The organism is Nitrobacter sp. CN101, from assembly GCF_055390255.1.
Map to the genome: position 1 here is coordinate 4,165,770 of NZ_AP038833.1, position 56,511 is coordinate 4,222,280.

The 56,511-nt window shown below is 58.9% G+C and carries 50 protein-coding genes, 2 tRNA genes and 4 pseudogenes (1 of these 56 cut by a window edge); 28 read left to right on the forward strand and 28 right to left on the reverse strand.

Annotated elements, in window-relative coordinates; genetic code table 11:
* From yidC to rpmH, 3 genes are all read right to left on the reverse strand, one after another.
* Window positions 1–200, reverse strand: the 5' end (the start) of a protein-coding gene (yidC, locus tag ACZ5IL_RS20800) for a membrane protein insertase YidC (protein WP_464594328.1). It extends 1,633 nt beyond the left edge of the window; the window shows 200 of its 1,833 coding nt (coding positions 1–200); its start codon is at window positions 198–200; its stop codon lies beyond the left edge, outside the window.
* Window positions 201–272: 72 nt separating this feature from the next.
* Window positions 273–608 carry a ribonuclease P protein component gene (gene rnpA / locus ACZ5IL_RS20805; RefSeq protein WP_464594329.1) on the reverse strand — a complete coding sequence of 112 codons (336 nt, stop codon included), beginning with the start codon at window positions 606–608 and terminating at the stop codon, window positions 273–275.
* A 22-nt stretch (window positions 609–630) separates the two neighbouring features.
* The gene (gene rpmH, locus ACZ5IL_RS20810; RefSeq protein WP_006609582.1) at window positions 631–765 is read right to left on the reverse strand and encodes a 50S ribosomal protein L34; all 135 of its coding nucleotides are present in this window, start codon (window positions 763–765) and stop codon (window positions 631–633) included.
* Between the two features lie 319 nt (window positions 766–1,084).
* Here rpmH and ACZ5IL_RS20815 point away from each other — a divergent pair, with 319 nt between their 5' ends.
* On the forward strand, window positions 1,085–2,569 hold the full coding sequence (locus tag ACZ5IL_RS20815; RefSeq protein ID WP_464594330.1) for an ATP-binding protein: 1,485 nt from the start codon (window positions 1,085–1,087) through the stop codon (window positions 2,567–2,569).
* A 166-nt stretch (window positions 2,570–2,735) separates the two neighbouring features.
* On the opposite strand, the gene ACZ5IL_RS20820 is transcribed toward ACZ5IL_RS20815, so the two are convergent.
* From ACZ5IL_RS20820 to ACZ5IL_RS20840, 5 genes and pseudogenes are all read right to left on the reverse strand, one after another.
* Window positions 2,736–2,861: a hypothetical protein gene (locus ACZ5IL_RS20820; protein WP_464594331.1), complete on the reverse strand. Its 126-nt coding sequence runs from the start codon at window positions 2,859–2,861 to the stop codon at window positions 2,736–2,738.
* Window positions 2,858–3,226 (reverse strand): annotated as a pseudogene (locus ACZ5IL_RS20825) (transposase); the annotation flags it as partial. The gene ACZ5IL_RS20820 and the pseudogene ACZ5IL_RS20825, both read right to left, overlap by 4 nt.
* Window positions 3,227–3,318: 92 nt before the next feature.
* Window positions 3,319–4,487, reverse strand: a protein-coding gene (locus ACZ5IL_RS20830) for an IS3 family transposase (RefSeq protein ID WP_464593814.1) whose coding sequence is annotated in 2 segments (ribosomal slippage) — window positions 3,319–4,223 and window positions 4,223–4,487 — 1,170 coding nt in all. Because the reading frame shifts where the segments join, the coding sequence is not laid out codon by codon here.
* 28 nt (window positions 4,488–4,515) lie between these two features.
* Entirely contained in the window at window positions 4,516–5,568 is a 1,053-nt protein-coding gene (locus tag ACZ5IL_RS20835) for a DEAD/DEAH box helicase (RefSeq protein WP_464594332.1), read from the reverse strand.
* Window positions 5,568–6,491 (reverse strand): HamA C-terminal domain-containing protein, encoded by a 924-nt coding sequence (locus ACZ5IL_RS20840; protein ID WP_464594333.1) that lies wholly within the window; start codon window positions 6,489–6,491, stop codon window positions 5,568–5,570. The genes ACZ5IL_RS20835 and ACZ5IL_RS20840 overlap by 1 nt, the downstream gene beginning before the upstream one ends.
* Before the next feature lie 249 nt (window positions 6,492–6,740).
* Between ACZ5IL_RS20840 and ACZ5IL_RS20845 the strand changes: the two genes are divergently transcribed.
* Both ACZ5IL_RS20845 and ACZ5IL_RS20850 read left to right on the forward strand, forming a co-directional pair.
* Window positions 6,741–7,325, forward strand: a complete 585-nt coding sequence (locus ACZ5IL_RS20845; RefSeq protein WP_464594334.1) for a tyrosine-type recombinase/integrase — start codon at window positions 6,741–6,743, stop codon at window positions 7,323–7,325.
* A gap of 746 nt (window positions 7,326–8,071) precedes the next feature.
* Entirely contained in the window at window positions 8,072–9,751 is a 1,680-nt protein-coding gene (locus ACZ5IL_RS20850) for an arylsulfatase (protein WP_464594335.1), read from the forward strand.
* A 966-nt stretch (window positions 9,752–10,717) separates the two neighbouring features.
* Here the strand turns inward: ACZ5IL_RS20850 and ACZ5IL_RS20855 are convergent.
* Window positions 10,718–11,004: pseudogene (locus tag ACZ5IL_RS20855) on the reverse strand (transposase); the annotation flags it as partial.
* A gap of 191 nt (window positions 11,005–11,195) precedes the next feature.
* Here ACZ5IL_RS20855 and ACZ5IL_RS20860 point away from each other — a divergent pair.
* Window positions 11,196–11,492: an HU family DNA-binding protein gene (locus ACZ5IL_RS20860; protein WP_464594336.1), complete on the forward strand. Its 297-nt coding sequence runs from the start codon at window positions 11,196–11,198 to the stop codon at window positions 11,490–11,492.
* Between the two features lie 190 nt (window positions 11,493–11,682).
* Window positions 11,683–11,922, forward strand: a complete 240-nt coding sequence (locus ACZ5IL_RS20865) for a DUF2171 domain-containing protein (protein ID WP_464594337.1) — start codon at window positions 11,683–11,685, stop codon at window positions 11,920–11,922.
* Window positions 11,923–12,324: 402 nt separating this feature from the next.
* Here the strand turns inward: ACZ5IL_RS20865 and ACZ5IL_RS20870 are convergent, their stop codons facing one another.
* Window positions 12,325–12,762 (reverse strand): hypothetical protein, encoded by a 438-nt coding sequence (locus tag ACZ5IL_RS20870; RefSeq protein WP_464592227.1) that lies wholly within the window; start codon window positions 12,760–12,762, stop codon window positions 12,325–12,327.
* Between the two features lie 329 nt (window positions 12,763–13,091).
* On the opposite strand from ACZ5IL_RS20870, the gene ACZ5IL_RS20875 reads away from it, so the two are divergent.
* Complete coding sequence (locus tag ACZ5IL_RS20875) at window positions 13,092–13,298, forward strand: hypothetical protein (RefSeq protein ID WP_464594338.1); 207 nt, start codon at window positions 13,092–13,094, stop codon at window positions 13,296–13,298.
* Between the two features lie 918 nt (window positions 13,299–14,216).
* On the opposite strand, the gene ACZ5IL_RS20880 is transcribed toward ACZ5IL_RS20875, so the two are convergent.
* From ACZ5IL_RS20880 to ACZ5IL_RS20900, 5 genes are all read right to left on the reverse strand, one after another.
* Window positions 14,217–14,306: transfer RNA gene (locus ACZ5IL_RS20880), tRNA-Ser, on the reverse strand.
* A 361-nt stretch (window positions 14,307–14,667) separates the two neighbouring features.
* Window positions 14,668–16,143 carry a trehalose-6-phosphate synthase gene (locus tag ACZ5IL_RS20885; protein ID WP_464594339.1) on the reverse strand — a complete coding sequence of 492 codons (1,476 nt, stop codon included), beginning with the start codon at window positions 16,141–16,143 and terminating at the stop codon, window positions 14,668–14,670.
* Between the two features lie 180 nt (window positions 16,144–16,323).
* Window positions 16,324–18,117 carry a glycoside hydrolase family 15 protein gene (locus ACZ5IL_RS20890; protein WP_464594340.1) on the reverse strand — a complete coding sequence of 598 codons (1,794 nt, stop codon included), beginning with the start codon at window positions 18,115–18,117 and terminating at the stop codon, window positions 16,324–16,326.
* Window positions 18,114–18,923, reverse strand: a complete 810-nt coding sequence (otsB, locus tag ACZ5IL_RS20895; protein ID WP_464594341.1) for a trehalose-phosphatase — start codon at window positions 18,921–18,923, stop codon at window positions 18,114–18,116. The genes ACZ5IL_RS20890 and otsB overlap by 4 nt, the downstream gene beginning before the upstream one ends.
* Entirely contained in the window at window positions 18,920–20,365 is a 1,446-nt protein-coding gene (locus ACZ5IL_RS20900; protein ID WP_464594342.1) for an MFS transporter, read from the reverse strand. Before ACZ5IL_RS20900 ends, otsB begins: the two co-directional genes overlap by 4 nt.
* 382 nt (window positions 20,366–20,747) lie before the next feature.
* Here ACZ5IL_RS20900 and ACZ5IL_RS20905 point away from each other — a divergent pair, with 382 nt between their 5' ends.
* The 5 genes from ACZ5IL_RS20905 to ACZ5IL_RS20925 all read left to right on the forward strand — a co-directional run bounded on the left by ACZ5IL_RS20905 (window position 20,748) and on the right by ACZ5IL_RS20925 (window position 29,360).
* Window positions 20,748–21,386, forward strand: coding sequence for an OmpA family protein (locus ACZ5IL_RS20905; RefSeq protein WP_464594343.1), 639 nt, complete (start codon window positions 20,748–20,750; stop codon window positions 21,384–21,386).
* Window positions 21,387–21,588: 202 nt separating this feature from the next.
* Entirely contained in the window at window positions 21,589–23,064 is a 1,476-nt protein-coding gene (locus tag ACZ5IL_RS20910) for a caspase family protein (RefSeq protein ID WP_464594344.1), read from the forward strand.
* Between the two features lie 189 nt (window positions 23,065–23,253).
* Window positions 23,254–24,102, forward strand: coding sequence for an efflux RND transporter periplasmic adaptor subunit (locus ACZ5IL_RS20915; RefSeq protein ID WP_464594345.1), 849 nt, complete (start codon window positions 23,254–23,256; stop codon window positions 24,100–24,102).
* Window positions 24,102–27,227: an efflux RND transporter permease subunit gene (locus ACZ5IL_RS20920; RefSeq protein WP_464594346.1), complete on the forward strand. Its 3,126-nt coding sequence runs from the start codon at window positions 24,102–24,104 to the stop codon at window positions 27,225–27,227. Before ACZ5IL_RS20915 ends, ACZ5IL_RS20920 begins: the two co-directional genes overlap by 1 nt.
* A gap of 195 nt (window positions 27,228–27,422) precedes the next feature.
* Window positions 27,423–29,360: an AsmA family protein gene (locus ACZ5IL_RS20925; protein ID WP_464594347.1), complete on the forward strand. Its 1,938-nt coding sequence runs from the start codon at window positions 27,423–27,425 to the stop codon at window positions 29,358–29,360.
* A gap of 133 nt (window positions 29,361–29,493) precedes the next feature.
* Here the strand turns inward: ACZ5IL_RS20925 and ACZ5IL_RS20930 are convergent, their stop codons facing one another.
* Both ACZ5IL_RS20930 and ACZ5IL_RS20935 read right to left on the reverse strand, forming a co-directional pair.
* The gene (locus tag ACZ5IL_RS20930) at window positions 29,494–30,105 is read right to left on the reverse strand and encodes a pyridoxamine 5'-phosphate oxidase family protein (protein ID WP_464596954.1); all 612 of its coding nucleotides are present in this window, start codon (window positions 30,103–30,105) and stop codon (window positions 29,494–29,496) included.
* Window positions 30,106–30,353: 248 nt separating this feature from the next.
* Window positions 30,354–30,626 carry a hypothetical protein gene (locus ACZ5IL_RS20935; RefSeq protein WP_464594348.1) on the reverse strand — a complete coding sequence of 91 codons (273 nt, stop codon included), beginning with the start codon at window positions 30,624–30,626 and terminating at the stop codon, window positions 30,354–30,356.
* A 1,043-nt stretch (window positions 30,627–31,669) separates the two neighbouring features.
* Here ACZ5IL_RS20935 and ACZ5IL_RS20940 point away from each other — a divergent pair.
* The gene (locus ACZ5IL_RS20940; RefSeq protein WP_464594349.1) at window positions 31,670–32,704 is read left to right on the forward strand and encodes an alpha/beta hydrolase; all 1,035 of its coding nucleotides are present in this window, start codon (window positions 31,670–31,672) and stop codon (window positions 32,702–32,704) included.
* A gap of 153 nt (window positions 32,705–32,857) precedes the next feature.
* Here ACZ5IL_RS20940 and ACZ5IL_RS20945 read toward each other — a convergent pair whose 3' ends face one another.
* Window positions 32,858–33,091: a hypothetical protein gene (locus tag ACZ5IL_RS20945; protein WP_464594350.1), complete on the reverse strand. Its 234-nt coding sequence runs from the start codon at window positions 33,089–33,091 to the stop codon at window positions 32,858–32,860.
* A 747-nt stretch (window positions 33,092–33,838) separates the two neighbouring features.
* Between ACZ5IL_RS20945 and ACZ5IL_RS20950 the strand changes: the two genes are divergently transcribed.
* The 3 genes from ACZ5IL_RS20950 (at window position 33,839) to ACZ5IL_RS20960 (ending at window position 35,363) form a co-directional block, all read left to right on the forward strand.
* Window positions 33,839–34,087, forward strand: coding sequence for a helix-turn-helix domain-containing protein (locus ACZ5IL_RS20950; protein WP_464594351.1), 249 nt, complete (start codon window positions 33,839–33,841; stop codon window positions 34,085–34,087).
* A 97-nt stretch (window positions 34,088–34,184) separates the two neighbouring features.
* Window positions 34,185–34,337, forward strand: a complete 153-nt coding sequence (locus ACZ5IL_RS20955; protein WP_464594352.1) for a hypothetical protein — start codon at window positions 34,185–34,187, stop codon at window positions 34,335–34,337.
* 120 nt (window positions 34,338–34,457) lie between these two features.
* On the forward strand, window positions 34,458–35,363 hold the full coding sequence (locus ACZ5IL_RS20960) for an efflux RND transporter periplasmic adaptor subunit (protein ID WP_464594353.1): 906 nt from the start codon (window positions 34,458–34,460) through the stop codon (window positions 35,361–35,363).
* A gap of 229 nt (window positions 35,364–35,592) precedes the next feature.
* On the opposite strand, the gene ACZ5IL_RS20965 is transcribed toward ACZ5IL_RS20960, so the two are convergent.
* Window positions 35,593–36,468: a caspase family protein gene (locus ACZ5IL_RS20965; RefSeq protein ID WP_464594354.1), complete on the reverse strand. Its 876-nt coding sequence runs from the start codon at window positions 36,466–36,468 to the stop codon at window positions 35,593–35,595.
* A gap of 374 nt (window positions 36,469–36,842) precedes the next feature.
* Between ACZ5IL_RS20965 and ACZ5IL_RS20970 the strand changes: the two genes are divergently transcribed.
* Together ACZ5IL_RS20970 and ACZ5IL_RS20975 are read left to right on the forward strand one after the other, a co-directional pair.
* Window positions 36,843–38,576 carry a hypothetical protein gene (locus ACZ5IL_RS20970; protein ID WP_464594355.1) on the forward strand — a complete coding sequence of 578 codons (1,734 nt, stop codon included), beginning with the start codon at window positions 36,843–36,845 and terminating at the stop codon, window positions 38,574–38,576.
* Between the two features lie 328 nt (window positions 38,577–38,904).
* Window positions 38,905–39,270 (forward strand): SpoIIAA family protein, encoded by a 366-nt coding sequence (locus tag ACZ5IL_RS20975; RefSeq protein WP_464594356.1) that lies wholly within the window; start codon window positions 38,905–38,907, stop codon window positions 39,268–39,270.
* Window positions 39,271–40,796: 1,526 nt separating this feature from the next.
* On the opposite strand, the gene ACZ5IL_RS20980 is transcribed toward ACZ5IL_RS20975, so the two are convergent.
* The gene (locus ACZ5IL_RS20980) at window positions 40,797–41,096 is read right to left on the reverse strand and encodes a hypothetical protein (protein WP_464594357.1); all 300 of its coding nucleotides are present in this window, start codon (window positions 41,094–41,096) and stop codon (window positions 40,797–40,799) included.
* 459 nt (window positions 41,097–41,555) lie between these two features.
* On the opposite strand from ACZ5IL_RS20980, the gene ACZ5IL_RS20985 reads away from it, so the two are divergent.
* From ACZ5IL_RS20985 to ACZ5IL_RS21000, 4 genes are all read left to right on the forward strand, one after another.
* Window positions 41,556–42,725 (forward strand): metallophosphoesterase, encoded by a 1,170-nt coding sequence (locus tag ACZ5IL_RS20985; RefSeq protein ID WP_464594358.1) that lies wholly within the window; start codon window positions 41,556–41,558, stop codon window positions 42,723–42,725.
* A 401-nt stretch (window positions 42,726–43,126) separates the two neighbouring features.
* Complete coding sequence (locus ACZ5IL_RS20990; RefSeq protein WP_464594359.1) at window positions 43,127–43,855, forward strand: hypothetical protein; 729 nt, start codon at window positions 43,127–43,129, stop codon at window positions 43,853–43,855.
* Between the two features lie 38 nt (window positions 43,856–43,893).
* A complete protein-coding gene (locus ACZ5IL_RS20995) occupies window positions 43,894–44,088 on the forward strand; it encodes a ClpX C4-type zinc finger protein (RefSeq protein WP_464594360.1) in 195 nt (64 codons plus the stop codon).
* The gene (locus ACZ5IL_RS21000; protein WP_464596987.1) at window positions 44,019–44,381 is read left to right on the forward strand and encodes a hypothetical protein; all 363 of its coding nucleotides are present in this window, start codon (window positions 44,019–44,021) and stop codon (window positions 44,379–44,381) included. Before ACZ5IL_RS20995 ends, ACZ5IL_RS21000 begins: the two co-directional genes overlap by 70 nt.
* A 114-nt stretch (window positions 44,382–44,495) precedes the next feature.
* On the opposite strand, the gene ACZ5IL_RS21005 is transcribed toward ACZ5IL_RS21000, so the two are convergent.
* The gene (locus ACZ5IL_RS21005) at window positions 44,496–44,810 is read right to left on the reverse strand and encodes a hypothetical protein (RefSeq protein WP_464594361.1); all 315 of its coding nucleotides are present in this window, start codon (window positions 44,808–44,810) and stop codon (window positions 44,496–44,498) included.
* A gap of 174 nt (window positions 44,811–44,984) precedes the next feature.
* Between ACZ5IL_RS21005 and ACZ5IL_RS21010 the strand changes: the two genes are divergently transcribed.
* A complete protein-coding gene (locus ACZ5IL_RS21010; protein WP_464594362.1) occupies window positions 44,985–45,176 on the forward strand; it encodes a hypothetical protein in 192 nt (63 codons plus the stop codon).
* A 75-nt stretch (window positions 45,177–45,251) separates the two neighbouring features.
* Here the strand turns inward: ACZ5IL_RS21010 and ACZ5IL_RS21015 are convergent, their stop codons facing one another.
* On the reverse strand, window positions 45,252–45,437 hold the full coding sequence (locus ACZ5IL_RS21015) for a hypothetical protein (RefSeq protein ID WP_464594363.1): 186 nt from the start codon (window positions 45,435–45,437) through the stop codon (window positions 45,252–45,254).
* A 471-nt stretch (window positions 45,438–45,908) separates the two neighbouring features.
* Here ACZ5IL_RS21015 and ACZ5IL_RS21020 point away from each other — a divergent pair, with 471 nt between their 5' ends.
* The 3 genes from ACZ5IL_RS21020 (at window position 45,909) to ACZ5IL_RS21030 (ending at window position 48,491) form a co-directional block, all read left to right on the forward strand.
* Complete coding sequence (locus ACZ5IL_RS21020) at window positions 45,909–46,244, forward strand: hypothetical protein (protein WP_464594364.1); 336 nt, start codon at window positions 45,909–45,911, stop codon at window positions 46,242–46,244.
* 789 nt (window positions 46,245–47,033) lie between these two features.
* Window positions 47,034–48,125, forward strand: a complete 1,092-nt coding sequence (locus ACZ5IL_RS21025; RefSeq protein WP_464592499.1) for an IS5 family transposase — start codon at window positions 47,034–47,036, stop codon at window positions 48,123–48,125.
* 289 nt (window positions 48,126–48,414) lie between these two features.
* Window positions 48,415–48,491: transfer RNA gene (locus ACZ5IL_RS21030), tRNA-Arg, on the forward strand.
* A 6-nt stretch (window positions 48,492–48,497) separates the two neighbouring features.
* Here ACZ5IL_RS21030 and ACZ5IL_RS21035 read toward each other — a convergent pair.
* Window positions 48,498–49,373 (reverse strand): tyrosine-type recombinase/integrase, encoded by an 876-nt coding sequence (locus ACZ5IL_RS21035; protein ID WP_464594365.1) that lies wholly within the window; start codon window positions 49,371–49,373, stop codon window positions 48,498–48,500.
* Window positions 49,370–49,636, reverse strand: coding sequence for a hypothetical protein (locus tag ACZ5IL_RS21040; RefSeq protein ID WP_464594366.1), 267 nt, complete (start codon window positions 49,634–49,636; stop codon window positions 49,370–49,372). Before ACZ5IL_RS21040 ends, ACZ5IL_RS21035 begins: the two co-directional genes overlap by 4 nt.
* Between ACZ5IL_RS21040 and ACZ5IL_RS21045 the strand changes: the two are divergent.
* Both ACZ5IL_RS21045 and ACZ5IL_RS21050 read left to right on the forward strand, forming a co-directional pair.
* Window positions 49,596–50,487: pseudogene (locus ACZ5IL_RS21045) on the forward strand (IS3 family transposase); the annotation flags it as partial. The gene ACZ5IL_RS21040 and the pseudogene ACZ5IL_RS21045 sit on opposite strands and share 41 nt — an antisense overlap.
* Window positions 50,488–51,139: 652 nt before the next feature.
* Window positions 51,140–51,436 (forward strand): hypothetical protein, encoded by a 297-nt coding sequence (locus tag ACZ5IL_RS21050; protein WP_464594367.1) that lies wholly within the window; start codon window positions 51,140–51,142, stop codon window positions 51,434–51,436.
* Between the two features lie 1,132 nt (window positions 51,437–52,568).
* Here ACZ5IL_RS21050 and ACZ5IL_RS21055 read toward each other — a convergent pair.
* The 4 genes from ACZ5IL_RS21055 to ACZ5IL_RS21070 form a co-directional block, all read right to left on the reverse strand.
* Window positions 52,569–52,700 (reverse strand): hypothetical protein, encoded by a 132-nt coding sequence (locus ACZ5IL_RS21055; RefSeq protein WP_464594368.1) that lies wholly within the window; start codon window positions 52,698–52,700, stop codon window positions 52,569–52,571.
* 419 nt (window positions 52,701–53,119) lie between these two features.
* Window positions 53,120–53,245 carry a hypothetical protein gene (locus ACZ5IL_RS21060; RefSeq protein ID WP_464594369.1) on the reverse strand — a complete coding sequence of 42 codons (126 nt, stop codon included), beginning with the start codon at window positions 53,243–53,245 and terminating at the stop codon, window positions 53,120–53,122.
* Window positions 53,242–54,333 carry an IS5 family transposase gene (locus ACZ5IL_RS21065; RefSeq protein ID WP_464592499.1) on the reverse strand — a complete coding sequence of 364 codons (1,092 nt, stop codon included), beginning with the start codon at window positions 54,331–54,333 and terminating at the stop codon, window positions 53,242–53,244. The genes ACZ5IL_RS21060 and ACZ5IL_RS21065 overlap by 4 nt, the downstream gene beginning before the upstream one ends.
* An 832-nt stretch (window positions 54,334–55,165) precedes the next feature.
* Entirely contained in the window at window positions 55,166–55,462 is a 297-nt protein-coding gene (locus tag ACZ5IL_RS21070) for a hypothetical protein (RefSeq protein WP_464594370.1), read from the reverse strand.
* A gap of 437 nt (window positions 55,463–55,899) precedes the next feature.
* Here ACZ5IL_RS21070 and ACZ5IL_RS21075 point away from each other — a divergent pair.
* Window positions 55,900–56,367, forward strand: a pseudogene (locus ACZ5IL_RS21075) (SOS response-associated peptidase family protein); the annotation flags it as partial.
* Window positions 56,368–56,511: the final 144 nt, after the last annotated feature.

Below are 56,511 nucleotides of genomic sequence, written 5' to 3' on the forward strand. Positions count from 1 at the left end.
ACCACCACGGTCTCAGCCGCGGGTTGAGCGGGCGTGGGGGAATTCGGCGCCGCCTCGTTCTGAGACTTCGCAAGCTCGCTTTGCGCCTGGTGCGCGGCGCGATCCTTTTCCATCTGCGGAATGTTGTAGAAGTACTGCCAGGCGATCAGCACGAGAGCCGACAGAACGATAGCGATGATGGTATTGCGGTTCTCAGACATCGTTCAGGGTCTCGTCACTCAATTCGGATTGCGGCTGTATACACCGTTGATGTCGCTGATTTGACGCCGCGCTCATCCCGGATGCCGGCGGTCGAGGCGATGAAACGCCGAACGCAAATCATCCAGCATCACGGCGTAACGGCGGTCGAGCGCAGCACGGCGGCCGATTATCACATAATCGCTGTGCGGTCGCATGGATACGGCGTCCAGGCGCTTCACCAATTCGCGAAGTCTGCGGCGGATGCGGTTTCGCTCGGTCGCGGTGCCGTTTTTTTTTGTCACCGTGAAGCCGATCCTGATCGGACCGCCATCGTTGCGACGACGATTTTGTACCACGAAGGCAGGGGTGCTCACCCGCGGCCCATTGGCAACGGCGAGGAAGTCCGCCCGCTGCCTCAACCGGTCCATGATGGTTCTCGGGACGATCCGCTCAGGCACTCAGGCGTTTGCGGCCCCGCGCGCGCCGCGCGGCAAGAACCTTCCGGCCGCCGGTGGTCGCGAGGCGGGCACGAAAGCCGTGGCGGCGCTTACGCACCAATTTGCTGGGTTGATAAGTCCGTTTCACGGGAGTCTCCGCTGACCGGGCGCGTCGCCTGATGTTGAGGTTAAGTCCGGTAATACCGACCTGAACCGAGCCTTTTCCGACCCGAACAAGCCGTCCCGATCGAAACCGAGCCGTCACGGACAATTGGCGCGGCTTATACGGGAGCGGCCTCTTTTCGTCAATCTTGCCCTGTATCGTTTCCCAACCCGACCGAATTGGCCAAAATCTCGCGCCGACCTATATTACGCATGTGTTCCGGCAGTGGTTCATGAGGCCGGCGTGATCCATTTCAGGAGCGCGGATCGCGGTCAGTTTGCCGCAGGCCCTTCAGAGGACAACCGTGTCACAGGCGATCGAACAGCTCCGGATTCGGGCCTCACGTCTCTCATTGCGCGGCCGGCTCGGCCTGTCCGGCAAGCTCCTGCTGCTGACGATTCCGCTGGTAATGATCGCCGAAATACTGATCTACGTCCCCGCGATCGCCAATTTTCGGTTGAATCGACTGAACGATCGCCTGGCGGCCGCGAACACCGCAGCGCTGGTGCTTGATGCAGCTCCCTCGGGCATGGTGCCCGACTCGCTCGCACGGCAGATTCTCAACAGCATCGGCGCCCGTGCGGTCGCCATCAAGATGGGTCAGCAGCGCCGGCTGCTCGCCAGCGCCGATCTGCCGGCGGCGATCGATCATGACATCGACATGCGCACCATGACTCCGTGGTCGGCCATTGTCGGTTCGTTCGAAACCATGCTGGAGAGCGGCAACCAGGCGATCCGCATCATCGGACCAGGGTCGCACGGCGCGCAGTTCATCGAGGTCGTCACCGACGAGGAGCCGCTGCGCCAGTCGATGTACCGCTTTTCGCGCAACCTGTTGCTGGTCTCGCTGGCGATAGCGATTTTGACTGCCGCTTTGGTCTATCTGGCGCTGCACTACCTGTTCGTCCGCCCGATGCGGCGCCTGACCGCGAATCTCGTAGGCTTTCACCAGAATCCCGAAAGCTCGGCACGGATCATCGTGCCGTCGCAGCGCGGCGACGAAATCGGCGTCGCCGAGCGTGAACTTTCCGACATGCAGCGTGACCTCGTGTCGATGCTGCATCAGAAGAGCCGGCTGGCTGCGCTTGGTCTCGCCGTTTCGAAGATCAATCACGACCTTCGCAATCTGCTGGCGTCCTCGCAGCTGCTCTCCGATCAACTGGCCAGCGTGCCCGATCCCCGGGTGCAGCGGTTCGCGCCAAAGCTGATGCGCTCGCTGGAACGCGCCATCGCGTTCTGCCAGTCGACGTTGTCTTATGGACGGGCGCAGGAGGCCGCCCCCGACCGGCGGCTGATGGCGATTGAGCCTATAGTCAACGAAGTGCGGGAGTCGGCGGGATTGGCGCCGGACGGATCCATCACCTGGATCAACGCGATCGAGCGCGGCCTTACCATCGACGCGGATCCGGATCAGCTTTTCCGTATTCTGCTCAATCTCGTGCGCAACGCCGCACAGGCTTTGGAGAGCCAACCGCGAAACGACGCTGATGCTGCGACCCGGCAAATCCGGGTTACCGGCCGCCGCGAGGGCGCGGTGGCGATCATCGAGGTTTCCGACACCGGACCGGGCGTTCCGCAACAGGCGCGCAACCACCTGTTCGAGGCCTTCCAGGGATCGGTACGCCCCGGCGGCAGCGGTCTCGGCCTTGCGATCGCGGCAGAACTGGTGCGCGCGCACGGCGGCGACATTGCTCTGGTGGAAGGCACCATAGGCGCGACGTTCCGGATTACGATCCCGGATCGTCCCGTGGAGTTGCAAACGATCCGTAACGAACGCGCCCGAGCCTGATCGATTTCAAGATTGTGGCTGCTCCGATTTCCAACTCTTGCCATTATAATAATAGCGTTTTCATAATAGCGTTTTCGAGCGAAGTGGATGCCGGTTCGCGTGAAGAAAACACGTCAAATCAAAATCCTGGAGCCACGCTTCTAATTCCCGCAGAAGCGGAAAGGCCCTAGCAGGCTGTTGAAGAAGTGTTTCGTCTGGCTTTGGGGATGGCTTGATCGCCGTTGTGATAGGCGAATGCGATCTGGATTGAGCCGTTGAGCAGTTTGGCGTGGCCGTGAGACGGCGCGGTCATGCTGGCACCGCCATGAGCTTCGGCAATCGCACCAGATTGTAAGCGGCGGCTGCGAAGGTGAAGGCCCATCCGACGCGGTCGCGGCCACGGAAGCGGGTCTTGTCCTGGCGGGCAACCATCTTGATCCAGCCGAACGCTTCCTCAATGCGCTTGCGGAGACGCTGGCTGATGGCATAGCCGCGGTGCCGCGTCGTGCGCCCGTCGATCGCCGAGCTTCGGCCGCTTGTGTTCTGCGCCACGTGCGGCGTCACCTTCATCGCGCGCAACTCGTTGACGAAGTCCTCCGTGTCATAGGCCTTATCAGCGCCAAGTGTGATGGCCAGGGGCCGGTCGGCGCGAGGTTCGATCATGTGCAACGCCGCCAAAGGTCGCAACCATCGTCCATCATGCCGCCCTGCCGATCGACGAGACGCCGGGCTTCATTGGCCTGCCCCTATGAGGTGGTCCGGTTTCAGTCTTAATGCATAATCGGCTTTTCGGCCATTGCTTGCGCTGCTGGCGGAAGCGATCCGGCTGGCTTTGAAGGCCAGGCGATGGCCTCTGGCGCCGGCGGTTTATATCCGAGCGATGAGTGTGGTCGCTCGGTGTTGTAGTAGCGCCGCCATGCCTCGATGATGACCTTGGCCTCGGCGAGGCTGTAGAAGATCTCACCGTTGAGCAGTTCGTCGCGAAGCTTCGAGTTGAAGCTCTCGCAGTAGCCGTTCTCCCAAGGGCTTCCGGGCTCGATGAACGCGGTCTTGGCGCCGACAGCTGCAATCCACTCTCGCACTGCCTTGGCGATGAACTCCGGCCCGTTATCAGAACGAACGTGGCCGGGCACGCCGCGTAGGATGAACAGGTCCGACAAGACGTCGATGACGTCGGTCGAGTTGAGCTTGCGATCAATCCGGATCGCCAGACATTCTCTGGTGAACTCGTCGATGATGTTGAGCATGCGGAACTTCCTGCCATTGTGGGTCCGGCCCTCGACGAAGTCATAGGACCAAACATGGTTTGGATGCTCGGGCCGAAGCCGGACGCACGATCCGTCATTCAGCCAGAGTCTGCCTCTCTTCGGTTGTTTCTGAGGAACCTTCAGCCCCTCCCGCCGCCAGATACGCTCGACACGCTTGGCATTCACCGTCCAACCCTCGGACCGCAGCATCGCCGTGATCCTGCGATAGCCATAGCGGCCGTAGCGTAAGGCCAGACTGATGATGTCGGTCGTCAATGCCTCTTCATCCGGTCGGCTTTGCGGCTTCTTGCGCTGGGTCGAGCGATGCTGGCCCAGAACCTTGCAGGCAAAGCGCTCCGAGACGGAGAACTTCACCATGACATGGTCGACGCAGCGGCGACGGCGGGAAGGGCTCAGAAGTTTCCCGAGGCAGCCTCTTTCAGGATCAGCTTCTCGAGCGTCAGGTCCGACACTGCCTTGCGCAGCCGGTCGTTCTCTTTCTCAAGCTCTTTCAAGCGCTTTACCTGATCGCCCTTCAGGCCACCAAACTCCTTGCGCCACCGGTAATACGTGAACTGCGTCACGCCGATCGAACGAACCGCTTCGCCAACCGATCTGCCTTGTGAAAGCAAAACATCGACCTGGCGCAGCTTCGCGACGATCTCTTCCGCCTTGTGCTTCTTCTGGGGCATTCCAATGTCCTCTCTAACGGCTAATAGCCTAATTCAGGGAGGACCACTTTTCAGGGGGCAGACCAACGGCTCTATCAACCAGATCGGCTAGCAGCCAATCTGACTGGTAGTTTTGCCTCAGCCATTTGGAGAAGGAGCTCGTATAAATGCGATCAACAGGCGGAATATTCTCAATAACGAGATCGGAGATCTTTTTGATCTCGGAATAGGTGCCTGCATATATCAGTGATTTCTGAGTACCCGGGGAAATCAACTCAATTAACTTTTTCCCCTTCTTAGCTGCATCACTGCCAATTTCTTTGTATGGCTCTTGGATGTCAAGGTAGACGGTATTGAAGTCAAGGAGCTCTAGGAATTCCATGTCTCGTGTAAATGCATTGTCGCCAAGCTTTTTAATATTGGGCGCGAGATAATATCTTTGCTTTGCCTTTTTTGATAATTTGAGGATTGCTTTGATAAGTGATGGTGCGCGCTCGCGATCATGTTTCTGGCTTGCTTTGTAGAACTCATCGACAACGAGCAGGTCGATCGTGCCGAGTGCAAACAAATATCCAAAGACGCGTTCTTGCGGAAATATGAGAATATTCTTGTGGCCAAGTCGCGTATCTGGCGCTGTTATGATTGTGTAGTGTTCTGAGAACTTTTTGAATAGTCGCCGCCGCGTTTCGTCCATCAACGCGATGGTTGGCACGATGATTACAACGGTATCCGGCTCTTTGGCCGCGATGAATGCGTCGATAATGAAGCTCTTACCAAAGCTGGTGGGCGCGCTCACCGCGATATTTTTTCCGTCCATGAGTTTTGCGAGAACGCTCGACTGCTCACGATGCAGCGTCGCTACGCGGCGGCCAACATCGACCTCAAACGCACGGTGTACGAATTTCTGATCCCAAGAAGCATTCGCGAGTTGCAAATATGGGAACAGGCCGGTCGCGCGAATCATATGGTTCACGACTTGTGGGTACGGCGTTTTGGCGCGATCGAGGTCAGCTAGTAGGCGTATCAAAAGGTTTCTAGCAGCAAACTCGTTTCGCAACGAAAGAAGTCTGTTGATCTCGTAGCAAATGTCAAAGACATCCATCATTCGTGTCCCTTGTAAAAGGCGACCGTTCGAACAAAGGCATCGACGATCTTCTTTTTATTGGGGACTGGAAATAGGATGATATGAAAGTTTAAATCATCATACTTATGGACTGAGGTAGACTTAGCGATTTGTTTGAGGAAATACGCGTTGGCACGATCCTTGTGGAAGGCGACGATCTTTGCCCTGTAAGCGTCAGATAGCTCTTTCGCGCCGGACGTGGTGGAGCATTCGTGTAACAAAAGAATTGGAATATGGATCTTCGATTTTAGATTATCGATGGACTCCCTGTTATCCAGGGCTGCCTTGATCCTATCGCGAAGGTCTGCCGAAATGGGCAGATTATCGAGGTCGGACACACTGGTTATTATGGCGTTTTCTTTTTTTAGCTTATCTGTCGATAAAGAGTTCATCACCGAGGTGACAACTGAATCGAGGCGAGCGTCGGCAATGGAATTGTAGAATTTGGCCTCACCAAACCAGAGGGTAAAATCGTCGCCATCTACAACTACGTGGACACTGTCTGCTCCTTTGGCATTATCTTGAACATTTTGCTTATAGAAAATTTTGGGAACGACAGGCAGCGCACCGAAGCGATGTCGCATCAAGCCATATAGGAAAACTTCAGCGATTTCACTACCCTGTCCAATCTCGTCATTGTCCGTCAGTCTGAGATTTTGAGCGGCGGCGATCAGACTGCTGTGGCTTTGATCAACAAGAGCCGCCCTCTCTTTCTGCGATAGGGCAGTCTGGGCAATGTTATCCCACAAGTAACTTTGAAATTTCGGGTAGCGCCAATCGGCGTCCTCAAAGTCGTTGATCAAGCTCAATACACGCTTGTTAATTAAGCCGGCTAGCTGGGAAACGGATGTAATTCCGGCAAGCGTGTCATCAACTAAAATCTCAAATGCTAAGCCGGCCATTGATGCCAATCCCCCCGAGTCAGCCCTTTTAAATGCCGTAGCATTTGCAGCCATGCACGGATAGGTAGATTGTCACTCTCATCGCGAGTAGCTGCTCTCGGACCTGAGACCCATTGCTCTTCATTGAGGAAAGGTTTGGATACCAGCTACAGGGTGATTTAGGTCAAGGCACTCATTTGAATATGCCCTGTTCGATCACCCGCGACTGGGTATGGTTCTGCATCCTGATAGATCGATCAGGAGCAAATCGTGTCACTCGGAAAGCAGGCCAAGCCTCTGACCAAGGCCCAAATCGAAGCCGTCTTGGGCTATCTCGCGAAGACCCGCCATCCGAACCGAAACCGGCTTATCTTCCTGCTTTCGATCCGAGCAGGACTTCGCGCTCGTGAAATCGCTCTCCTTACCTGGAGCATGGTCACCGACGCCGAGGGCAAGATCGGACGCGTCATCGCGTTGCAGGACGATGTGAGCAAGGGTCGGTCCGGGAGAGTCATCCCGATTCACTCCCAACTCCGGGCAGCCCTCATCGAGTGGCGCGAGATAGAGCAGCCGGTTTCAAATTCGCGCATCATCCGCACTGAACGATCAAACCAGACCTCCCCGCAGACCATCGTGAACATGTTCGCTCGGTGGTACGAGCAGATCGGCTTTGACGGGTGTTCAAGCCACAGCGGGCGTCGCACTTTCATAACCAACGCGGCGAGAAAGATTTCGCTCGTTGGAGGCTCACTCAGGGACGTGCAGATGTTGGCTGGCCATACGAGCCTGCGTGTCACTCAGCGATACATCGATGCCGATCAGGATGCCCAACGGAAGATCGTTGAGCTAATATAATTCAGCATCGGTGGCTTGAACAGATAAGTCGACTCCACATCGTCTGGGGCGTTCGCCGCGGCGGATGTCTATTGTGCGCATCACGGACTCAAGCGCGATATCGCGTCGGGTCCGAAAAGGGCCAACAGCGGACTTCGGCTGGCTTGTATGCCGTGGATAATGAGACGCGGCACCCGAAGGAATGACGAAGAACCCTTCAGTCCACGGCCTTAGCAGTTACGTCCATTTACGCTTGCAGGGATGTGGTTTGTATTTTTGCAAACGCATTCCTGTGCGCGTGTGGAGATCGTGGCGGCTTGATTATTCCTTGGACTTTGCGGGCGTGACAACCCAAACGGTTTTGCCATCTCAAAGCTTCGCGGCTGATTAGTTCGATCGGCCCTTCTTGATCCAAATCAGAGTCGCACGACTTGCATTGAATCCGCTGACCAGCGGTATCGGGGCCCATTGGTGTTTACCGGCTGAGCGTGGACTGAGCGACAATCAACTGTATCATTGATCTAAATCAAGATCATCTTGTCCTCAAATGAGGAACCTCGCGGTCGCGTCGGGCAAAAGAAGAGACCCGTTGTTTTTTTGTACTGTTAGCCCGCGTTCTTCGGACGCCGTTTTGGCGGCCCTCATGCGATGAGGAGAGCGTAGCCATGTTGAACTCGATATTGGCGCCGTTCATGAAAACGTCGCCACGCAAAACATCCGGTTGGCACAGGCGATCCTGCGCCGCATTGCTCGGTGCAACGACTCTCATGTCGATTTCATTGAGCGGAGTCACGAACATCCCGGCAGCTGCGCAGCAGCAGCAGAAGCCGAATATCCTCTTCATCATGGGCGATGATATCGGCTGGATGCAGCCGAGCATATACCATCGCGGATTGATGGTCGGGGAGACGCCCAACATCGATCGCATCGGCAACGAAGGCGCGATGTTCACGAACTATTACGCCGAGCAGAGCTGCACGGCAGGGCGTACGGCCTTCATCACCGGTATGCAGCCTGTTCGCGTCGGCATGACCCTCCCGGAAATTCCCGGCAGCCCGTCCTATCTGCGGCCCGGGACGCCGACGCTTGCCAGGTTCTTGCTCGATCTCGGCTACAGTACCGGGGAATTCGGCAAGAATCATCTCGGCGACCACACCGACTCACTGCCGACTGCGCATGGTTTCCAGGAATACTGGGGCTACCTGTATCACCTCGACGCTATGCAGGGGGTGAGCTTCCCCGACATTAACAAAACCCCGAACCAGCAGACCGTCGCGCCGCCATGCAAGAACACGCCGATCCCCGGCGTACCCGAGGTTCCCGGCGCGGTGGATCCCAAGACCACGGTCTGCCTGACGCCACCGCGTCCGATGCTTGCGTGCAAGTCCTCGGATGGCACCTCCAAGAACATGACATGCAAGGACGAAGGTCCGCTGACGCTCGAGCGATCGAAGGGTGTCGACGAGGAAATCTCGGCCAAGGTCATCGACTTCCTCGATCGCAACGACCCAAAGAAGACCAACAAGCCTTTCTTCGTCTGGTACAACCCTGCCCGCATGCACATCACGACCGTGCTGAGTGACAAGTACAAGGCCATGGTCGGCGAGCCGGGTGGCAAGGACTGGGGCATTAACGAAGCCGGCATGAAGCAGATGGATGACAACATCGGCTATGTGCTGAAGAAGCTCCAGGACATGGGCCAGCTCGACAACACGATCGTCGTGTTCACCACCGATAACGGTGCCGAGACGATTACCTTCCCGGACGGCGGCGTTACGCCGTTCAAGGGCGGAAAGTTGAGCACCTGGGAGGGTGGCATGCGCGCCCCGATGGTGATTCGGTGGCCAGGCGTCATCAAGCCCGGCACGGTGAAGAACGAAATGTTTGCCGCCCTTGATTGGCTTCCGACTCTCGTCGAGATTGCCGGCGGCCCCAAAGGGGAAGGACTGAAGCAACGGATCGAGGCCGGTGAGTATCCCGGCATCGTCAGGACCACACTCGATGGCATCAACCAGACCGACTACCTGAGCGGCAAATCTGAAAAGTCCCCACGCGACCACTTCTTGTATTACTCCAGCACGACGCCGTCGGCGGTTCGTTACAAGAACTGGAAGATGTATTTCGCCATGGTGTCCGACGACCCGGCGGGCTTCGTTTCGGGAGTGCAGCCCTACTCCTGGACCCAGGTCGTCAACATCAAGCGCGATCCCTTCGAGACCTCGGTGGGTTCGCAACAGAAGACTCTCTTCGGTATGGGCGGGGCAATTGCTTCTCCTTCGACCGCCTATGTCTATGACTGGAACTTGCTGCCGATCGGCCAGCAGCTTTGGTTGATGCACCTTGAGTCTTACATCAAGTTCCCGCCGCTGCAGGACCCGGCCAGCTACAACCTGGAACAGGTCATGCGGCAAGTTAGGAATATGAAGACGGCCGGCCGCAGCGAATAGCTGCGCAAAGCGTGCGATGTAACCACGCGGGCGCCCCCATCGGGCGTCCGCACACGACAGGTGGCGCGATAAATGTGCCGTCCATGCAATCTCTTTTGAGAAACCGCCGTGAACCAAGACCGTGGTCGATATGAAGAAGGATTGAAAACGGATCCTTAGCTTCGAATAGGAATGGACGTTAGACTACTTCGGCCGATGATTTTGTTCGGTGTCATTCGCGTCGATTTTTAGCATGTCCACAGCATGTCCGGTTATGGGGTAATCTGGGAAGTGCTGATTGTCCGGATTTTACGATGCAGCGGCATAAAGCCCATCGATGCCAGATTGCGCTGATCGGAGAAAAACCTTCCCGATGAGTCAAATTGGACTGTCGTGAACTATAAATATTCTTGAAATCTCAGGATCGACGCTTCGTGCGCGTCCCGTAACGTCGGACTAAAGAGAGTTCGGGGCAATGCGGTTATTAATCCGGTGGACTGAGACACTGGTGAGCTGGCGAGCTTCATACAAATGGCCAAAGCAGACGAGGTCGGCATAAAAAGTCTGTACGAGAGGCGGAAAAGCTTTAGTCCGCCGAGCGAGAGGGATCGTCGTCGAATCGGCCCCTCAAGCTGCGCGCAATAGCAGAGGTTAAAAGGTCAATTCGCAGCGCCTGATCTTACCGGTTGGTTCTTCTGATTCGACTATGTCCGACCAATAGACGCAACGCGGGCATGGCTTCTGTCGCTGGCAAAGCTATGCCCTCTCAAATCCGCAACTATAAAGATTGGATAAGAACAAAAGGCTGATGCCGAAGGCATCATCACCCGAACGAAGTGAGGGTGATGAGAAACTCCTTCAATCCATCTGATCTAGTTGGATTTAAGTTCTTCGGCCTATCATCAATTCTTGTAGATCGGATTTTGGGATAGCTACGGATTCCAACTTCAGATTGGCTCGGCGCACTAGGCCGTGGTGACGATTTAACTATTTGAGCCAGATGCGACAGCGGCGAGTTTGACGAATCCCATGAAGTTGGCGAGGAGCTTGTCGTATCGTGTTGCGACACGGCGGAATTGCTTGAGCTTGTTGAAGAAGCGCTCGATGCGGTTTCGTTCCTTGTAGAGATCGATGTCGTAGTCGCGCTGAACCTTGCGGTTGCGTTTTGGTGGAATGACGACTTCGATACCGGCCTTGGCGATCCTGTTTGCGAGGTGATCTGCGTCGTATCCCTTGTCGGCGATTGCCGCATCGGCGTCGATGCCCTCGATCAGATACAAATGCGGCCGCACGGCGGAAAGGCTTACGACCCAATCACGCACACCGAGCTGCTGCTTGCGTTTTGAGCCTCAATAGGTTTAGTCCGGGGGACTTCATGACCATCGGCATGAATGAGCGGCGCGCTGCGTGATTTCGCCGCGTCTTATGCAGAGTTATGTCGTAGCTCGCACAAAGGATTCCGGGAATGGCAAAACTGACTAAAAACCAACTGATCGATGCAATTGCCGAAAGCGCCCAGCTCGCAAAAGGGGACGTGAGGTCGGTCATCGAGCACATGGCAACTGTCGGATACAAAGAGCTGAACGAATCGGGCGAGTTCGTCATTCCTGGCTTTGTGAAAATGTCCGTAGTGAATAAGCCTGCAACCGAAGCCCACAGTGGAGTAAATCCGTTCACGAGAGAGCCGATGGAATTCGCCGCGAAGCCCGCGAGCAAATCGGTGAAGGCGTCACCCCTGAAGGCTGCCAAGGACGCAGTGTAGGTTCGCGTTTAGGTGGCTGGGGATACTTGCCGCCCTCGCGATTACCGGATTATCTTTTTCACTGACCGTTAGGGATTGAGCGGAAGTGAATTTACCGGCTTGGATTCGTTCTTTGAGAACGAAGGAGAGTCATAGCCGGAACAGGGAACCCTTCTGCCGATGAAATCTTGTCCTGCGAAGGAGAGCGGCTATGGAAATCAAAGAGAAGATGGAAGTCATCGGCGCCGATGGGGTTCACGTCGGTACAGTTGATAAGGTTGAGGGCAACCGTATCAAGCTGACCAAGAAGGACAGCGGACAGGGTTCGCACAAGGGTCATCATCATTTCATTGATAAGGGCCTTGTCGCCGGAGTTGAGGGCAACAAGGTGAGGTTGTCGGCAAATGCCGATGTCGCGGTGACGATGGAAGAAGAACAGAAGCCCTTTTAAGAGGGCTACAGGAGCTATATCGGGTCGTCTCGACGATCGGGGAGGCTAGTCCCCACCATCCTGAACCCAGTGGCGCTCGAGATGTGGGATGACAACCTTCAGTACCGGGGTAGCGCTACGCTTTTCGCCTGCGGTCCGGGGCCCTCACCTTTCAGATCGAAGCCCTCCTCAATGACGCTCAGCGGCACCATCATGCGTCCTTTGAGGATCGATTGAGGTGGTGAATGACTGCCGCTATCTTGGACAAACACTAGGGGCTCGGCTTGGGACTTCTTTAAAAAGCCAACCATAGCGGTGGCTTTCACGGCACCGCGAGGGAGATGCACAAATGACATCCCCGTCGCGAGTTCGTTCTGAGAATTCAGGCTACTCAAATATACTCAGCGCGGAATACCCCCGGCCTTAATTCTGGGTGCAGGTGCCTGACTGCCCGGTGCCGGGCTTGTAGGTGCCGCCATTGGCATTGCAGCCGGTTTTCAGCTTGGCGCAGAGGGCCTTATCCTTGCAGAAAGCGTCCGACTGCGGACCGATGTCGGCGGCAAATCCCATCTGTTGGCCGGCCTGTGATGGTTTGGTGCAGACGCCTGACGAACCGTCCGGCTTGCTGGGCGAATATTTATAGCCGGCACCCTCGCAGGCCGCCTTGAGCCGAGCGCAACTGAAATTGCTGTTGGGCTTGTCTCCCTTGCTGTTGCAACTGCCGACAGCCTGTCCGGCTGAGGTCGGCGGCGGTTCGGAGCGTATCGTCGCCCCTGGGTCCGGCTTGGTCATGGGCTGTGCCAGCGCGGTGGCCGAGGCGAAAATCAAGAGCGCTGCTGTAACGAGACTACGTCTGATCATCTTCGTTCTCCGGGGCTACTTACGACAGATCGCCAGTCCTTGACCGACGTGAGACTTCTCATCTGACGGCGCCAACGCTCCGGGGGTTCAAGGGCGTAGTGGAAACAAATCGTTGACGCTTTCCCAACCGCAGATCAGGAGCCCGAGAGATGATCTCTCGCGTACAAACGAATGAGATGGCTCCGCCCCCACAGCACGAGCGACTTGTTCTCCAGCCGCAACAGTCACGGAACACGTGTTGCCTGAGGTCGGCAGCTGCAACGTTGTTGAACACAGCCTTATTTGCTATGTCGCAAATGCGCCATTGCTAACATAGGAAACATTAGAACATGACGACAATCACCGAGGCCGATGCCGCTCGTATCGCGGTTGACGCATTCACGGAGGGCCTTGTCGCCGCGCTCACGGCTAAAAACATCGAGGTGAGGGGGGACGACCTCCGCGCCATCGTATCGGAATATGTGGCGACGCCGGACAGAGGAGAATACCAAGGCCTTAAAGCGGCATTGCGGGAGCATCTCGCCGCTACTGCCTAATAAGATGGCGCAACTTGGAAGCGGTCCTCTTAAGGATGGTGGCAAGTTCCCACCACCAGCTTCCTCGCTTAGGCGTGCCACCGTACTCATCATGAAGGCGGGAAGATTACTGCAAAGTCATCTGGGTTTGCGCCGTAGGTGGCTTCGAACGACTTCTTCGCCCACTCGATGAGCGCCTCGTTCGACGGTACCAGAACGCAGAGAGAGCCTTCGGACGTAGTTGTCGGACCAACAATTCCGGTTAGGCGCGGCTGAAGCCGAAAGTCTCAAGATTCGCTCGAAGAGTTCTTCTTCCTGAGCGGGAGCTTCCAGATTTGATCCCCGCTATCCGATATAGGTGTGTCAGCAGTCTTGCCAGTGCACCCGTCGTCATCGCGCCTCCTCGTTGAGAGCGAATAATCGGGGTAGCGTTGTCGATGGGACGATCGCGAAAACTGTACTCAAAGTGATTGGCGAGAGCTGATCGCAATCTAGTTGACCGAACGGGTACCAGTCTCTCCCGACCTGGGGACTTTATCCGTATGCTGTCAGCCACATTGCCGTTTCCCTCGTAGATGTCGGCCACGCACAGTTTTGCTATCTCGGAGGCGCGGAGGCCTAGCTCGAAGGAAAGCAAAAGCGCGACTTGGAGACGATGTGACGACCGGTCGATTCGCCGAGCGGTCTGCAGGACTTTCAAAGCTTGAGCGGAATCCAGAATTGCAGCGGAGCCGCGAGACCCCTTAGGCCGTCCTCTAGGTCGTTTTCCCATGTTGACCGCTATAAACCGAAGGCCCCACGGGTACAGGGTCGCCTTCCATTTATTCTCGTCGGAACAAATCCAGTTTCCATCCAGATAATTTTGTGGGATGGATTGAGGTATGTATAACTACTACCAATCAAATTCTTTTTAAAAATTAGGCTGTTATGTCAAGGTCCTGGCGGAGAGAGTGGGATTCGAACCCACGGTACGGTTTCCCGCACACACGCTTTCCAAGCGTGCGCCTTAAGCCACTCGGCCATCTCTCCGGTCACCTTCTCATGAAGGGGTGTTCCGGTTTTTGCAAGAGAGCGGTGGCCGTGGCGTCGGGATTTTCCCTAACAGTATGACTGATGCAATTATTACTGGCTAGCAGGATGTTCCCACCATTCAGGGGCTGTCCCGGAAACGATTGTGGATTCCCGCGACCATTTTGCAAATGAAGAATCTCGGCGGAAACGCCGGATAATCCCGGGATTGCAAGGCCCGGGTAGGGATTACCGGCTCTGCCGAGCGAAAAATCGCTTCTATTTGCGTTTCGAGCGGACGAGGATAGTTCACCGAAAACGTTTCACCGAAAAATCGGGTCAATTACCTTGTAATCTCGCTTCCGACCCCAGCGGAAGAGCCCTAGTGAACGCCGGCGCCGCTACGCGAACCCACCACATGCAGCGGCCATGATTTCGGTGTTACCGCAGCAGCGGGACGGTCGCTTGCTGTCTTTTTGTTAGCCGCGCGCGCGTCCTCCAGCGCTTCGGAAAAGTCCGTAAACCATTGCTGGACGGTCCCGGCACGCAGCTTCCGCATCATAGCCTCCCAACGCGTTCTGCGTTCTGTCAGCGGCATCGCGAATGCGGCGGCAATGGCGCGGGCCATCCCGTCGATTTCGTGAGGGTTGACGAGGAGCGCTGTCTGCAACTCGTTCGCGGCGCCTGCAAATTTGGACAATACCAGCACCCCCGGATCGGCGGGATTCTGCGCGGCCACATATTCCTTTGCGACGAGATTCATCCCGTCATGCAGCGGCGTCACCACGCCTACGCGCGCCGTGCGATAGAGGCCGGCCAGCACGGTCTGACTGTATCCCCGGTTGAGGTAGCGAATCGGCATCCAGTCGGTTTCACCGTGGCGGCCATTGACGTCGGTGACCAGTTTCGCAAGCTCGCTCTGCAGATTGCCGTAGGCCTCGATCATACCGCGGGAGGGCGTCGCAATTTGCAGCAGCGAGACAGTGCGCTTCAGCGCGGGGTTCGAGACCAGCAAGCGATCGAATGCATTGATCCGATTCACAAGGCCCTTCGAATAGTCGAGGCGGTCGACGCCGATCGCCAGTTGTTCTCCGTTCAGGCTGCGGCGCAATCGCGAGACGTCGGGATGCGAGGATGCCTTGGCGGCCTGCAACGCGAATTTCTCGACATCGATTCCGATCGGGAATACGGCGCATCGCGACTTGCCGTAACGCGACGTCACGACGCCGTCTTGTATCTTGAGGCCGAGTTCCGATTGAAGATAGCTGAGAAAATTTTCGCAGTCGTCGTCGGTCTGGAATCCGATCAGATCATAGGCCAGCATCGCTTCGATCAATTCGCGATGATGCGGCACCGCCCCCATGACGGCGCGAGCCGGCCAGGGTGTATGCAGGAAGAAACCGACCGGATTGCTGACACCCAGATCGCGCAATTCGGCGCCGAGCGAGAGGAAATGATAATCCTGAATCCAGAACGCAGTGTCGGGCTTGCGAAAGCGCATCAGAGCCCTCGCCATGAAGGCATTGACCTCGCGATACGATTGATAGTCCTCGTGCGACACGCGAATGAGATCGGACCGGGAATGAAGCGCAGGCCATAGCGCCGAATTCGCGAAGCCTTCGTAGTATCCGCCGTAGTGCGCGGCCGGCAGATCGAGCAATGCAAGCGCTCCAGATCCGAGGGCTTCAACTTCAGCAAAGGGTTCCTTGTGCGACCCGTCCCGTACCCGCCCGCTGGAACCTACCCAAATTGCTCCTGATTTTTCAACAACTGGTAACAGCGCCGCCGCTAGGCCGCCTGTCAGGGGCTCATTAGCCCGCGCACGCGCCACGCGATTCGAAACGACAACGAGGTTCACAAGGATCCCCTCCTGGTTTTGCACCCGCAGATAAACGCGCGTTCATCAATATGGTTCCTGCCTCCTTCCTACCAAATTGACGCCAAATTCAGGCAGTCTAGAAGGAAACTCAAAGTTCCCGGACATTTGGGAATGAAATGATTGTCACATCGCTTTTTACGAGAAGTGTCTTTCATCGGATCAGCTACGCCAGTATCGATCCTCCCAATTGCGCGATAATTTCATGCCGGTCAGGATCAATCCGGCCATGGAGTAGGTTTGCGGGAAGTTCCCAAACAACGCGCCGGTTTCCGGATCGATATCCTCCGATAACAGCCCGAAGCGATTGCGATGCGCCAGTGCATCCACAAAGGCCTCACGGGCTTCCTCGCGCCGCCCGAGCGACCACCACGCATCGATCAGCCAGAACCGGCAGATCAGGAACGCAGTCACGGGAAGACCGAAGTCATCTTCCGCCGCGTAACGCATTACATGCTTTTCGCGCAGCAACTCGCGCTCCATGGCAGCGACAGTCTTGATGAATCGCGGATCGTCAACCTCGCAAACGCCGAGTTCCGGTAGCAACAGTACGCTCGCATCGAGATCGTCGGATCCGAAGGCCGCGGTGAATGCCTCGCGCTTCGGGTTCCACGCGCGGTCGATCAGTTCGGCATGCAACGGATCAGCGATTGCATTCCAGTGCGCCGCGCGTTCTGGCAGGCCGAGCCGTTCCGCGATAGCCGCGAGCCGGTTGACGCCGGCCCAGCACATCGCTGCGGAGTGGGTATGGACACGCTGACGACCGCGATATTCCCAGATGCCGGCATCACTTGTCATCGCAACGCGGGCCGCCTTGTTGCCGAGCGATTCAAGCAGCGTGAATAGGCTTTCGTCACCGGGACGCGGTAACCGGCGATCGAAGAACAGCGGCAGCGCCGCCAGGATGGCGCTGCCATAGGTGTCGTGCTGCTTCTGGTCGACCGCGGCATTGCCGACACGCACCGGCCCGTCGCCGCGATAGCCTTGAAGATCGGCGGCAGTCCACTCATCTAGCGGCAGATTCGGGACCACGCTGTAGACCGGCTTGAGATCCTCCTCGGCATTCGATGCGAGCGAGAGCGTAAAACCGATGAAGTCCTCCATCGTCCGCGTCGCACCGACGCGATTGAGCGCCTTCACAACGAAATAGGCGTCGCGTAGCCAGCAATAACGATAATCCCAGGTGCGGCCCGAGCCGGGCGCCTCGGGAATCGAGGTGGTATGCGCGGCGATGATGCCGCCGGTTTCCTCGAAGTTGGATAGCTTAAGCGTGATGGCCGCGCGGATGATGGCTTCCTGCCATTCATAGGAGATGTAAAGGCGCCGCACCCAGCTCAGCCAGTAGGTTTTGGTTTCGTCCGCAAAACGCTGGGCGGTTGACGCCAGATCGCCGGGAAACGCTTCGTCGTTGCCGAAGACGAGATACATCGGGCGCGTCAGAACGAACGGCGTTTCGTTTTCGATCAGGGCCAGCGGCGCGTCGGTGGTCACGCGGATCGCGGTGCCGTCTTCTTCGAAATAGCGGATGTGGTTGCTGCCCATCGAGTGCCGAACCATCGGCTTGCCGTAGGCGTGCGTCGGCCGGATGCGGATGGTGATCCGGGGCAGACCCGCGACAGGCTCGATGATGCGAAACAACTGCGGCGGCCGGAACATGCGGCCATATTGCCGGAAACGCGGCGCGAAGTCGGTGATACGCACGGCATTGCCGTGCGTATCGGTCAGGACGGTGGAGACGATCGCGGTGTTGCGAACATAGTCCGACTGAAAATCGGCCATGCCATCCAGCACGACATCGCTGAAACCCTTTTCTTCGTTCCCGGCGAGCAGGCGCGAAAATACCGGGTCCGAGTCAAAGCGCGGGAAACACCACCATACCAGCCGCGCGGTCGGATCGACGAGTGCCGCTGTCCGGCAGTTGCCGATGACAGCGAGATCGAGCCCATGATCGGTCATTCAGCGACCGCTCGTTCGTCGTCGAGCAGACGGGCCAGCCAGGCCCTGACGTTGCTGGGCGCTTGAAAATGGCCGTTCACGCCTTGAGCTCGCCGTCCGACGGAGAACGACAAGCCGTTCAGGTCTGGCATGATGGCAAAGACCGTTTCATCGGTTACGTCATCGCCGATGAAGACCGGCCGCCGTCCCTTGAACGGCTTATGCGACATCAGCTCGGTCACGCCGGTCGCCTTGGTAAATCCCGAATGCTTGATCTCGCAGACGAACTTGCCCGGCAGCACCTCTATGGGCGCGTTCGGCAGGTCGGCGCGTATTGCCGATACCTGATCATAGATCGCGCGCTCGACATCCGGCGCTTTTCTGAAATGAAGCGCCAGCGAGTAACCCTTGTTCTCTACCAGGATGCCGGGATGCAGTTCGGCGATCGCTGCAAACCGTTGGATTAAATCCGGGTTCATCGGCGGCGCATGCGCAGCTACGGCCTCGCTTTCGATCGAAATCCGCATCTCCGCACCGTGGCCACCGACAGCGGGAAACAGCATCGGTGCGAAGATCCGGTCGATATCGCTGAGCGATCGACCGCTGACCAGCGCCAGCGCGCCAGCCGTCCGCGCCAGCAGCCGCGACAGCGACGAAGCGAGCTTGGGAGGCACGTAAACCTCATGGGGCGACGGCGCGAGATCGAGCAGTGTGCCATCGATATCGAGCAACAGCGCAGATGTACCGAGCGGCAGCGCGCGAGGCTCGGGGTCGTCGGTCACGGAAGCGGTTTTGTTCGGCACGTTTTCCATTACATCCTGATTCATCGTGACTCCACAACGGCAAGCGGCGACGCTACCGACTCGAGCGACTGCCGCTCGGCAGCGATTCCATATCGCCAGCCGATCAGCGCGGCTGCGATCATTAGCACCGACCCGAAACAGTATCCGGCGAATACGCTGTCACGCGAGCCGCTGTCGATCAAGGCACCAAACAGCGTCGGGCCGGCGACGCCGCCGATTGCGGTTCCAACAGAATAGAACACCGCGATCGCCAGCGCCCGCACTTCAAGGGGAAAGGTCTCGCTCACGGTCAGGTAGGCCGAGCTGGCGGCCGGCGAAGCAAAGAAAAAGATGACCATCCACGCGATCGTCTGTGTCTGTGCGGTTAGGACGCTGGTGGCGAAGAGATAGCCTGTTATGGCGAGCAGAACGCCGGAGATTCCGTAGGTGAACGCGATCATCGCGCGGCGTCCGACGGTATCGAACAGCCGACCGAGCAGCAACGGCCCGAGAAAATTACCCGCCGCGAACGGCAGAAGGTACCACCCGATCCGCTCTGCCGGAATGTTGTAGAAAGTCGATAGCACCAGCGCGTAAGTAAAGAAGATCGCATTGTAGAAGAACGCTTGCGCGGTCATCAGCGCAAGGCCCACCAGCGAGCGTTGCCGATACGTTTTGAACAGCGTCCGCGCCACCTCGCGCAGCGGTGTGTGGCTGCGCATCCGAAGCTTGATCGTCGGCCAGACCCCTCCGGGGGGTGCGTCGGAATGGCGAACCGCTATCCATTCGATGCCGGCGACGATGCCCACCGCTTCATCCGGCCGTCCGTGAATCATCAGCCAGCGGGGGCTTTCCGGGATCCACAGCCGCATCACAAACACCACAAGTCCCAAGACTGCGCCGGTGAGAAACGCGAGCCGCCACCCTAGTTCCGGATCGATGATTTGTGGGTCGAGCAGCACGATCGCGCCTACCGCGCCAAGAGCGGCGCCAATCCAGAAACTGCCATTGATGGTCAGGTCGGTCCAGCCACGGTACCGCGCTGGCACCAGTTCCTGGATCGTCGAGTTGATCGCGGTATATTCGCCGCCAATGCCTGCCCCCGTGAGAAACCGGAACAGCGCGAAGCTGGCGACATCCCACGACAGCGAGGTCGCCGCCGTCGCGGCTAGGTAGAGCGTCAAGGTGACGAAAAAAAGTTTCTTGCGCCCGATGCGATCCGTCAGCCAGCCGAAGCCCAGCGCCCCAAGCACAGCTCCGACAAGATAGGCGCTGCCGGCGACGCCGATATCGAGGTTGCTGAAGCGAAGGGTGGGACTGTCCTTGAGCGCACCGGACAGCGCGCCGGCGAGCGTTACCTCCAGCCCGTCCAGTATCCAGGTGATTCCAAGGGCGGTCACGACCCGCGTATGAAATGGGCTCCAGCGCAGGCTGTCGAGACGCGCGGGAATGTCTGTCTCGACGATCCGGTCCTTCGGTTCCTGCAATGATAACCTTTCAGTCGTCAGAACGCGTTGCCCGGCCGGCTCTCCCGGCCGTTCGCAAGCAACGATGAAGGTTGAGCGCAATGCTCAGGGTCGCTCAGTCATATTCCAAGTGATATTCCACATGGTTCCGTCGGCTATCCGCCGCCGCTGGCAGGCCCTGTTCTCGCCCATTGGCTGACCAGAAACGCGCCACTCCGGTCCCTAGTTCCCCGATTTCGAAGGGCCTGTTGACCTCGTCCCCGTCGTTATTGATGTGCGTCCATGCCTTGAATAATTTTGAACGAACTTCCGCCAAGCGGCGTCAAATCAGGAAGTTCGGGCGGCAGGTCACCCATAGAATACCTATCGTGTGGCGGACCAATGAACAGGAAGGGAGATGATCATGTCGGTTCAGACGATTTCCGGAAAAAGGCTGAGGGTGGCCATTCTGGCGTCCGGCCTGGCTGTGATCGCCGCACCACAGGGCGCCTCGGCCGGCGACCTTTCCGCGCAGCAGATTATCGACGGACTTAAGACTTCGAAGACGCGTAGCCTGAGCGCGCCAACACGGCCAGCGCTGAGCCCCAGCGATCTGGATTTCGTCAGGAGCGTGCGCGGCAAGACCCGTTCTCTGTCCATGGGCGACCGCGATCACCTGGCTGAGATTGCCGCCCAGCGCCCGAAGATCGATCTGGATATCAACTTCGATTTCGATTCCGCGGCCGTGACGCCGCGGACCGAGCCGCAGTTGCACAGCCTTGGGAAGGCGCTGACGAGCGACGAACTGGCAGGCTCCGTCATCATGCTCGGCGGCCACACTGACGGCAAGGGATCCGATGCTTACAATCACGATCTCTCTGAACGCCGCGCTGAAGCCGTGAAGCGATTCCTTATTGAGACATATAAGATTCCCGCGGAAAATCTGGTCGCGGCCGGGTATGGAAAAGAGGGATACAAGAATTCTGCAGACCCGCTCGCTCCGGAAAACCGTCGCGTCGAGGTCGTCAACATGGCGGCGAAAGAGCAGGCTGCGAATAAATAATGCTGATATTGCCGTGCCGCGCTTATGCCGCACACCATGTCGCTCGCATGACTACGCAGCCCGATGTAGTCGTCGATGCGCTAGCCTTGTATTTTGCCTGCCGTTGACAGCTGCCGCGTCGTTGGTTTGAAAATGCGGATCGCGTAAGATAAGGTCACCACGGCGCGGGCTGGAACGGCGTCTGACTTTGGACGGTCGTCGCATGAACATTCGAGTTGCGGTGCTGGCCGTGTGGACGCTGACGATGGCGCTTGCGATGGCGCCGGCGGTCGCATCGGCCGCGACCGACGGAAGCACGCGGATTGCGCTTGTCATCGGCAATGCCGTCTATCCGGACAGCGAAGCGCCGCTCAAGGAGCCGGTTAACGATGCCCGCGATGTTGCCGCCGAACTCAAGCACGACGGCTTTGATGTCGAAACAGGTGAAAATCTGACCGGCGAAGCCATGCGCCTCGCGCTAAAGCGTCTATACACCCGCATCAAGCCTGGCAGCGTCGCGCTCATCTTCTTCAGCGGATACGGCATCCAGTCCGGACGCCAAAGCTACCTCATTCCGGTCGACGCACAACTCTGGACCGAAGCGGATGTGCGCCGTGACGGCTTCAGCCTCGAGACCATTCTGGGTGAGATCAACAATCGCGGTGCAGGAGTCAAGATCGCGTTGCTTGACGCCTCCCGCCGCAATCCGTTCGAGCGCCGCTTCCGCAGCTTTTCGGCCGGTTTGGCTCCGGTGATCGCGCCGAGCGGAACGCTGGTGATGTATTCTGCGGCGCTGAGTTCGGTGTCCAGCGATGCCGGCACCGATCGCAGCCTGTTCGTCAGCGAATTGCTGAAGGAGATCCGCGTCCCCGGCCTGACAGCCGAGGAAACGCTGAACCGCACCCGTGTCGGGGTGACGCGAGCCTCGCGCGCTGAGCAGGTGCCGTGGATTTCGTCGTCTTTGGCCGAGGATTTCCATTTTATTCCCGGCCGGGATGGCCAGCCAGATGTCGCAGCAACGCCATCGTTGCCGTCCAGCCCGCAGACCGAGGCTTTGTCTCCACCCGTTCCGTCGTCCCCGCCCGCACCGACGCCTGTTGCGTCGGCGCCTCCGACGCCCGAACCCTCATCGGACCAAGCCAAACCTTTGGCGGAACCTCCGCAGCAAACCCGGGATGACGGAAAGACCGCGCTGGCTTTGGCGGACGATCCAACGATCAAATCGCTGACGACCAGGATCGCCGCCAAGGCAGACGACGCCAACGCACTGTATCGGCGTGGGCAGGTCTATGCCAGCAAGGGCGCCTATGCACTCGCCATCAAGGATTTCGATGCGACGATCCGACTCAATCCGAAGGACGTTGAGGCCTACAACAATCGATGCTGGACCCGGACTGTGATCGGCGAGTTGCCGTCCGCGCGGCGAGACTGCGACGAGGCTCTCCGGTTGAGGCCGGATTTTGTGGATGCGCTGGACAGCCGCGGCCTGCTCAACCTGAAGAGCGGCGCGAACAAGGACGCGATCGCGGACTTCGATGCAGCGCTCAAGATCAACCCCAGGCTGACCTCCTCGCTTTACGGCCGGGGCCTTGCCAGGCAACGCAGCGGCGCTGTCGCGGAGGGTAGCATGGACATCGCCAATGCCAAGGCAATGGATCCGGACATCGCGAAGGAGTTTGCCGGATACGGCGTGCGCTGACGCCGTGTACCTGCACGGCGATGATTTTCGACCTGTTTGTTTTGCGATTGCTAATGCGCCGTATAGGTTGTCGCCGCATCGAGATACGCGGCCGTTCAATGTGAGAATTGCAGGGTGAGGCAACTTTCGGATTTAGAATTTCGGCCGCGATGCGCGCATAAGCTCGCCTCCGGCCTGTTTTTTGGCGCAATGGTGACGACTATCGGCGTCGTGAGCCCTTCGTACGCCGCCGACGACACCGGAACATCCGGAGGCGCCCTCGTGACGGTCGCCCGCGCGACCAATGCCTGCTTTTCCGACATGGTTCGTGTGACCGGCTTCGTTGTTGCGCGCCGGGAAGCGGTGGTCAGCCCCGACTCGGAAGGATCGCAGGTCACCGACGTGCTTGTCCGTGAGGGCGACACCGTCGTACTGAATCAGGAACTGGCCAGGCTGACGCCACCGCCCGGCGGAAAATCGGGATCGGCGGTGCGCGCGCCTGCTGCGGGCCTCGTCACCCAAGTCCGTACCGCCGTCGGAGCGCCGGCCTCGCTGCGAGCCGGGCCGATGTTTCGGATTGCAATCAATAATGAGGTTGAGCTGGATGCCGAGGTGCCGTCGATCCATGTGCTCAAGCTCAACCCGGGCGCGAGCGCGCGCGTCAGCCGCGAGGATGGACCCGATCTGGTCGGCCACATCCGGTTGGTTTCGCCCGAGATCGATCGCAAAACCCAAATGGGTCATGTCCGGCTGTCCTTGAGCGAAGATCCGACGTTGCGGATCGGAATGTTCGCCCGCGCCAGCATCGACGCCAAGCGCAGTTGCGGCGTCGCCATTCCCCGCTCCGCGATCGATCACCTGACGGTTCAGGTGGTAAACGGAGATGTCGTGGAGACGCGGCGCGTTCGCGTTGGATTGACGTCCGACACCGCCGTCGAGATCCTGGAGGGATTGAAAGTCGGAGAAATCGTCGTGGCCGATGCCGGCACGTCGCTGCATGACGGCGATCGGGTTAAGGCCATATTCTCCGATGATCTCGATCGATCGCGAGCACGTTGATGGCCTCCAATATTTCCGCCTGGTCGATCCGGCATCCGCTCCCGTCCGTCCTCTTCTCGATAATATTGCTGATACTGGGCTGGGTCAGCTTCACCAAGCTCGCGATCACGCGGTTGCCGAGCGCGGATATCCCTGTGATCTCTGTGGCGGTCTCGCAGTTCGGCGCTGCGCCCGCCGAACTCGAGTCACAGGTTACCAAGACTATCGAGGATGGCGTCTCGGGCGTCGAGGGCGTTCGTCATATTTCGTCCTCGATCACAGATGGCTTGTCGCTGACCACGATTCAGTTCGCGCTCGAGACCAATACGGACCGTGCGCTGAACGACGTCAAGGACGCCGTGACGCGGGTCCGCGCCAATCTCCCGCAGAACGTCAACGAGCCGCTGATCCAGCGTGTCGACGTCATCGGGTTGCCGATCGTCACCTATGCCGCGATCTCGCCCGGCAAAACGCCCGAACAACTGTCATACTTTGTCGACGACGTGGTCAAGCGGGCATTACAAGGCGTCCGTGGCGTCGCCCAGGTCGAGCGCATCGGTGGTGTCGAGCGTGAAATTCTGGTGTCGCTCGATCCGGATCGCCTGCACGCTGTGGGACTGACGGCGGTCGATGTCAGCCAGAGGCTGCGTGGCATCAACGTCGATGTCGCCGGAGGACGGGCGGAGATCGGACAGAACGATCAGGCGATCCGGACCCTGGCCGGCGCCAAGACCATCAACGAGCTGGCAGGCACGATGATTTCTCTGCCGGGCGGCAGCGAAATCCGTCTCGACGATCTCGGCACGGTGACGGACACTATCGCAGACCGTCGGACCTTTGCCCGCTTCAACGGCCAGCCGGTGGTCGCGCTCGGCATCAAACGCTCCAAGGGAGCGAGCGACGTTGTGGTGGCGAAGGCTGTGCAGAATCGGATCGACGCGCTGAAAGGGCAATATCCCGACGTCGATCTGAAGCTGATCGACTCCTCCGTGGAGTTCACCAAAGGCAACTATGAGGCGGCAATCTCGACTCTGTTCGAAGGCGCGACGCTCGCCGTCATCATCGTTTTCCTGTTCCTTCGCGACATCCGCGCCACCATTATCGCTGCGATCTCGCTGCCGTTGTCGATTTTCCCCGCCTTCTGGGCGATGGACATTCTCGGTTTCTCGCTGAATCTGGTCAGCTTCCTCGCCATCACGCTTTCAACCGGTATTCTCGTCGATGACGCCATCGTCGAAATCGAGAACATCGTGCGCCACATGCGAATGGGCAAATCGCCCTACCGCGCCGCGCTCGAAGCGGCCGATGAAATCGGCCTCGCGGTGATCGCGATCAGCCTCACCATTATCGCGATTTTCGCGCCGGCTAGTTTCATGTCGGGCATCGCGGGGCAATTCTTCAAACAGTTCGGCATCACGGTGTCGGTGCAGGTGTTCTTCTCGCTGTTGGCCGCGCGTTTGGTGACGCCGGTGCTCGCCGCTTACTTCATGAAGGACCATCCGCATGATCCGCCGCCGCCGGGCCGCGTGTTGCGCGCCTATATCAGCCTCGTTACCTGGTCGGTGCGGCACTACATCATCACCGTCCTGATCGGCTTCGCGGTCTTTGCTGCCTCGATTTGGAGCATCAAGCTGTTGCCGCAGGGTTTCTTGCCGGCGCAGGACACAGCGCGTTCGCTGCTGGCGATGGAGCTGCCGCCGGGGTCGCAGCTCGCTCATACCGAAAAGGTGACGGAAGAGATCGCGTCGCGGCTGCGCAAGCGGTCGGAGGTGATGAGCGTATTCGTGGACGGCGGGCGCGTGCCGCCAGGACTGCAGGAGGTGCGTCGTGCATCCCTGATCATCAACTACACCCCGAAGCAAGACCGCAACATCACCCAGCGGGAACTTGAACTCTCGATCGGGGAGGAACTCGAAAGTGTTCCCGACATCCGTTACTGGTTCCTTGACGAGAATGGCTTGCGCGCGGTCTCGCTCGTGGTGACCGGACCCGACATCGGCATCGTCAGCAATGTAGCGAACGAGTTGGCGACGCAGATGAAGCGCATTCCGCTGATTGCCAATGTCACGCCTGAGACGTCGCTCGACCGTCCCGAACTCAGAATCCAGCCGCGAGCCGATCTCGCCGCGCGTCTCGGGGTATCGACCGAGCAACTCTCGCAAACCATTCGCGTAGCGACGATCGGCGACGTTGGCCCGGCGTTGGCGAAGTTTGATGCCGGTGACCGTCAGGTTCCAATCCGTGTGCAACTCGAAGAGGACGCGCGCTCCGATTTGAAGATGCTGGAGCAGATGCGCGTGCCGATCGGTGGCGGCCGCGGTCATGTCCCGCTTTCCGTCGTTGCCGACATCAGGCTGGATCAAGGCCCCACCAACATCAACCGCTACGACCGCGAGCGGCAGGCCACCGTCGCGGCCGACCTCGTCGGCACGGCCGCGCTCGGCGACGCGACCAAGAGGATCAACGGTCTGCCGGTGATGAAGACCCTGCCCAAGGGCGTGAAGGTCAGTCCTTCGGGCGACGCCGAGAGCCTGAACGAGCTATCTGAAGGATTCGCAACAGCGATCACGGCCGGATTGATGATGGTTTATGCGGTTCTGGTGCTGCTGTTCGGCACGTTCCTGCAACCGATCACCATCCTGTTCTCGCTGCCGCTATCGATCGGCGGCGCGATCATGGCTCTGCTGCTCACCGGTAAGCAGCTCACGACACCCGTCTGGATCGGCATCCTGATGCTGATGGGCATCGTCACAAAGAACGCGATCATGCTGGTGGAGTTCGCGGTCGGATCAATCCGCGGAGGCCGCGCGCGGGAAGAGGCGATCATCGATGCCGGCATGAAGCGCGCCCGCCCGATCGTCATGACGACCGTCGCGATGGTCGCGGGCATGATGCCGAGCGCGCTGGCGTTCGGCGCCGGCGGTGAATTCCGCTCGCCGATGGCGCTCGCGGTGATCGGCGGCCTGCTGTTTTCGACGATGCTCTCGCTCGTGTTCGTGCCTGCGATGTTCCTGCTGATGGATGATGTCGGCAAGTTCATCTGGCGCCACAGCAAACGGCTATTCACCTCGGGCGCGGAAGTCGCCGAGCCGGTAGCCGCAGAACAAAACCCGCCAAATTCCGTCTCGCTTCCGGGCGCCGAATAAGCGCTATAGCCGTTCCGCTTCTAACGGAATCAGAAGCGGGGTTCTCAGATTCTGATCTGACGCGCTTCTGGCGAATGTCAAATTCACTCCACTAGCCCTTTCGGGCCAGTTTGACACGACAACTCCATATTCAACGCGGAATTACATTGCTCTTCAATTTCTGACGGTTTGCATGCAAGGACACGCTGTTTCGAGATGGCAAGAGCATTAAAAATCGCAGGTGTCGTCGCAGCCAGCCTGATCGCGATCGTCATCGTGATTCTCGTAACCGGATTTCCTTCCGGTTACGTCGCGTCGCTGGTGCAGGACCGAATCGAGCGCGACACGGGGTACCGGATTGCGATCAACGGCACGATCGGAATTGACCTATGGCCTTCGCTCGGATTCGCGCTGCGTCATGTTACGTTCGATCGTCCTGGAAAGGCCGCGACGGATGCTCAGCTTGCTGTGAAGGAAATCCGTGCTGCTCTCGAGCTTGCGAGCCTACTCTCGGGGACTTTAAAGATTTCGGAATTGGCCATCGACCGTCCCACGCTGCGGGTGCCGCTGCTTCGTGAACGCGCCGGCAGCGGCGTTTCATCCAAGTCAGACCGGGTCGGAGAGACAGCGGAAGACAATACGGAATTTCCGGTTGACCGGGTGACGGTTTCAAACGGCGCGATCGTTTTCTTCGATCCGCAAACCGGCTGGGAGAATCGCGTCGATGATGTGAACGCGAGCGTGACGCTTGGTGCTGACCGGCGAATCAACATCAGGGGCCAGGCGCGCCCCGGCGACCGTTCGCTGACATTCACCATTGCAGCAACGCCGCCTGCAGGTTCGCGCGGTCGTCGAAATATCCCGGCCGAATTGAAGCTCGAGATCTTAGGTGCGCCGCCCCGCCGACTGACAGCCAGGGCCGAGGTCCGGATCAACGGGGAAATGCTTCTCATCAATGGCTTGTCCGGATCGTTCGACGACGGAAAGTTCAACGGCTGGGCATCGGTCGATCTTTCGAGCAAGCCGCTTGTAAAAGTCGATCTCGATTTTCAGCGGCTTGACCTCGGCGCACCAGCGAGCCAGCCTTCGGCACCGCGCTCCGGCGCGCAACCATGGAGCGATGCGCCGATCGATGTCAGCGGGCTAAAGTATGTCGACGCGCAGGCGACGATTTCAGCGGCGGAACTGAATATCGGCCGAGCGCGCTTTGCGCCCGCCCAGGTCGACGCCGCCATTGATCGCGGCGTGTTGAAAGCGTCATTTTCGAACCTCGGCGCCTATGACGGGCGAGCCAATGGCAGCCTGTCGATCGACGCGTCCTTGAACGATCCGTCCTACGCGCTGAAGGCTGACGTGAGCGGTGTTCGCGCGCTGCCGCTGCTATCGAGCCTTGCCGACTTTGACAATGTCGATGGCAGGATGCGGGCGACAGCCGACGTCCGCGGCACTGGCGTGAGTGCGCGCGCGATCATGTCGAGCCTTACTGGGACAGCTTCGATCGACGTCCGCGACGGCGCGATCCGCAACCTCAACATTGCGAAAATGATCCGTGCGTTGACGTCCGGTACTCTGTCGGGGTGGCAGGAACGCCCTGATCAGGCCACTGACATGTCGCAACTCAGCGCAACCGCGACCATCGCGAAAGGACAGGCCACCACGAACGACCTGTTTCTAACCGGCCCGCTTGTGCGGATGAGCGGCGCCGGCACCGTCGATCTCGGCTCGAAGATGCTAGCATTCCGGGTCGAGCCGAAACTCGTTATGACCACCGAGGGCCAAGGCCAAGGGGCGCGCGCCGATCCGATCGGCCTCGGCATTCCGGTTGTCGTGCAAGGGGCATGGAGTGAGCCGCGCATCTATCCTGACGTAGCCGGCATTCTGGACGACCCGGGCGCGGTCTATGCGAAGCTGAGGGAATGGGGGCAGGGATTGTTCGGCCGCAGCGGGAGCGGCAGTGCTGACCAGTCCGGCCCCAGCATCGGAGAGACCCTTGATACCTTGATCCGGCAAGGTCTCGGCGCAGGAACCGATCCCGCTCCTGACGAACCTCCCGCTTCTGACAAGCCTTCTCAAGGACCGTCGCACCAAAACGTGCCATCCCGAGACAAGCCGCCGCCTATCGATGAGATCATGAAACAACTGTTCGGCCGCTAGAGCGTTTTCGAGCGAAGTGGAATCCGGTTCGCGTGAAGAAAACGCGTCGAATCAAAAACATTGAGTCCGGTTCAACTGCGTTGAATCAAACTCTGTTGCAGGATCGCAATGGCGCGTCGGAGGTGGAGGCGCATTACCACATCGTCTGCCGCGCGCGCTCGAGCCACGCCTTGTCATATTCCTCGCCGCCGACGCGGCTCTTGCTCATCTCCGCGAGGATTTCTCCGGGCGTCGGCAAGCTCTTGAGATCGACGTGCCGGCCGGGATCCCAGAGATGCGAGCGGATGATGGCGCGCGCGCACTGAAAGTAGAGCTCCTCCACGGTCATGACGATGACCGAACGGGGCGTTTTGCCTTCGACGCCAAACGACGCGAGCAACTCGGGGTCGGCCGACACTAGAGCGCGGCCGTTGACGCGCAGGGTGGTGCCGGATCCCGGGATCAGAAACAGAAGCGCGGCCCTTGGATCGCGGATGAGATTTCGCAGCGAATCGACGCGGTTGTTGCCGCGCCGATCCGGAATAATCAACGTGAGATCGTCATGAACCCGAACGAAGCCGGGCAGATCGCCGCGCGGCGAGCAATCAAGCCCTTCCTCCCCGCAGGTCGCCAAGATGGCGAACGGAGAGCTTTCGATCAGCGCGCGATAGGACGGCGTGATCCGATGCGCCACCTTGATCGTCGCCGCCTCGCCCGGCTGGCCGTAAATGGCCTCGAGCTGCTCGATTGTCTCGATGGCGGTCACCACGATTGCTACTCCCTGCGCTGAGACGGCCTTTTCCACCCTGGATCGTCCGGTTGGATTGCCATCCTATACAGCGCGGCGCGTGTCTGTGAAACTGCGTGCCCCAAGCCTAGCGATGTTGTGAACCGTCCACGCGGCACCCTCATGGATCGCGCAATAGTTGTCGGGCAGGAGTCCGCCTCCATTCCAGCAGCGGCGCCGTCTCCCGGTTTGGCCGGATCGCCTTTGAGCCACCGGCACTCACGTGGTTACGCTGTCGACTTAAGCCGCATAATCCGGAGCACATCAAAAATCAGCACGATCAACTGCGCTCCGCCGTAAATCAAAAACGCTAAATAAAATTTCGGCTGCCCGCCGTCCGCGGCGGAGGCCAATGCTCCCGCTGCCACGGCAATTATGGCGCTCACGGCATTGACGCACACGGCCTTGCCGATTGTGTCCGGCCACTTCCTGGCAACCAGCCCGACCAGCCGTGATATCAAGTAGGTCGCCACCAAAGCCACAACGATAATAAAGAGCATCGATCCTCCGACTGAATCCGAAATGAAGTAAGCGACGGCCCGTCGCTAAATTACTCTCCTCTTTTTAGCGAAATGATGCAGGATATCTACTCTGGAGCCATAAACTTCCCCATACCGGATGCTGTTCGTTATCGCCTCTTTGGAAGAGATGATCGCCGCCTTCCGGAAGAAAGACGACAGCTTCCACCGCAAGGATCCTTGATTTTAGCTTCTTCTTGGCGGTTCTCTTAGCCAACGGTGTAGCGCGAAAGCCACGCTTTTGTGGGTGTCGGCTTCGTGACGGCGGGCCGTATGCCGCCGTCACGGGCGGTGACGATCATCGGGTCGTCATTGATTGCTGCGTGTCATCCCGGACCCGTCGGTCGATCCTGGGATCCGACCGGGTGGGCGCTTCAAGTATATCGACACGGTGCATTGCTTTTTTGGGTTGTCGCAAACGTAATTGCATATTGTGCTGCCACAGGCTCCACTACACTTGGTTTTACCCTCACACTGCTTTTTCACGTCGGCCTGTGTCGTGTTGAGCACCGTGACCGCCGATGCCTCGCTTGCAAAAAAACCGAAGACGGCAAGAGTAGTCATAGCGAAGATGAATTTCCGCATTTTAGCTCTCCGTCGGTTAAACGATGGTTCCAGACCCTTGTGCGGTTAACTCGGAGCTCCAGATTTCTGGTGATCCGACATCAGCCTCCGCGAGAAGCGCTAAATTATTGAGATTAGAACCAGTGAAAAGCGCGCCAAATTGGCGACAAACTTGCCAAGACAACCTAGCCAAGGCAGGTGCGCAGCGAGTTCTCGTCTGCCCAATGGCACGGTAAGAGTGCTCAGGCATGGCCAACACCACGGCATGCGTCGTCGGTCCGAAGCTTGCGCTAGCCATCTTGCTAACCGCGCCATACCAACACCGGCCATACAAATACCTTGGGTCAGAGACAACCTGCGGGCGGCCTCGGGAACCGAGGTCTGCTCGCATCAATTCAATATGTCCGCATTCTCGCCGCGATTGCCGTGCACCACGCTCCGATCGTGGGGACACCTGCACATTGTCACATCATGTTCACCAACCGTCGCTCGCGGGCCGCCGCGCCGTGTTACGCGCGTTTGCAGGCGCCGCCTGCACGTTGACTCTGGGCGCGTCCGTCGGTGGCTGCACCAGTGCCGCTCTCTCCTCTGGCGGCGCGACCTTCGATGCCGCCGAACTCTCCACCAATCCGACGCTTCTCGTCGCCACCACACGCAAGCCTGTGAACGGTGCGCGCGCCAAGCCCTGGTATGGGTCTGAACGAGCCGCGCGACTGAACGTCGCTCGCGCCAAGCTCACACCGCCAAGCGGGGGGCGCTTCTCACTCAATGCCGTCGGGCTGGACGATTGGCGCCTGGACGCAATCGAGCCGACCAGCCAAATCGGCGACCTCTACGCTGAGCCGGGCGGCACCCGTGACGTGCTTATCTACGTGCACGGCTTCAATCAGACCTTTGAAAACGCGGCGCTCGACGCCGCCCGCATCTCCGAAGGCATTCGCTTTCGCGGCGAGACCATGGTGTTTTCCTGGCCTTCGAAAGCGAGCCTGCTCGACTACGGCTACGACCGAGAGAGCGCGATGTGGTCGCGCGACGCGCTTGATCAAGTGTTGACCGGGTTGATGGCGAGTCCGGTCACTGGCCGCATCCACATCGTCGCGCATTCAGTCGGCACCATGCTGACGATGGAGGCGCTGCGCCAGATTTGCGCGCGGCAGCCGGCGGCAGGCGATCGCATCGGAGCCGTTGTCTTCGCTTCGCCCGACATTGACCTCGATGTCTTCACCTCCTCGGTCGAGCGCGTCGGCCCGCTCGCCGGGAAGATCACGGTCGTCACCGCTACCAACGACCGCGCGTTGGCTCTCTCGGGCTTCCTGGCCGGTGGCATCACCCGCGTCGGCGCTGCCGAAAAGGCCAAACTTGAGCAACTTGGGCTGCGCGTCATCGACGCCTCGGCGCAGGGTTGGGGTTTTATCAACCACGACCTGTTTCTGTCTAACGCGAAGGTCCGTCAGGTCATTCGACGCGCCGTTGACGGACGCCCCCCGGTTGGTTGACGGGGCCTGAGGCGGCGTCCTGACTGCGCATGATACCGCATTAGCGTCTGCTGATAGCGGCTGGCGACCACCCAACATGCGAGTGGTAATCTTAGATGACCACCGCCTATGACCGGATCGAAACCTGCGGAAACCTGTCGGCGCGGCATCCTGTCACGTCAGGCCAAAAAGCTTTATCAGAATGAGACTGACGACGAGCGCCAGCACCGTCGCCATGATCTTGATTTGACGCAAGGCTCTCCCGTTGTGAAAGGCGTTGCTAGCCGCGGCCATGAGGAGTTCGCGGTCCGTCATGGAATCGAAGTCGGGGTCAAGCGATTTGTCGGCCTGAGCTTTGGGCGCTTCGACGCGTGTCTGGTCGTGGTCGGAGGTCGTGGGAGTTGCCATATGAGACTGACTTTCGATCTTTCGACGGAGGATGAAGATCTGTGTCGGCAGAGGCGGCTTCGGCAGCTCACTTTAGATAATGATGGAGTGATCGCATGTCAGAAGCTGTGGTTAGCTCAAATGGATATGGTTACTGCAACGATGACTGCCTGCCTCTGTCATATCTGATAGCGCGAGCTGGACCAGTCACCATCCCGGATTACGCGGCTTTAGTTGGTTTGGCCAGATCTAAGGTCGTGTAGACCGACGACATGGGGCACCCCATATCTGAAAAGCGCGATGACGGGTCGTGGTTGAAGCGAGAGCGATTCACGCGCCCGACTTTAACAGAAGCGGAAAGACGTTGGGCGCATCGCTGCAATTGTCATCCTCACGTTGCGCTGGCGCTCGCCAAACAATCATCAATCGTGTCCCTCGTCGTGGCGATGGCTGAAGCAAGAAGTCGGGCCGTCAAATAAGGTTTTCTAGAATTGTCTTCGAGAGTCCGACGCAATCAACCGGAGAGGAAGCGAGTTGAGTCAAGAGCTTTACGTTCAAAGCTGCGCGCGATGCTCGAAAGTGAAATCCCTATGCGGAACGCGCAGGGGTGCCCCGACGCTGGCGTGGGAAGTAAATGGAGCGATGTATAGTAAGACATACATTCCCTTTGACGGAAGAAAACTCGCCGGAAGGCCGGCGGCTTGCGTCGCGGATCGTCGTCCGAACGATTGATGCGCGTGAAGGGGAATTCAGAAAGAAAAGAAAATGATGACAGATGCAGATAAAATAGGGTTTGGAAATCGCCTTGCAAAACTTGTCGCTGACAAGCATTGGACAGAAGCGGAATTTGCCCGCAAGGCATCGAAGTTGTTTCGCGGCACCCAGGATTTCCGCCGTTGCGATATCTCACTCTACATGCGCGGCATTCGTTTTCCGGATCCTTCGCGCCTGAAGGCGATTTGCGACACGCTCGGAGTTGAAGAAAAAGCGCTGAAACAAAAGTTCGCGTCGACGTAAGGCACGAGTCGAAGCAAAACCCCGCTCCGGCGGGGTTTCTCGTGCTATCTGCAGAGATTGAGGTTGGTTGAGAGCGTGAGCTTATTGCCGCGCGGCCATGGCATGGTCGATCGACCGGGTCGACGCGACTGAATTGACGTCGCTGGTCCTGAAAGGCTTCCCCTATCCGATCGCAGCCGTCGAGATTCATCGCTGGCGAGAGCACGCCGAGCGCGGGCCTATACGCTCGGGCGCAGGCCGGGTTGCATGAAGCTTGTCGCGCTTCCGATCGTGCCGGTTGTTGAAACACGATCGTGGCTTGATTATAGCGTTCTCAAGCGAAGCGGGATCGCATTCTCGCGGCGATTTTCCCGGAAAGAGTCTTTGATCAATGTCCACGAAATTTCCGGGCCCGCACCACATTGCAATGCAGGCTCTCGCTCTCGCCGTTGTGCTGGTGGCAACCGTCATTGCTCCGTCGGGATTGTTCGCGGATGAACAGGTTGCTCCGAATGCCGCCGCCGTTAGCGTCCTGAAAGCCACCAGATCCTGCTTCTTGGCGAGCGTCCAGGTAACGGGAATCCTGATCCCGAAGAGTGAGACCGCGGTGCGGCCGGAGCGGCCGGGCTTGAAGGTCGCCGAGGTTCTGGCAGAGCCGGGACAGAACGTCACCGCCGGGCAGGCGCTTGCCCGCGTTACTCGGCCCGAAGGCGGAACGACCCAGGTTTCTTCTCCGGTGGCGGGACTCGTTAGCCGTTCGTCTGCCGAGATCGGGGCGGTGGCGTCGGGCAAGGGGGAGGCGTTGTTCAATATTGTCACGGGCAACGAGTTCGATCTGGTGGGTCAGGTGCCGAGCAGCGACCTGGCGAAGCTCGCGGTCGATCAGACCGCTAAGGTCAAGGCCGTCGGTGCCGGCGAAATGGACGGCAAGGTCCGACTGATCGCACCGACGGTCGAACCGAACAGCCAACTCGGGCAGGTCTTCATCTCCGTTGACCCCAGCAAGCACCTGTTGGTCAATGCGTTTGGCCGCGCGATCATCAAGACCGGCGAAAGCTGCGGCATTGCGGTGCCCCTGACCGCGATCCTGTATGGAAACGCGGGCGCAGTGGTCCAGGTCGTCCGGCGCCAGCGTGTTGAAATGCGGCACGTCGAGGTTGGATTGCGATCGGGAGGGCAGGTTGAGATCCGCGAGGGATTGTCGGAAGGCGACGTTGTGGTGGCGCGCGCGGGCGCCTTGCTACGCGAAGGCGATCCGGTCAGACCGATCGCCATGGAAGCGAGTGCGGCCCGCTAGATCTCTCCCGGATTTCGGGAGTGGGTTGCCGCGGTGAGCGCTCCTCGTCCAAGAAAAGGATCGTGCGACGGTTTCGACCTCTCGGATGCTGGATCGACCAAAGCGTCTGCCTCACGGCAGGACAGGTCTTTTCGAGCGCAGTGGCTACCGTTCGCGTGAGGGAAATGCGTCAACGAAAACAGAGAACCCTGCTTCTGATTCAATCAGAGTGGAGGGCTCTCATCGCTAGCTATCGTTCTTTGTGCGCGGCCACCGCCGCATCAGACCTGAAAGGCACGCCCTGAGCCAGCGAGGACGACACGGTTGGGACCTGTTCCCCTTCGCTCGCACGCGAAACCGCTACGCGAGTCCTGCTGAAAACGGCTTCGGCGTCCGCATCCGGCTTATCGAGACTCTTGAGCAATTCAGCCATCAACAGGCTGTATTGTCCGCTCGATTCGTCGATGACCCGTCCTGGCGTGGCCGAGGACAGGATCAGCGCGTTGTCCGGCACGTTGATCGGTGCAAGGCCGTGCGAGTAGGAGCGAAAGCGCCGTTCATACGGATTGCGCCGCGATGCGTCGATCACGGCGAGCTTGACCTTGGCTGCGCGCTCCTTCATCGCCCCGAGAACGGTTTCGACGGAGAGCCCGTCGCGCCGAACGTCGGCTTCCTTCCAGATCTGCGCATTGACCGGGATCATGTAGCTCTCGCGCCCAGACTGAATGCCGAACCCGCTGAAGAACAGCAGCGCCGTCGTATCTGGACCGATCTTTGATTCCAGACGGCGGACCGCGCGGGACATGTCGTCCTTGTCGGCGTCCTCGACCATGATGACGTCGAAGCCGTCGCGCCGCAGAACCGTTGCCAGCGCCCGGGCATCGTTGAGGGACTGTTTCAAGGGCTGGTTCGCATCCGGATAATGCCCGTTGCCGATCACCAGCGCGACCCGCGACGGCTTGACGGCGATGCTGCCGGTCGTGTCCTCGACGTCGAGGGCCTTCGCGACCTCCAGGCTGCGCTTGTTAAAGGCTGCATGGGCTCCGATCGCCAGCGATACCATCCCGACGAAGACTGCGGCCAATGTGACAGACCGTGGGGAAACGCGAAACTGCCCGAACTTCATAACAATTAATTCCTGGTCGCGCTCAATTGCGCTTGTAAGTCGCGCCAACGCCAGATTGGTTTCAGGGAGCGCTTGACCTATTGCGGTCAATTACGCTCGTTTTGCGGCACCGCAGCATGAGAAAGGGTCATACATTGCGGCTTCCCAATGAGCAACATGAAACCTTTATTTATTGGAAACACAATTGGTTAAGCAACGTTACGGCCGCGAAAGTTAGGAAGCCGGGCGTCCGATAATCAAGCAGGTGTTACCGAATGGCCGGATGCCGTGGCTTGGTGGTCGCCATTTGTTATTTTTCACTATTTTCGTGTAATTTTTCCAATAGCTTGGCTGGAACAAGCCTTGAGCGCGCATGGGGGCGCCGAAAGAAAATCATGACTGCTCGCCATGTGGCCGGCGCTGTCTACCGCGCGCTGACGAACCGTAAGGACGGCCCGACGCTGTACGATGTGTGCGATCCTGTGCTGTTGCGCCATCAGGGTGGCGACGGCCATCTCGCCAGATTCTACAAGACCGCGCTGGCGAATCCGGCACTGCGCCCGCTGTTGCGGCGTGCCGGCCTGCCAGAACTGAGGGACCAGGCCTGTTTTCAGGGACTGCAAAACGCGCTGCGACAAGCGCGGGACGATGAAACGCCGGATTGGGCGACGATCGGCCGACCGGTGGCCGCATTACTGGACACGGTGACCTTGAACCATCCCCGGCCCGGAGCAATGTCCCGCTCTGCGGCGGAGCCGAGCCTTGCCGATATCGAGCGCGTTATCCGGACCTGCGGCGCGCATCTGCTTCAATCATTCCGAAACAACGGGTTCATCCCCACCTTTGCGGCGTTCAACCTGATCGGCGATCCAGATCTGCGTGGTCGGGATTTTCTCGCCGCCCTTACCGGGCTCGACGCGCGCGGCTACAAGAACTCGACGCTGCTCTTTAATCTAGCGCGGGTCTTCATTGCGCGGTCGCCGGCACGCGAGGTGATCAATCCGCCGTGGCGCGGCATCGCCGAACCGATGTGGGAGCCGGTTCAGATCCGCCATCGCTCGGCCTATTACGACGCATTCTTCACCGAGGCGCTGTTGAGTTTTGTCGAAACCGGTCTTGCCACGCTTGCGGAAACCGATGCGATCCGCCGCGCGAGCAATGAGATGATCGATTTCTGCCTTAAAACCAGCCGCGAGGAGGTGTTCTCGCGCGACGGTAGCCGGGTCAGCGTGATCACGGCGCTGGCGCCGAATCCCCATCCGCGGTTTAGCCGGTTTTTCACACATATCAAGCAGAATCTCGGCTTCGGCATTTACGTCCCGGACTGCGACACCACGGCCTGTTCGTTTTCGGCCGCCACGCAAGTCGGCTCGAACGATCCGATCCTTGATCAGCCCTTGCTCGACTTCTACGCCGGCTATCAGGTCGATAGCGGCGCCAATGAACCGCTTGTGACTGTGCCATTGAACGACAACATTGATTACGACGGCGGCATCGTCACTTGGATCGACAATCTCGCGGGCGACCGTCCTTACGGCAACGATCTCGATCCTACCCTCAATCTCGATGTCCTCGAGGTTAGCTTTCGCAACTGTTCGCGGTGGCGCATTCTTGAGACGCCGCAACGCTTGCAAACGGTGCAGCGGATCATCCGCTTCCAAAGGCGCCTGGTCGAGAGCGGCGCGTTCAGCGATCCCAGATCGCATATCTACTATCTGCCGGAGCTTTATTGCGCCTACTTCGGACGCTGTTACGCCGCATTCGCGATGCTGCCGGATGCGGCCCGTCAGGCGATCGATCCCGATGACAGCTTCGGCTACATGCGCGGCCGGGTTCTGGTATATGTGCAGGACATCCTGCTCGCCGCCGAAATGAACGCGTTCGATGCGGCGCTGGCGCTCATCGCCTTAGGTCATCTCGGCGCGGATCGGGCGGCTTTCACGCCTGCGCTGAACTGCATCGTCAGCCACGCCGGCGAAGGCGGGCGGCGCGGACCCTTCAGGGCTTATGAATGGAACAAGATGAAAACTCCGACCCGCATCGTGGTGGGTGGTCCGGAGGTGACCTCCGCCTTCGTGCTGATGGGGCTAGCGCTGGCACGCAAGGCGATGAAACGAGCAGAGCACTAGACTACTGTCTAGCTTACCTCTGGATGAGGCCAGCGACACGTCCGGAGCGCGCCGCTAATGATGCTTTGCCAAGTCCTTTTACGAGGAGGTAAAGCGCTAGCGAGTGACATCCCCTGACGCGCTAGCCCGATGCGCCGTAAGGGAAGGCGAACGGTCGGTACCGATAGTCCCCTTGGCCAAAATTTGCTCCGCACGCTCCGGAAGAATCGTCACTCAGCGGCATGGTGGCTCGCGCGCGAAACCCACTTCCGTTTGACTTAGATCAAGGCCAATCGTCGCCTCATGTCCCAAGTCCGGGACTAGCCGGAGGAAAACAGGAAAACGTCCAGTGATCAGGTTCGAGCTTCTCAGCGATGCTGGCGTGCTGGTTGTGGAGCCGAAAGGCGCACTTTCGGCTGAAGATTTCCGTGAAATTTCCGGAAGGATAGACCCCTACATTCGCGAGAAGGGCAAGCTGACTGGATTGCTAATTGAGGCAGTGTCATTTCCCGGATGGGACAGTTTCGGTGCGCTTATGGAGCATTTGAAGTTCGTACACGACCACCACCGCAACATTGATCGCGTTGCCATTGTTACGGACGATGCCTTTTTGAAAATCGCCCCCACGATAGCACAACACTTTGCACATCCTGAGATTAGGGTCTTCGCCAGTGGAGAGAGGGTCAAGGCGCTCGAATGGTTACAAACGCTGTAACTTCATCTGTTATCGCAATCTACCTATGTTTGCGACTATTCGGAGGTAGATTATGAGCAATCACTACTGGGTCACGGCCGTCCGCAAGAGCAAAGGCGTCTTCACAGACGAAGGCAGGTACCCGGATGAGGCCGCTGCTATCGTAAGGCTGGCTCGGCGAGAATCCGGATTGCTTAATTGCGGAAGTAACTGAGTGCCTCGACAGTTCGTCTCCGCAAAGTGGAATAGTCGTCGCGCAGTCCGAGAGATTCGACGGAGAGTGGGTCCGCGTGGAAGGTGATTTGCGAACCCGCACAAAGGGTGGCGAAGCTGAGAGTATCCTGAGGACCGCCAAAGGTGGGTGAGATCATGACGGCGAACAACGCGCATGGTCTTCTCAAAGGCCGTGCACGGCGAGCCACTGCCACCGATTGGCAATCCGGGGCACAATTGGGGAAAGCGGAAACTGACGAGGGATGGGTGAGAGACGCGGCCTTAGCCCGCTGCCTAAGCAATGTCGTCTAACTGCGGTAACGCAGCAGATTGGTTTTGAAATGAACCGGCGCGCGCGCCATAAGCCAGCGCTCGTTGGTCACTGGGCTATCGAGACCGAAAGCCGAGATCTGAAAACCATTGATCAAGGAGATGATACGCGGGATCGGGTTTCACCTTACAGAAAGTGCCACTTTGGAATGTTGATCTCGGACATGAGCGAACCTCATATCCGGTTTCGATAGCTATGCAGAATCTCCCATTAAGAACGTAACCGGTAGGGCAGGTTCCACTCTCGGAGATATAGCTATTATCAGCCAGAGCTGGCGTCACAGACATCAAAACAGCAATGGCAATAATCGTCTTCATGCCACGACCGCTCAAGGTCCAAAAGCGCCGTCCGGTGCTAGGCATAGCCATCCCTCTTATTGTTTGTGCGCCCACGAGGGACGCCGCTCCGCCAACGGGGAACGCAAATCTGCACCGTAGTCAACTGGCCTCCTTGCGGCGGTCCACTGACATGGCCTACCCCGCCGCGCACATCATCAACCCCGGACCAAGCACTGAAGCGCGGCCCACATCGCCCAGGCGCAATCTCGATCGACCAAGAGTGTGGACCCGAGGCTCAACAGAGCGGCTTTGGCGACCATAAGTGGGGAAAGCGGCAGCTAGGCGCAGATTCAGCACACCGATCCAGTTCGCGGAGCCCTTTCCCCGCCCCGCGCATTATCTGGCCCGACGTGGAGCTTTAGAAAGTAGGATGGTTGCAATGGATGAATGCAGAGATGATCACATCGCCCAGAAGCGCGCTAGCGATCTGTTCTTTTTTCTCGGCAGCTTTGGAGTCTTGGCGGCCCTCGTCGGGTCCGGCTTCATCGTGGCATCGGTGGCACTTTAAAATCAATCAGCTTTCCATGTCCCGATCAGGTTCGCTGTGACTCCAATCGGCGGGCCAATTCGGGTTCGGGGATCACATGGGCTGTGGAGCCCGTTCCTGGCGATATAACGCAGGTGGAGAAAAGTCGCTTCTCCCGCTTAGCAGGCTGTTGAAAAAGTCAGTGCTGCCTCGCCAAGACTACAAATCGCGACAGCACCGCCGCCAAATCTGCTTGTCTCCGAATATCGTCGAAATGTTGCTGCCTGACGGAGCCATCGGGCTCTGAGGTCGATAACTCCGCTTCTCCAGACCCCCATACCAAAAGGTCAGCTTCTTGCTCGCCGCGACGTAAGTTCAGACTGCAAGAAGGATTCGGTCGGTCGCTTGGCGATTTCTCGAAACGCCCCAGGACACCGTATGACTCCAGCAGCGCGTGCACCGAAAGCCACCACGCCTCAACAAAATCCAACACGGACATGACCTTCTCCATCACATGCCGTTGAGCAGCAGCTTGGACGACTGAGTGCCAGAGGGAGTTAGATCCTCATCGGTGCGGTACCGTTTTAGCTACTATTATACCGCTATCGTTATCGGTTGGTGGCTCAGTTGCGGACATGGAATCGCAAAAGGATGACGACCCTGACGAAGATGACGATCCTGAGGACTCTGACGCAGAGAACGCCAGGGTGCATTCTGACGGCGCAATTCTCATTCTGAGAAATCAACAGCCGTTCGACGAAAAGTGATGAATGCGCTTCGAACAGCCCCGATGTGATCTGGTTACGGACCAAACCTCTCTCCGCGGAATGGTGCCCCGGTGAGTGCTGACGTATTTGCCTCAGTGTTCCGGACCCGAAATCGCAGGGCTCGGGAAGATATGGCATGTGTAGGGTATCGACCTTGAGACGCACGCCACAGCGAATTTGGATCGAGATAGATGTTCGTATACGAAAGCCAAAATGAGTCGAATCCGGAGCGACCCGATTCCCCGACTAGTAATTGTCTTATCTATCTGCTGATCCTGACCCGCTTCATCTGGCCGCTGCAGCTGCCGCTAGCGATCAAGATCGTGGTGGCGGCATTCGCGTTGGTCGTGTTGCAGTTTCACCGCTGGAGCGAGCTCTCATCTGGCTCAGTATTCTCTCCGGAGTTTACGCGCCCGGTGGTCGTCGTCTTCAACTGGGCGTTTGCGGCGATCATCCTGCTGGCGCTGATGCAACTGGTGCTCGATGTCGGACTTCTGTTCGGAATTCTGATCCATGGCGGCATCTTGAGCGTTCCCGACGACGTCCCCTACGGCTTGGCCGCGTTGGCAGCTGTCGCGGCCGCGATTAGCGTCCGCCAGGCGATGCGGATTCCACCGCTCAAAGATATCGAAGTCAGCATCCACGGCCTTCCGCGCGAATTCGATGGCTACTCAATTCTGCAACTGACAGATCTCCACATTAGCCGGCTGTTTCCAGCGTCTTGGGCACGCGCCGTCGTCGAGCGATCGAACGAATTCGGCGTGGACCTGATCGCGATCACAGGAGATCTGATCGACGGTACGCTCGATGCGCGACGAGCCGACATCGAGCCGCTGCGAAACCTGAGAGCGACCGACGGCGTCTACGTGATCTCCGGCAATCACGAATACATCTTCGGCTACAGGACGTGGATGGCTCACTTCGCCGCGTTGGGTCTGCTGCCGCTCGAGAACAGGCACATTGTGCTCGATCGCAATGGAAGCAAGCTGGTTCTCGCCGGTATCACCGACAGGGCGTCGCGCCACATCGGACACCCTGTCCGCGACCTTGCAGGAGTCCTCGAAGGCGTTCCCAAGGGCGTCACTGTGATCCTGCTCGACCACCAGCCGAGCGACGCACGCCACGCCGCGAAGCTCGGCGTGGCTTTGCAACTGTCCGGACACACGCACGGAGGGCAGATTCTGGGTGTCGACCGGTTGGCCGCGCGCGCCAATGCCGGTTACGTTTCGGGTCGCTACGACGTCGACGGGATGACGCTTTACGTGAACAATGGCACCGCGCTGTGGCCGGGCTTTGCGCTGCGCCTTGGTCGTCCCTCCGAATTGGCGCGGATCACGCTACGCCAGGCAGGTGCCACCTGATTCGTTCGTTCCCGAAACTCTGACCATCGCGATCCCAGGCCTACCCAATACGAAGTGCCGAGTTTTCCATCTTTGTCTCGAAGCCGCTATTGTGCAGTCCATCCATCGGCACAGCAGGACGCCGCCGCTCCGAGGCGTGCCCTAAGCGGTCAACTATATGGTTTGATTTAAGTCAAAGGTCTACCCAAGTCTCCGGTGCATTTTTTTGCCCGCGCTCTAGCGCTCAACGTGGAGCGAACAAAATTGAATAGGGCATTGTCTCCTGCACCTGTCTGCCAGTCCTTCGTTCCGTCCGCCGTCAGGGAAAGCACATCAAGCCTCGGCTGGAAGCAAAGGGCGTGCATTTCGGTGAGCATATGTCGGAACACGACAAGCGGACCGTCCAAACTGAAACCACGAAAATGTTCTCAGCCAAGAACACATCCGATCAGATCATCACAAACCTGCTCGATGCAGCCCTTGTCGAGAAAGCCCGCCATAGGAAAACCAACGTCGACGAAGTCGACAAGCTGCAACACCGCGATGCCGGCATTGCGTGGCAGGGAGTGGAAAAGCAATTGGGCGATTTCGCGACCGCTGTGGGGAATACGAGTTTCGTGATTGGGCGGATGGATAGTTTCGCCAATGCGCTGGCGCGCTTCACGTCCACCATAGAAGCCGGAAACATCCCGCTCGAATCCCGCGGCGGCAAGCTCATCAACTGGCTGCGCGGCAACGACGCCCCGCTCGAGGGAAAAATCCCGATGCCGACGAGCGATCCCCGCAACCAGATTCCGGATTTCCCGGATGACATCGTCCCGCGCCCAATTCGCGATCCTCGGCGCATGCGGAGCGGAAAGCGGATTCCATTTCCGATGCCAGATCCTCGCAATGAGGGTGAGAGCTGGTCGCCACCGCCTGTCGATAGGGGCGCGCAGACTCCGGCGAGGGTGGACGTCGAGGTAAAGCCGAGCTCTGACATGAACATCATCAATGTGAAAGTCGAGCCGAGCTCATACTTTACGACCTTGGTCGAGAAAATGGAGCGGGCCATTAAGCTGGTGAGCTCGATAGCATCTAGCGGCAATGGTCCCGGTTCATCTGGGCAATCCTCGCCGGACGTTGGCGCGGCTTCATCGGGTGGGCAATGAGAGTCGATCACTGGGCGCGGCGCCTTCGAGAATTTCGGATGGGCTCTGATGAAAGCGAGCCGTCGCAATCCGCTCAGCGCTTCTGCACGTTCTGCGGAAAGATGGAGGCCTTTATCGACTTTCTGGTCGTGACCAAAGGATCAGACTCGGCGATCTGCAATGAATGCGTTGCGACGTGCGTCGAGATCATGACCGACCACAAGGCAAGAACTGCGCAGGAGCAAAAACAATGAACTCGTTATCCTTGGCAGCGCGCGAGAAGTACAACTCCTTGGCTGAGCTGGAAGCCCGTTGCTTCGCTGCGCGAGCCGCGAACCAGCTCATAGGAAGTTTCGTGCTCTCGGTTTTCTCTGCCGATTTGGTGGCGCCGCTATTTGCCACGATGCGTACGGCGAGATTTTCATGTGTCAGCGTCAGAGACGGCGGCGAGGTGGATATCACCGCGCTGGTCACGGTTGAATTTCTCAAGATTGTCGATGAACTTGAAGACCTGCACCAAGCCGGTGAGCAGGGCCGCGCGAACTGATGCTCTTCACTGGTGGTGAATGCTATACGTGGACGTGTTAGACTGGCCACGCATGCAGGCGCGTCCGTGTCCCGGAGGGACCTCACTGCGATCCCTCCGGTGCTTCAGCTCGGATCAGTAGCGTCGATAGCCCCAGCCTCGAACTCCGCGGAAGTAACCGGGGCCCCACCCGCCGTAATAGACCGGAGCAAATCCGCCATAATACGATGGAGGATAGCCACCCCAGCTGCCGTAATAAAGCGGTCTGTATCCGTGGTACGGGCCTCCGCCGTAGTACCCGTACGGGCCATAGTAGGACCCTGCCGCTGCGCCCGCGCCGACGGCGAGTCCCCCGAGACCCGGTCCGAATCGCTGGGCCTGGGCTGGCGCCGATATGGCGAGCGCGCTTCCAAGCGTTGCCGCGGTCGCAATCATCATCAGCTTCTTCATGTCGCTATCCTCTCACCAGGGATCAAAAGCCGGTGCAATGCATAACGCGTTCCATTCCACGCTGGTTGCAGGCGCTCGGCCCGGACGTTTCCTTCTGAGATTATGGTTTATTCTCTCCTGCGTCATCTCGGTGCCATGCCGCACGGACGACGGCAAACAGCTTTGTCACGAGTGATGCCCTACGGTATTTCCGGATCGACGATCTCCCAAGAGGGCGACCATATGAATGGTGTCAACAAAGTCACGGTCGGCTGGATTATCGGTGTTGCTATAGTCCTGCTGCTGATCGGCCTCTCGGTCTACACCGGTTACGGCAAGCATCCGAGCGAGAAGACGCCGAGCGCAGTAACGCAGCCTCAGAAATGATGGGCTCTGCTCGCAAACGAAAGCCGCCAGCCCCTTGCGGGTGCTGACGGCTTCCTCGGTAGTTAGCATTGGGCGCTAAGGAATGATATCGCTCCTGCCGGGCGGGGCGTGCTTTATGCTCTCGCCGCTTTTCTTTTCCTTCTCGGAGAGGTGCTTATCCGCCTCGTCGGTCAGTTCCTCCATGCTCTTACCGAGCGTCTTCTTCGGGTCCTCCTTCGGCTCACCTGCCGGAGGAAAATTGGTGCTGCTATCGGTGCCCATATGCATCTCCTTTCCCTGTGCGTATGGAAGAACAACAGGCCCTATCCGCAGGCGTTCCTACCGTGCAAAAATTTGTGCATTCGTTGAACTTGCGTCCGCCCGCGCATTACCCGCGCGCGCGAAGCGAGCAGAGTTTCATGTCGAAGGATCCGAACGAGAAAGGAGACCACAGCTTCGCGCTCGGCCTAATGAGGGCCCCGTTTTTTTTCGCACAAGGACACCCATGAACGAGAACTGCCCCATCTGCCGCGGTATCGGCTGGGTCTGCGAGCACCATCCCTACAGGCCGTATGATTATGAGATAGGCTGCGCGTGCGGCTACGGCGCGCCGTGCGCGTACAATGATAGTGATCCCCCGGATACGAGCGAGGTCATCGTCATTGAAGAAGATTCGGTGCGCTAAGCGCGCCGCGTTGCAATTCGTTAGTCGTGCTCTTACACCTGATTGCACACAGGTGGAGAGAAAGCAGCATGAGCGCGATAGAGAGCATCTGCGCCGATCTCGGAATAACGATCGCCCAATGTCATGAGCCCACCGGTCCGTTGCGCACCAAGGCTGGCCAGACGCTCCGCCGGATGCTTCTTGATCACGGCGACGGGCATGTCATCATCACGCTACGCACCATCGTGGAATCATCTGGCAATGAACGCGCGCTGACAGCTGCTGGAATTCAGGGCGTCAGTGATCTTGTTCTGGCGCATCCGTCGTGGTCCGACCATGGACTGGCTTGGATCGAAGCCTTCGACAACATCGATCGAACTCGCCAAGATGGCGAAGGCAAACTGCAAGGCAGTCCCGAAGCGTGAGGCCATGGCAGCGATGCTGTACGAACGTCTGGCGCCTATGTTTGATCCGCCCCCGAAGCCTCGCCGGGTGAAGCGCACCGGAACGATGCCGCGGGATGCTCATCTACAGCCAGCCCTTGGTGGATCGTGAAAAACTAGCCTTGCCCGGAAGCCGAGCTGTATGCGCGCGTAAATCCATGCAGAGCGCAGCGTTTGCCGACATGGAGCAAGCCGCTATGGGCACGACCTATTGCGGGTGCGTGAAGCCATCGCAGGTTCTAAAGCAATTTATAAACCATCGGCTGCGGTGACGTTTGGTTCACCATCGCCGTTAAGCCTTTCTGGCGGGTTGCGTGCGAAGAATACGCCATGATCGAAGATCAACTTCGACAGGGAGTGCGTCGGTCAGATCGTTCTGGCCATCGGGATCAGCATGGCAGCGAAGAAATCTCAAAAGAAAAACAGTGGTCGGACAACGACCGCGGCTGCCGCTGCTAGTTCGATCTCTACCACATTGTACGGTACCGTGATCAATATGGGCGGCACGGGATAACCTCCGCCTCGGTATTGATTTGCCTTTTTGCGGCCAAGCGGTTGATTTGAGTCTCTCGCCGAAAATTGAGCGGAACAAAACAGTTCGGGCGCGGTATCTCGCCATGGATCGTGAAGATTCCTCTCCGCCGCTGTCGCCTGCCGATCAGGCCACGCCTCCAGATCCCGTTTCGAAATCTAGCAGGCTGTTGAAAAAGGCCAGTCGCGGCCGAGCTGTGAGCATGATTCATTGGCTTTGAAGCGATTTGGATCTGATGGGTGCGCGGTGGTGACAATCTGACTGGCGAGTTGTTCAGCTACGTTGATCTGGAGGCGCGGGTTCGGCGCGATCACCCGCTTCGCGCCATCCGGGTAATTGTGAATGAAGCGCTTGTCGCTTTGGAGCGGGAGTTCGCGGCGCTGTATTCGCCACTCGGGCGGCCGTCGATCCCACCCGAGAAGTTGCTCAGGGCGATGCTGTTGCAGGCGTTCTACTCGATCCGCTCGGAGCGGTTGCCTATGGAGCGGCTGGAATACGACCTTCTGTTCCGCTGGTTCGTGGGCATCGGCGTCGACGATCCAGCCTGGGACCATTCGGTGTTCTCGAAGAACCGCGACCGGCTGCTTGAGGGCGACATCGCGGCCAAGTTCCTGAGTGCGGTGCTGGCCCAGCCCAAGGTGGAGAAGCTGCTGTCGAGCGATCACTTCTCGGTCGACGGCACGCTGATCGAGGCCTGGGCTTCGACGAAGAGCGTCAAACCGAAGGACGGCTCTGGCGAGCCGCCGGCCGGCGGCGTCGGGCGCAATGCCGAAGCCGACTTCCACGGCGAGAAGCGGACTAACGACACGCATGCTTCGACCACCGATCCGGACGCAAGGCTCTACAAGAAGGGCAAGGGCAAGGAGGCGAAGCTATGCTTCATGGGTCATGGGCTGATGGAGAACCGCCATGGCCTGTTGGTCGACGCCTGCCTGACGCTGGCCGGCGGACATGCCGAGCGGGTGGCGGCGTTGCACATGATCGAACCTCGCGCCGACCGGCCCCTGGCCATCACACTTGGCGCTGATAAGGCCTATGACACGGAGGACTTCGTCAACGAGTTGCGCGCGATGAAGGTGACGCCGCACGTGGCGCAGAACACAAGCGGCCGAAGCTCGGCGATCGACGGGCGCACGACGCGGCACCGCGGCTATGCCATCAGCCAGCGTCTCCGCAAGCGCATTGAGGAAGCGTTCGGCTGGATCAAGATGGTTGCCCGCCAGGACAAGACCCGCTTCCGTGGCCGCGACCGCGTCGGATGGGCCTTCACCTTCGCAGCCGCCGCTTACAATCTGGTGCGATTGCCGAAGCTCATGGCGGTGCCAGCATGACCCGCCGTCTCACGGCCACGCCAAACTGCTCAACGGCTCAATCCAGATCGCATTCGCCTATCACAACGGCGATCAAGCCATCCTCAAAGCCAGACCGAACACTTCTTCAACAGCCTGCTAGGCTAGAAAGCAGCCTTGTCGCGCCCTCCATCGCGAATCATCATATGCGCTGCCGGTGCAGCCGCACCGCTTGCAAAGCCGACCGAGAGCCGTTAGCAATGGCGCACCTTCGGGACGCTGGTTCCCGAAACGCAAGCACTGTGAATTTCAGCGATTTTTGCCGACAAACGCGCCCGTAGCTCAGCTGGATAGAGCACCAGACTACGAATCTGGGGGTCAGGAGTTCGAATCTCTTCGGGCGCGCCAGTCAACCTATTGTTTGGCATTGCGTTTCCCTTTCTTACCCGCGGATGCATGAGCGACGGTTTGCAGTTGGTTTGCAAACTTTGTTCGCGGTGAGTTCTCGAAGTTGGGGATCGCCGCGTCCGAAAGATGCCTCGTGCGCGCGAGATACTTCTCGATGATCTGGTGAACCGTCTTGATGGTGTGGCCTGTTACGGCGGCGATCTGCTGCGGTGTATTGCCTGCCTCTGAAAGCATGGTGATCGTGGTACCGCGCAGGTCGTAGAAATGCAGATCGGAGAGTCCTGCCGCGATCGCGGCCTCCCCCCATTGTTCGGCGAACCATCGCTTCTTGAACGGTTGACCGGTCTTAGTGTTGAGAATGAGCAGCCCGGTGCGCGGCATGGTATCCAGCATCCTGCGCAGCGTGGCCGTGCAGAGGATGGTGATAGGAGCGGCTTTCACGCCCTTCCTGGTCGCCTTTCCTTGTCGCAGCGTAATTGATGAACCGTCATAGGCCGACCACGGTAGTCTGAGCAGATCGCCTTGGCGTTGGCCCGAATGAAGAGCGAGGATGAGCGCGCGCTGTAGCTCGATTGGCGCTAACTTCATGAAGGCGTCAATATGCTCCGGCAGCCAGATTTTCTCTGAACGGTCGCCGTGATAGAGGCGCTTGAATCCCTTTAGATGGTTCGCCGTAATCTGACCGCGCTCGACGGCCCAGGTCAGCATCGCTGAAATAGCTGATAGGCGATTGTCCGCCTCGCGCTGACCGGATGACCGAGCAACCTTCTCACGCCAGTCGAGAAAGTCTCGCTTCACGCGGGGATCATCGAGCGCGGCGAGCGGCATGTTGCCGAATTCGCTCAACGTGCTCGCCACCTCCGCCTTGTCCGGGTCGCTCATATCCGCACCTCGCCCCAGGTGACGCGGGGTGCCAGAACTTCGCGCTGCTGATCGGACAGGTTGATGAGCCGACGGCTGCTCCGGCCGAAGCCGCGTTCCATGTCCACGTGCCTGCCATCGGGATTGCGGCCGTAGCGGTCGAATCGCTTGTACCGTTTCCGCGTGGCATCGGTCATATGGCTGCCATCGACCTCCCGGTCGTTGTCGCTGCCCCAGGCGCCTTTGAGCCCCTCCCGCCGTCGCCGCTGCGTCGACCATGTCATGGTGAAGTTCTCCGTCTCGGAGCGCTTTGCCTGCAAGGCTCTCGGCCAGCATCGCTCGACCCAGCGCAAGAAGCCGCAAAGCCGACCGGATGAAGAGGCCTTGACGACCGACATCATCCGTCTGGCCTCACGCTACGGCCGCTATGGCTATCGCAGGATCCACGGCGATGCTGCGGTCCGAGGGTTGGACGGTGAATGCCAAGCGTGTCGAGCGTATCTGGCGGCGGGAGGGGCTGAAGGTTCCTCAGAAACAACCGAAGAGAGGCAGCCTCTGGCTGAATGACGGATCGTGCGTCCGGCTTCGGCCCGAGCATCCAAACCATGTTTGGTCCTATGACTTCGTCGAGGGCCGGACCCACAATGGCAGGAAGTTCCGCATGCTCAACATCATCGACGAGTTCACCAGAGAATGTCTGGCGATCCGGATTGATCGCAAGCTCAACTCGACCGACGTCATCGACGTCTTGTCGGACCTGTTCATCCTACGCGGCGTGCCCGGCCACGTTCGTTCTGATAACGGGCCGGAGTTCATCGCCAAGGCAGTGCGAGAGTGGATTGCAGCTGTCGGCGCCAAGACCGCGTTCATCGAGCCCGGAAGCCCTTGGGAGAACGGCTACTGCGAGAGCTTCAACTCGAAGCTTCGCGACGAACTGCTCAACAGTGAGATCTTCTACAGCCTCGCCGAGGCCAAGGTCATCATCGAGGCATGGCGGCGCTACTACAACACCGAGCGACCACACTCATCGCTCGGATACAAACCGCCGGCACTGGCAATCCTATGGTCGTCCAAGCCACCCGGATCGCCTCCGCCAGCCGCGCAAACAATGGCCGAAAAGCCGATCATGCATTAAGACTGAAACCGGACCACCTCATAGGGGCAGGCCAACGTCTCAAGACGCTTTTCGCTCACGAACGCTCAATCCGCGCTGCGCAGCCGCTTCATCGTGAACTCGATATCGCCGCCGGGTAGCTCTGCCAGGATACAACCTCTGACATGTACGCCGCATCCGGCCATCGTGTTAGTTACGTCCTCGCCGTCCGACGCGCTTGCTGGCGCGTCGAATGAACGTCTCGCGCGCTAACCCGTCGTTCCGCCCTGGTCTTGCAGCGCGACCAGATTAGGAGTTCTGGGTTGAGCGTAACGGAATGGTTCAGACGATCACCGCATGACCGGTATCTCGGTCCTGCGCCAAACGCCGATCGGGGCGAACGATCCGCCTTCATGTTGGTGGTCAGGCGAGCGATCAAGTCACACACCAATTGGCCTTCTATGATCGGTGCACTCGGACTGATCGGGCCGTCTGCGGCCATATTTGCAGGCACCGGTCTGATCGGCGCTTTCATTTCATCCGCGCTTGCGCTGTGCATATGGTCAGCCGCACTTGGCTGGGCCTGGTACGAAGATGGAATCTTGGCTTTGGTCAAACTGTTGCCAAGCCTCATCATGCTTTTGCTCTGGCCGATAATCGGTTTGTCGATCTTTATGACGTGCGGATACGATGTATGCTCGTAGGTCCTTTGATGTGGCAATCTCTATTCGATGACCAAGGACCTCGACGCGATCCGGCGTCTGTTCTGCGCCACACGGTCGGCACCTATGCCGGACAGTCCGGCGCGAACGCCTTCCTTGTGCGCGACCTGCTCCGGCATAGCGACCTGTCGATGACGCACCGCTATGTCAATAAGGCCGACGATCCGGTGCGGACGCTCAATGATCTTGTCAGCGAGCGGATAGCCGCAAGTCTTGAGGGGCGCAAGACTGCCGACGTGGTGCCCATGCCGGCGCGGGCGCCAGGGTAGCGGTCAGTCTCGAATGGAAAGGCAGCGCGCGCGAGCGGCCTGAGTGCCGCCAAGCCGTTCATTTTCGGCGACCCGGCAACCTCCGGCAGCGTTATTACCCGGCGTGGGATAGAACATCGCTGCCTTGCCCACCAAAACGCGTAAGTGACGGAATAGAAGTCAGCTATTCTGCAGCGACCCCTCCCCGCCACGACTACCATCACGTCGGCAACCATCCGAGAAGAGATTACAAGGCCGGAAGCTCGGTCGCGGCGCAGTGGGAAGTGCGCGCGCTGTGGCCGGATAAGCCGCTCAAGGGCGGAGTAGGCATGCACGCGACGCTCTATTTCGGCACGAAGCGCAAAGCTGATTGGGATAATTTTCCACAAATTGAGCTCCGAACACACTCAACGGCATCGCGTATGACGACGACAGCCAGATATGGCAGGTGACGGTCGCGCTCGCCACGACAAGGAGAAACCGCGCATAGAGATCGCGGTCGCACCGATGTGAAAAACCACTAGCCCCTTAGAGCTGGCAGTCCATCCGCGCGCGCATCAATCAGCTATAGCTTTCGCCCCGAGTGCCTGAGGGCTCGTCCTTGTTCTTCTCGTCCTTCTTCGGAATTTTCACACCGGGCTGCTGGTTGGGCTGCACACCGGCCTTCATATCAGACTCCAGCGTGGCCTTCGAACTGTAGCACCTTGTCGTTCGGACTCGACATCGAACTCTAGTTGCTGCGTTTGCCCGCGTAGTGCGCGGGCGGAGGCAAAGTTCAGTTCCGCGGCGCACTCGAGCCACTGCGATTGCGCTGCGGGTGGGGGCGCGTAGTTTTGTCGCGGGACGCGGTCCCTTAGGAACATGCGCCCATCGCCCCATGTTCTTGCCCTCAGCGAAAAGGAGACTGGCATGGGCAGCGATAACAGCAGCTCGAACTTCCCGCCGGCGGGGACCCAAGCGGGACCCGGAAAAAACGCCGGAAGAGCTGGTACGGGAGAAAGATAAAGAGTTGGACAAGTGCCGCATCATCCCGTTCCGAAAGAACCGATGATGAAGCGGTATGCGCCCGGACTTGGCGCTCAGAGCTGAGTGCAGAAGAAGCCGCCATCGCCCGTGAAGAGTCTGGCGGCTTCGTTTTTGAAACCAGCTCAATTCACTCAGATTGCGCTGCGGCAGTCCCGGCGGGCCGGTAATGCGTGCCCGTTCCGTTATAAAAGGAGGAAACGAGGACCAGCAACACGACGACCGCGCCTCCGATAACCCAGCCTTGCCTTACGCTACTCATATGTTCGACCTCCCGAGGAATGCAGTGCGATACCATGGGCGCGCGGCCAGGAACAGCAACCCCGGCAAGGCGCCCGTTCACGCGCGCGTGAGCGCATTGTGGAGAGCCTGAGGGTTCGCCGCCCGTCCATCTCTGAGGCGGGCAACGGGTAACACGAGTTCGATTCCGTGCGCCGTGCAATTCGGCATGATTCATAGCCTGGTCGGCTTATCCGGGGCGGCTGCGGTTCCCTGTTGGTTCAGTGGATCAAAAGAAGACGACAAACCAGCTTGAGACGCTTCTGGTCCCGCCGCCATCAGCCTCGCTGCGGCCGGCCTGTACTGCGCGCTGGTCACCGTCGGCTACTGAGAGACGGTCGCCAACGTTCTCGTTGTCGCCAGGGCCTTCCACGTTCGTCACCCAGCGATTCTAGAGCACTCCTAGCAGGCTGTTGAAGAAGTGTTCTGTCTGGCTTTGAGGATGGCTTGATCGCCGTTGTGATAGGCGAATGCGATCTGGATTGAGCCGTTGAGCAGTTTGGCGTGGCCGTGAGACGGCGCGGTCATGCTGGCACCGCCATGAGCTTCGGCAATCGCACCAGATTGTAAGCGGCGGCTGCGAAGGTGAAGGCCCATCCGACGCGGTCGCGGCCACGGAAGCGGGTCTTGTCCTGGCGGGCAACCATCTTGATCCAGCCGAACGCTTCCTCAATGCGCTTGCGGAGACGCTGGCTGATGGCATAGCCGCGGTGCCGCGTCGTGCGCCCGTCGATCGCCGAGCTTCGGCCGCTTGTGTTCTGCGCCACGTGCGGCGTCACCTTCATCGCGCGCAACTCGTTGACGAAGTCCTCCGTGTCATAGGCCTTATCAGCGCCAAGTGTGATGGCCAGGGGCCGGTCGGCGCGAGGTTCGATCATGTGCAACGCCGCCACCCGCTCGGCATGTCCGCCGGCCAGCGTCAGGCAGGCGTCGACCAACAGGCCATGGCGGTTCTCCATCAGCCCATGACCCATGAAGCATAGCTTCGCCTCCTTGCCCTTGCCCTTCTTGTAGAGCCTTGCGTCCGGATCGGTGGTCGAAGCATGCGTGTCGTTAGTCCGCTTCTCGCCGTGGAAGTCGGCTTCGGCATTGCGCCCGACGCCGCCGGCCGGCGGCTCGCCAGAGCCGTCCTTCGGTTTGACGCTCTTCGTCGAAGCCCAGGCCTCGATCAGCGTGCCGTCGACCGAGAAGTGATCGCTCGACAGCAGCTTCTCCACCTTGGGCTGGGCCAGCACCGCACTCAGGAACTTGGCCGCGATGTCGCCCTCAAGCAGCCGGTCGCGGTTCTTCGAGAACACCGAATGGTCCCAGGCTGGATCGTCGACGCCGATGCCCACGAACCAGCGGAACAGAAGGTCGTATTCCAGCCGCTCCATAGGCAACCGCTCCGAGCGGATCGAGTAGAACGCCTGCAACAGCATCGCCCTGAGCAACTTCTCGGGTGGGATCGACGGCCGCCCGAGTGGCGAATACAGCGCCGCGAACTCCCGCTCCAAAGCGACAAGCGCTTCATTCACAATTACCCGGATGGCGCGAAGCGGGTGATCGCGCCGAACCCGCGCCTCCAGATCAACGTAGCTGAACAACTCGCCAGTCAGATTGTCACCACCGCGCACCCATCAGATCCAAATCGCTTCAAAGCCAATGAATCATGCTCACAGCTCGGCCGCGACTGGCCTTTTTCAACAGCCTGCTAGGCGCTGATTGGGAACCTTTCGATCATGGTCACCGCTTTCGGTCCGTAAGCGGAACCGTCGTATGCCCCATCCCGTCAGGCCGAGGCGGCGTGTCCGCAAAAACGCTCAACGCCGCTCGGCGGAAATATATTCGCCGACGGCGCTGCTTTACTCACCGAGCCCTAAAATCCTCAGCAACGATCAGTCGCGCGGCCCGACAAAAGGTCCAACAGATCAATCCGAGCTCCGAAGCCGCTTCATCGTGAACTCGATCTCGCCACCGGGAAGCCATCGCCAGTATTCGACGGCGGTATGTACGCGGCAGCCGGCCATCGATCCAGGAACGCCCTCGCCGTCGGGCTCGCTTGGTCCCGCGGTTGAGAAGGTGGCGCGGTGCACAATTGAATGCAGCTACTGAGATTAACTTCGAATTTTCATCATGAAATTGAGTTGAGTTTGACGATAATTGCAACAAGAGTATCCGCAAATCGCAGCCCCATCCGAGGAGACGAAGGATAATCGCGGGCGCCACCATCGGGGTCGGTCGACTGCTTCAACGTAAACATCGCCGCGACAAAGGAAGGAACGAATGACACAGCGGCCTCAAGTATTACGGGACATACCAGCGACCCATCTTGAGTGAGCTATGAGTGTCATGAGTGGCTTCTCACCTGATCCGTCCCGCAAGGCCTACACCCGCCTTGCTACGCTACGTAGAAAGCGGGGGTTGCTTCTGATTGCGGCGGTGATTGTGTTAGACATCCTACTCGCCTCAGCGGCTTGGTATGCCGTTGGCTACCTCGTTGGAGCGTAGGGCGAAGGTTGGACTATAAATTTGGACGATCAGGTACGCGGCCTGGTTCAGGATCAAACAAGCCGTTACGATAGCGATGCTGCTCCATGGACCGAAATCGTTCATATGAAGTACGGCGGCAGAAAAGAGTGCAATCATCAATGCACTAGGCACGAGGACGAGAATTTTAAAGCGAAGGCCCGCAAGCGCTCCAAAGAGCACGCTGATGGCCGGCAAACCCACCACAGCTATATTGATGTTTGATGCCACAGACATTTGTGATCCCCCTCTTCGTGAGAAGCAAGACGGACAACAAACTCGCACAAGCGGCCTAAATGAATTGTTGATACAATTTAAACAATTCAGGCTACTTCTACTGGTTCATCGGCATCTCGCTTCTACGGGAGCGGCGTGGGACTGATGAATTTTTGATTCACAAAACCTGCTTCAGTTCCCCAACTGCGGTCTCACGGCCGACCCTCGCATTTGTGATCAGCATGAAATCGAAATGCGGCCACACCATGGAACGACAAGCCATGATCAATTCCATTCGACGGCGTGATCATCGACGCGATCGAGGACGGCTGGCCGCCCAGCGGGGCTCGGGAAGCTCGCATTGAAGCAGATAAGCTGGCCTGCATCGTCTGGACGTAGCGCATGCTGGGTTTCAGGGATTGGCTCAACCCTCACCACAAGCGCGGGCAGCTGATTGCCTCGACGCCGACGGCGGAGTGACGAACATCCGCAACACGTCGAGCAAGCACTGGCAACGCTGGCTTGGCCCCGGAAGCCGCTGCCTGGTGCCGTTCACGTCGTTCTCGGAATACGATACGATTGGGGGCAAGAAAGTCCCGGCCTGGTTCGCAATCGACGATAGTCGGCCGCTGCTCTCCTTCGCCGGCATCTGGACCAACTGGACTTGCGTGCGCAAAGCGAAGGAAGGCGAGATCACTGCGGACGTCTTCGGCTTCCTGACCTGCGAGCCCAACGCCGAGGTGGGCAAGGTGCACCCCAAGGCCATGCCTGTGATCCTGATCACGAGCGAGGAGCACGATGTCTGGATGCGGGCACCCTGGGACGAAGCAAAGGCGCTGCAAAGGCCGTTGCCGGACGGATCGCTTCAGATCGTGGCAACCGGGGAGAAGGAGGACCCTAACGACTCCTCAGCAACTCTCTTATGAACTGGCTTCGACTCTTTCAGGTCCGATCATGATGCCGGACAGGCAGCGGAGTACGCCACCGGCCTGCCTAAATAATCACCAATGCCGAGCCTTGGCTGCGCGCCGCCGTAAACCATTAATGCTTTCTATATGGCCGGACTCAAA

Excerpts from the sequence above, each read along its gene's own strand:
- rnpA (WP_464594329.1), bottom strand. The coding sequence starts at position 608 with ATGGACCGGTTGAGGCAGCGGGCGGACTTCCTCGCCGTTGCCAATGGG.
- ACZ5IL_RS20820 (WP_464594331.1), bottom strand. The coding sequence starts at position 2,861 with ATGACCGCGCCGTCTCACGGCCACGCCAAACTGCTCAACGGCTCAATC.
- ACZ5IL_RS20835 (WP_464594332.1), bottom strand. The coding sequence starts at position 5,568 with ATGGATGTCTTTGACATTTGCTACGAGATCAACAGACTTCTTTCGTTG.
- ACZ5IL_RS20840 (WP_464594333.1), bottom strand. The coding sequence starts at position 6,491 with ATGGCCGGCTTAGCATTTGAGATTTTAGTTGATGACACGCTTGCCGGA.
- ACZ5IL_RS20850 (WP_464594335.1), top strand. The coding sequence starts at position 8,072 with ATGTCGATTTCATTGAGCGGAGTCACGAACATCCCGGCAGCTGCGCAG.
- ACZ5IL_RS20860 (WP_464594336.1), top strand. The coding sequence starts at position 11,196 with ATGGCAAAACTGACTAAAAACCAACTGATCGATGCAATTGCCGAAAGC.
- ACZ5IL_RS20865 (WP_464594337.1), top strand. The coding sequence starts at position 11,683 with ATGGAAATCAAAGAGAAGATGGAAGTCATCGGCGCCGATGGGGTTCAC.
- ACZ5IL_RS20870 (WP_464592227.1), bottom strand. The coding sequence starts at position 12,762 with ATGATCAGACGTAGTCTCGTTACAGCAGCGCTCTTGATTTTCGCCTCG.
- ACZ5IL_RS20875 (WP_464594338.1), top strand. The coding sequence starts at position 13,092 with ATGACGACAATCACCGAGGCCGATGCCGCTCGTATCGCGGTTGACGCA.
- ACZ5IL_RS20890 (WP_464594340.1), bottom strand. The coding sequence starts at position 18,117 with ATGACCGATCATGGGCTCGATCTCGCTGTCATCGGCAACTGCCGGACA.
- otsB (WP_464594341.1), bottom strand. The coding sequence starts at position 18,923 with ATGAATCAGGATGTAATGGAAAACGTGCCGAACAAAACCGCTTCCGTG.
- ACZ5IL_RS20905 (WP_464594343.1), top strand. The coding sequence starts at position 20,748 with ATGTCGGTTCAGACGATTTCCGGAAAAAGGCTGAGGGTGGCCATTCTG.
- ACZ5IL_RS20910 (WP_464594344.1), top strand. The coding sequence starts at position 21,589 with ATGAACATTCGAGTTGCGGTGCTGGCCGTGTGGACGCTGACGATGGCG.
- ACZ5IL_RS20915 (WP_464594345.1), top strand. The coding sequence starts at position 23,254 with ATGGTGACGACTATCGGCGTCGTGAGCCCTTCGTACGCCGCCGACGAC.
- ACZ5IL_RS20920 (WP_464594346.1), top strand. The coding sequence starts at position 24,102 with ATGGCCTCCAATATTTCCGCCTGGTCGATCCGGCATCCGCTCCCGTCC.
- ACZ5IL_RS20925 (WP_464594347.1), top strand. The coding sequence starts at position 27,423 with ATGGCAAGAGCATTAAAAATCGCAGGTGTCGTCGCAGCCAGCCTGATC.
- ACZ5IL_RS20935 (WP_464594348.1), bottom strand. The coding sequence starts at position 30,626 with ATGCTCTTTATTATCGTTGTGGCTTTGGTGGCGACCTACTTGATATCA.
- ACZ5IL_RS20945 (WP_464594350.1), bottom strand. The coding sequence starts at position 33,091 with ATGGCAACTCCCACGACCTCCGACCACGACCAGACACGCGTCGAAGCG.
- ACZ5IL_RS20950 (WP_464594351.1), top strand. The coding sequence starts at position 33,839 with ATGACAGATGCAGATAAAATAGGGTTTGGAAATCGCCTTGCAAAACTT.
- ACZ5IL_RS20955 (WP_464594352.1), top strand. The coding sequence starts at position 34,185 with ATGGCATGGTCGATCGACCGGGTCGACGCGACTGAATTGACGTCGCTG.
- ACZ5IL_RS20960 (WP_464594353.1), top strand. The coding sequence starts at position 34,458 with ATGTCCACGAAATTTCCGGGCCCGCACCACATTGCAATGCAGGCTCTC.
- ACZ5IL_RS20965 (WP_464594354.1), bottom strand. The coding sequence starts at position 36,468 with ATGAAGTTCGGGCAGTTTCGCGTTTCCCCACGGTCTGTCACATTGGCC.
- ACZ5IL_RS20970 (WP_464594355.1), top strand. The coding sequence starts at position 36,843 with ATGACTGCTCGCCATGTGGCCGGCGCTGTCTACCGCGCGCTGACGAAC.
- ACZ5IL_RS20980 (WP_464594357.1), bottom strand. The coding sequence starts at position 41,096 with ATGTCCGTGTTGGATTTTGTTGAGGCGTGGTGGCTTTCGGTGCACGCG.
- ACZ5IL_RS20985 (WP_464594358.1), top strand. The coding sequence starts at position 41,556 with ATGTTCGTATACGAAAGCCAAAATGAGTCGAATCCGGAGCGACCCGAT.
- ACZ5IL_RS20990 (WP_464594359.1), top strand. The coding sequence starts at position 43,127 with ATGTTCTCAGCCAAGAACACATCCGATCAGATCATCACAAACCTGCTC.
- ACZ5IL_RS20995 (WP_464594360.1), top strand. The coding sequence starts at position 43,894 with ATGGGCTCTGATGAAAGCGAGCCGTCGCAATCCGCTCAGCGCTTCTGC.
- ACZ5IL_RS21000 (WP_464596987.1), top strand. The coding sequence starts at position 44,019 with ATGCGTTGCGACGTGCGTCGAGATCATGACCGACCACAAGGCAAGAAC.
- ACZ5IL_RS21005 (WP_464594361.1), bottom strand. The coding sequence starts at position 44,810 with ATGAAGAAGCTGATGATGATTGCGACCGCGGCAACGCTTGGAAGCGCG.
- ACZ5IL_RS21010 (WP_464594362.1), top strand. The coding sequence starts at position 44,985 with ATGCCCTACGGTATTTCCGGATCGACGATCTCCCAAGAGGGCGACCAT.
- ACZ5IL_RS21015 (WP_464594363.1), bottom strand. The coding sequence starts at position 45,437 with ATGGGCACCGATAGCAGCACCAATTTTCCTCCGGCAGGTGAGCCGAAG.
- ACZ5IL_RS21020 (WP_464594364.1), top strand. The coding sequence starts at position 45,909 with ATGAGCGCGATAGAGAGCATCTGCGCCGATCTCGGAATAACGATCGCC.
- ACZ5IL_RS21035 (WP_464594365.1), bottom strand. The coding sequence starts at position 49,373 with ATGAGCGACCCGGACAAGGCGGAGGTGGCGAGCACGTTGAGCGAATTC.
- ACZ5IL_RS21040 (WP_464594366.1), bottom strand. The coding sequence starts at position 49,636 with ATGACATGGTCGACGCAGCGGCGACGGCGGGAGGGGCTCAAAGGCGCC.
- ACZ5IL_RS21050 (WP_464594367.1), top strand. The coding sequence starts at position 51,140 with ATGCTCGTAGGTCCTTTGATGTGGCAATCTCTATTCGATGACCAAGGA.
- ACZ5IL_RS21055 (WP_464594368.1), bottom strand. The coding sequence starts at position 52,700 with ATGAGTAGCGTAAGGCAAGGCTGGGTTATCGGAGGCGCGGTCGTCGTG.
- ACZ5IL_RS21060 (WP_464594369.1), bottom strand. The coding sequence starts at position 53,245 with ATGACCGCGCCGTCTCACGGCCACGCCAAACTGCTCAACGGCTCAATC.
- ACZ5IL_RS21070 (WP_464594370.1), bottom strand. The coding sequence starts at position 55,462 with ATGTCTGTGGCATCAAACATCAATATAGCTGTGGTGGGTTTGCCGGCC.